This is a genomic window from Paracidovorax citrulli, assembly GCF_900100305.1.
In the GTDB taxonomy this organism is placed as follows: domain Bacteria; phylum Pseudomonadota; class Gammaproteobacteria; order Burkholderiales; family Burkholderiaceae_C; genus Paracidovorax; species Paracidovorax citrulli.
Map to the genome: position 1 here is coordinate 115,344 of NZ_FNEY01000007.1, position 52,321 is coordinate 167,664.

A 52,321-nucleotide genomic window follows, 5' to 3' on the forward strand; every position below is an offset into this window, starting at 1 on the left:
GGCAGTCGCAGGGTGCCGAAGGCTCCACCGTGGGCTGGGGCGGGAACCTGGGCGACCTCGCGCTGTCATCCAACGCCACCTCGCTCTTCACCTGCATCTCGGCCAGCGGCAACGCCGTGTTCCTTTCGGGCGACCAGGCGCTGCAATACCAGATCAGCCCCAGCGGCGCCGTGCCCATCAACGGCGTGAAGAACAATGTCTATGGCTCCAGCGCGGTGCGCAGCGTGCTCGGCGAACTGGTGCAGGCCGCAAGCAGCCACGTGCTGGAGGCGGAATACGCGCGCGTCACGCAGCGCTCCATCGGCGCGGAAGGGCAGATTTCCGCGGCCCTGGCCGGCACGAGCCTGTCCACCGCCTTTCCCACGAACAACGCCCTCGCCGACCAGCTCAAGGTGGTGGCGCGGCTGATCGCGGCACGCGGCGCGCTCGGCACGAAGCGCCAGGTGTTCTTCGTCTCGCTGGGCGGCTTCGACCTGCACGACAACCTCATCGCCACCCAGCCCGTGCTGCTGGACAAGGTGAGCAGCGCCATGACCGCCTTCTACAACGCCACCGCGGAACTGGGCGTGGCCGACAAGGTCACGGCCTTCACCGCGTCGGACTTCGGCCGCACCCTCACTTCGAACGGCGACGGCTCCGACCACGGCTGGGGCAGCCACCACTTCGTCGTGGGCGGCGCGGTGCGCGGCGCGGCCTTCTACGGCACGCCCCCGCCCATCAGCGTGGGCAACGGCAGCGGCAGCGAGGACCAGTGGCACGTGGGCCAGGGGCGCCTGCTGCCCAGCACCGCCGTGGACCAGTACGCCGCCACCCTCGCGCGCTGGTTCGGCGTGGCGAACACGGAACTGGCGGGCGTGCTGCCGCGCATCGGGAATTTCGGGGGGTCGGCGTATCCGGTGAACCTGGGGTTCATGGGGTAAGCCGCACTGCAACACGGCAGCAGCGCACGAATCATCACGGCTTGGGACAACTGACCAACGGCGACGCTGGCGTGCATTCCGGGGGGACTTTTTCAAAAACGACGTCTCTGCCGACACGAACTTCATTCTGGTCCACAGAAGAATTCAAGTACCACGTGATTTCTCCGTTCAGCCAGAGATCGACGACCTCGCTTTCCCCAAGCAGCGTTTTGGGCTCGATCTTGTACAAGCGCACGATATAAGGCATCTTGAAAGTGGGGTGGGCGATTTTTTGCAGAAGAGATGCCTTGTGAAACTCCAAACGATAAACCCGATGTGGACTGTTTTCACTGTCGAAAAATGTGGGGGTAGCAGCGCACCAGATCATGATCACGAGTGCATTCACAGCCAAGCACCAAACAATACACGGAATCTTCTTGAGTTGGGAAAAATTCATTACCACTCCAATTTGACGGGAAAAGGCAGGCTTGTCCGATGCACATCGGAAAGCACAAGGAAATCACCGCCGCGACCATGCAATGCACGCCATTTTCGGAAGTCGTTGTTTTGCACAAAATAGGTGCGACCAGGCGCCTTGCTTTGAGTTTCTTCTATTTCTTCCTGAGAAACAGCTATCGATGCACTTACATCGAAGCGATGGACGCCTTGATGCCCCCAAAATCCCAACGGCTGCGAAAGAAAATTATTTTCTCGATCATTGAAATCATAAGATTCACGCAAGTAAAATCCCAGCTCGTCAATATCAATAGCTAACTGGCCTGTACCTTTTCTGGTGACTATTCCTGATACGGCTACTTTGAGTGTTGCCTCTCCCATGGCGCCATAGAAATCATCCAGGGGGTCAGCAAGGCTGCCTAGACCAATAAAGTTCACTTGACAGGATTCATCCAGAATTTTTGCCGGTAACGCAAGATTACCAAACCTCCAACGCGGTTCGGTTTGGATATCGCTTTGCTTTTTCAAATGGAGTCGCAGCTGCGCCTTGCCCGCGGGACTTGCCCATTGCGCCTGCAGTTGTGTCATGGCGGTACGCACTCTGGCAAAGCCAAGCGCCCATGCCATGGTCACGGTGCTTTCGTCCAAGTAAGCCGGGATCAGACGGCTCAACCGATAGTTGTCGCGCCCTTGCTTCATAAGATCAGGCATCTCGAACGCCGCCCCCCGAAACCACCGCTCCATCAACGCCGCAGCCACCGGCCACCCCAAGCGCGAACGCATCACACCCGGAATGTCATCCAGTTGGAAAATCCGCACCTTGGGCGGCAGTTTTTTCTCCAGTTGCGCACAGTTGCCCCTGGTCAACATGGACCACTCCACTCATGGAACCTCCCCTAACCGCCGGTTGTTTTAGCGGCGCGATTCTATGGAAGAGCTGGTAAGTTCAACCACCGGGGTTCGCCTCGTTACATTTGTAGCGACCGAACCATTCCGTGAAAAGAAGGCAGCGTTACAAATACCGCGCCAAATACCGCCCCGTATGGCTCGCCGGATTCGCCGCCACCTCCTCGGGCGTGCCCTCGGCCACCACGGTACCGCCGCCCGCCCCGCCTTCGGGACCCATGTCGATGATCCAGTCGGCCGTCTTGATGACGTCCAGGTTGTGCTCGATCACCACGATGGTGTTGCCCGCGTCGCGCAGCTGGTGCAGCACCTTCAGCAGCAGGTCGATGTCCGCGAAGTGCAGGCCCGTGGTGGGCTCGTCCAGGATGTAGAGCGTGCGGCCCGTGTCGCGCTTGGACAGCTCCTGGGCCAGCTTCACGCGCTGGGCCTCGCCGCCCGAGAGGGTCGTGGCGGCCTGGCCCAGGCGGATGTATGACAGGCCCACGTCGAGCAGTGTCTGCAGCTTGCGGGCGATCGCCGGCACGTCCTGGAAGAAGGCGTGGGCATCCTCCACCGTCAGTTCCAGGATCTGCGCGATGTTCCGGCCCTTCCACTGCACTTCGAGCGTTTCGCGGTTGTAGCGCTGCCCATGGCAGACGTCGCAGGGCACGTACACGTCGGGCAGGAAGTGCATCTCCACCTTCACGACGCCGTCGCCCTGGCAGGCCTCGCAGCGCCCGCCGGCCACGTTGAAGCTGAAGCGCCCGGGACCGTAGCCGCGCTCGCGGGCGGTATGGGTCTCGGCCATCAGTTCGCGGATCGGCGTGAACAGCCCCGTGTAGGTGGCCGGATTGCTGCGCGGCGTGCGGCCGATGGGCGACTGATCGACGTTGATGACCTTGTCGAAGTATTCGATGCCCTCGATCGCTTCGTGCGGCGCCGGCTCGTCGTGGGACCGGTAGAGCTGGCGCGCCACGGCGGCGTAGAGCGTGTCGTTGACCAGCGTGCTCTTGCCCGAACCCGAGACGCCCGTCACGCAGGTGAGCAGGCCCACGGGGAACTCCACGCTCACGTTCTTCAGGCTGTGGCCCGTGGCGCCCACCACGCGCAGCGCCTGCAGGCGCCCCTGCTTCGCGCGGTGCTCGGCCATGCGCTCGGCGCGGCGGCGGCTCGCGTCGGTTTCGGGGAAGCGCGATTTGCCCTTCCTGGCGGGCTCGGGCTCCGCCGCCTCCAGCACCGGCAGCCAGGGCGTGCGGCGTGCGGGCACGGGGATGCGGCGCGCGCCCGATAGGTACTGGCCGGTGAGCGAATCCGGGTGGGCGCTCAGCTCGTCGCTCGTGCCCTGGGCCATCACGCGGCCGCCGTGCACGCCCGCGCCCGGGCCCATGTCCACGCAGTGGTCGGCGGCGCGGATCATGTCCTCGTCGTGCTCCACCACGATCACGCTGTTGCCGATGTCGCGCAGGTGCTGCAGCGTGGCGATCAGCCGGTCGTTGTCGCGCTGGTGCAGGCCGATGCTGGGCTCGTCGAGCACGTACATCACGCCCGTCAGGCCCGAGCCGATCTGGCTGGCCAGGCGGATGCGCTGCGCCTCGCCGCCCGAGAGCGTCTCGGCGCTGCGGTCCAGGCTCAGGTAGTTCAGGCCCACGTCGTTCAGGAAGGTGAGGCGCGTGGCGATCTCGCGCACCACCTTGCCGGCGATCTCGGCCTTGGCGCCGCTCAGCTGCAGCGCCTCGAACCAGGTCCGGGCCTCGGCAAGCGTGGCGCGGCTCACCTCGTAGATGGCGCGGGACTGCTCGCCCTCGCCCACGCGCACGTGGCGCGCCTCCAGCCGCAGGCGCGTGCCGTGGCAGTCGGGGCAGGGCTGGGTGCTCCGCAGGCGGGCGAGGTCTTCGCGCACGACGGTGGAATCGGTCTCGCGGTAGCGCCGCGCCATGTTCGGCAGAATGCCCTCGAACGGGTGCTTCCTGACGATGGCCTTGCCCTTGTTGGCACCGCTGTCCAGGATGTAGCTGAAGGCGATCTCTTCCTCGCCGGAGCCGTACAGCACGGCGCTGCGCACGCGTTCGGGCAGCGACTCGAACGGCGCCTCGACATCGAAGCCATAGTGCCGGGCCAGGCTCTCCAGCATGGCGAAGTAATAGCCGTTGCGCCGGTCCCAGCCCTTGATGGCGCCGCTGGCCAGGCTCAGGGACGGAAAGGCCACGACCCGCGCAGGATCGAACACCTCCTGCTGGCCCAGGCCGTCGCAGGTGGGGCAGGCACCGATCGGCGAATTGAACGAGAACAGGCGCGGCTCCAGCTCGGGCAGCGAGAAGCCGCAGACGGGGCAGGCGAACTTGCTGGAAAAGAGGTGCTCCCGCTCCGAATCCATCTCCAGCGCCAGTACGCGGCCGTTGCCGTCGGCGCCGGCTGCCTCCTGGCCCACGCGCAGCGCGGCCTCGAAGCTCTCGGCCAGGCGCTGCCGGAATCCACCGCTCGCCGCCGGCTCGGAGTCCGCGCGCACCTTCAGCCGGTCGATCACCACGTCGATGTCGTGCTTCTCGGTTTTCTTCAGCTGGGGGAGGTTCTCCACCTCGTGGATCGCTCCATCCACCCGGAAACGCACGTAGCCCAGCGCCTGCATCTGCGCGAACAGGTCGGTGAACTCGCCCTTGCGGCCACGCGCCACCGGGGCCAGCACCATGAGACGCGTGTCTTCGGGCAGCGCCAGCACGGTATCCACCATCTGGCTCACCGTCTGCGCGGCCAGCGGCAGGCCGTGCTCGGGGCAGTAGGGCGTGCCGGCGCGGGCGTAGAGCAGGCGCAGGTAGTCGTGGATCTCGGTCACCGTGCCCACGGTGGAGCGCGGGTTGTGGCTGGTGGCCTTCTGCTCGATGGAAATCGCGGGCGACAGGCCCTCGATCAGGTCCACGTCCGGCTTGTCCAGCCGGCCCAGGAACTGCCGCGCATAGGCCGAGAGGCTCTCCACGTAGCGTCGCTGGCCCTCCGCATAGAGCGTGTCGAACGCGAGGCTCGACTTGCCCGAGCCCGACAGCCCGGTGATGACCACCAGCTGGTTGCGCGGCAGGTCCAGGTCGATGTTCTTGAGGTTGTGCGTGCGCGCGCCGCGGATGCTGATGCGCTGCTCGCGCAGGGCGCGGGCCAGGTAGGCCCCTTCGCCAGGGCGCGGATCATCGGAGGCGGTGGGCTCAGTCACTTAAAGGGCGTCGGCATGCGGGAAACCCACCATGATAGGTGAGGCCGGCCGGCGGTGCCCGTGCCCATAATCGAAGCCCGTTCCACCGGCGCCCGCGCCATGATCTTCCCGCCGCCAGCCGCCTCCACCGCCATCACCCGCCAGGACCGCGAACGCCTGCAGGGCCACCCCGCCCGGGCCGTCTGGCTCACCGGGCTCTCGGGCGCGGGCAAGACCACCCTCGCGCACGCGCTGGAAACCTCGCTGCACCACGACGGCCTGCGCACTTTCGTGCTCGACGGTGACCGCCTGCGCGCCGGGCTCAGCAGCGACCTGGGCTTCACCGATGCGGACCGGGCCGAGAGCATCCGCCGGGCCGCGCATGTGGCGCGGCTGTTCGTGGACGCGGGGATGGTCGCCATCGTCGCGCTGATCTCGCCGTTCCGGGCCGAGCGCGCCGCGGCGCAGGCGCTGTTCGCGCCCGGGGATTTCGTCGAGGTGTACGTGAACGTGCCGCTGGCCGTGGCCGAGGAGCGCGATCCCAAGGGCCTGTACCGGCAGGCCCGCAGCGGCGCGCTGCCGCGCTTCACGGGGATCGACTCGCCCTACGAGCCGCCGGAGGCCCCCGCATTGGAGCTGCGCACCGACGCGCTTTCCGTGGCGCAGTGCGTGCAGCGCCTGCGCGCGCAACTGGGCCTGCCGTCGGCATAGGCGCCCGTTGCCCGCTCCAGCCCGACCGTGGGCAGCGGAAATTGCGCAGAGCGCACTTCACACGGCAGCGGTGTTCCGCCATGATGCGGGGATGCGCTTTTGTATCCAAAAGTTACGCCCGTCGTTTCCGCCTTTTTGCCGCCGGCGTGCGCGGCCAGGTCCCGTTGCCCCATGACTTCCGGTTTTTCCCACCCCTTCCCGCTTCCCGCCCGTCTTTCCTTGCGCCGCGCCTTCGCGCAGCTGGCGCTGCTCTGCCTGCTCGCCTCCGGGGCGCAGGGCGCCTGGGCCATGCAGGTCTTCGTGAAGATGCTCTCGGGCGAAACCTTGACGCTGGATGTGGAGCCCAGCGACTCCATCGAGAACGTGAAGGCGAAGATCCAGGACCAGAAGGACATTCCGCCCGAGCGGCAGCGCCTCATCTTCGCGGGCAAGCAGCTGGAGGACGGCCGCACGCTGTCCGACTACAACATCCAGAAGGACTCCACGCTGCACCTCGTGCTGCGGCTGAGCCCGACCACGTTCTCGGCGGCGTCGGCCACCGGCACGGGCACCATCACGGCCACGCTGGCCGGCCCGGCCGTCGCGGGCGGCTGCCAGTTCGACACCACGCAGACCGCCTTCGAGATGCCCTCCGGCGGCCCGGCCGGCGCACAGTTTCCCCACGGCGTGTTCCGCTTCGTCGCCACGAGCTGCACCGGCAGCGTGACGGTGACGCTGCAATACCCCCAGGCCCTGCCCGACGGCACCCGCCTCATCAAGTTCGGCCCCTCCGGCCCCGGCGCGGACCGCTACACCTGGTTCGAGTGGACGGACGCGCAGATCGCGGACGACACGATCACCTTCACCATCACCGACAACGGCGCGGGCGACACCGACCCCACCGTGGGCGTGATCGCCGATCCGGCCGGCCCGGCACTGCTGGCCCCCGCGCCGGCACCCGCCCAGGCCACGCCGGTGCCCACGCTCTCCCCCGCCGCGCTGGTGCTGCTGGCCTGCGCGGCGGGCGTGCTCGGCTGGCGACAGCGTCGCCGCTGACGGCCGGCCGGCGCGGCAGGCGCGCGATGGGCGAGAATCGCCGTCTTTCCATCGCCTGCAACCGATGACCACTGCCGTGCCGGATCCCCTGCCGCCTACGCCCGCGACCGACATCCCCGCCGCCTCCGCCACCGCGATGACGCCGCTGGAGCGGCGCTCCAGCCTGTCGCTGGCGCTCATCTTCGCGCTGCGCATGCTGGGGCTTTTCCTGGTGCTGCCGGTGTTCGCGCTCGAAGCGCGCAAGTACCCCGGCGGCGACGATCCCGCCCTGGTGGGCCTCGCCATGGGCATCTACGGGCTCACCCAGGCCGTGCTGCAGTTGCCTTTGGGCATGGCCTCCGACCGTTTCGGGCGCAAGCGCGTCATCGTGCTCGGGCTGCTGGTGTTCGCGGCCGGCAGCCTGCTGGCCGCGCTGGCCGACTCGCTCGGCGGGCTGCTGCTGGGCCGCGCGCTGCAGGGTGCCGGCGCCGTCTCCGCCGCCGTGACGGCCCTGCTGGCCGACCAGACGCGCGACGGGGTGCGCACCAAGGCCATGGCGCTGGTGGGCGGCAGCATCGGGCTGATGTTCGCCGTGGCGCTCGTGGCCGCCCCGCCGCTGGCGGCCCGCTTCGGCCTGCCCGGCATCTTCGGGCTGACCTGCGCGCTGGCGCTGGCCGGCATCGCCGTGGTCCTCTGGGTGGTGCCGCCCGAGCCCGCACGCCATGCCGACGCACCGCGCGGCCGCCTGGCCGACGTGCTGCGCCACCCGGACCTGCTGCGGCTGAACCTCGGCGTGTTCGCGCTGCACACCGTGCAGCTGGCCATGTGGGTGGCCGTGCCCGCCCTGCTGGTGCAGGCCGGACTGCCCAAGAGCGCGCACTGGCACCTCTACCTGCCCGCCGTGGTGCTGTCCTTCCTGGCCATGGGCGGCCTGTTCGCCCTGGAACGCGCCGGCCGGCTGCGCGGCGCCCTGCTCGGCGCCATCGGCCTCGTGCTGCTGGTGCAGCTCGGGCTGGGCTGGGCGGCGTCGGCCGGCACGCCGCCGGGGCTGTGGGCCCTGGGCGGGCTGCTGTTCCTGTTCTTCTGCGGCTTCAACGCACTGGAAGCCAGCCAGCCCAGCCTCGTCTCGCGCACCGCGCCGCCGGCCGTGCGCGGCGCGGCCCTGGGCACCTACAACACGCTGCAGTCGCTGGGCCTGTTCGCGGGCGGCGCACTGGGTGGCGCGCTGCTGCGCTGGGGCGGCGCGCATGGCCTGTTCGTGGCGACTTCCCTGCTCTGTCTCGCCTGGCTGGCCGCGGCCTGGGGCATGCAGCCCGTGCCGGCCCAGGGCAGCCGCGGGCGAAAGTAAGCCCCGGCCGCCCGGGCCCGATCACCGCCCGGCGCTGTCCTGCGGAGCGCCTTGCGCAGGTGCGTGCGGGTCGGCATCCCGCTGCGCACCGGGCCCCTCCGGCGCCTCGGGCAGCCGCGCGGCGCTCAGCATGGAGGCCGCCAGGGTCTCGTAGAGCGGCCGCGCCAGCATGCGCGACACCAGGCTGGCCAGCATCGCGGAGGCCATCAGGCTCAGCACCAGCGCGTGCCCGTCCACCATTTCCATCACGATGATGAAGGCCGTGAGCGGCGCCTGCGTCACCGCCGCCAGGAAGGCCGCCATGCCCATGGCGATCAGGGCCGGCGCGATGGAGGGCGCGATGTCCCCGCCGGCCAGCAGCGCCACGTTGTGGCCCACGCCGGCACCGATCGAGAGCGACGGCGCGAAGATGCCTCCGGGCACGCCCACCCAGGCCGAGAGCCAGGTGGCGATGAACTTGAGCGTGACGTAGAAGGCCGGCACGTCCGCCTGGCCGGCCAGCATGTGCTTGACGGCCTCGGAACCGGCGCCGAAGGTCGCCCCGCCCGTGGCGAGGCCGATCACCGCGATCGCCAGCCCGCCGGCCGCCGCGAAGCGGACCGGCCAGCGCGCCCGCCAGCGGTTGAAGCGGTCCGGCGCGCCCGTGAGCGACGCCGCCATCAGCTTGGCGAACAGCCCGCCCAGCACGCCGCAGGCCAGCGAGACGGCCAGGCCCGGCAGCAGCGCGTCCCAGCCCAGCCGCGGCACCTGGATGCGCCCGAAATAGCTCAGATTGCCGAATGCCGACACCCCCATCAGGCCGGCCAGCACGATGGCCGCGATGATCAGGCCGCTGCTGCGCGATTCGAGCTTGCGGGACAGCTCCTCGATGGCGAACACCACGCCCGCCAGCGGCGCATTGAAGGCCGCGGCGATGCCCGCCGCCCCGCCGGCCACGAGCAGCGCGTGGGCGGTGATGCCCGACCGCGGGCCGAACCAGCGGCGCGCATGGTGCATCACGCCCGCCGCCACCTGCACCGACGGCCCTTCGCGACCGATCGACAGGCCCGCCATGAACCCCGCGCTGGCCAGCAGGATCTTCGCCGCCGACAGCCGCAGGGAGACGAAACGGCCCCGCTGGGGCGCCGTGAGGCCGGGCTCCAGCGCCGCGATCACCTGCGGGATGCCCGAGCCGGCCGCGCCCGGCACCCAGCGCCGCGTGGCCCAGACCACCGCCGCGGTGATCGCGGGCGTCCACAGCAGCACGGCCCAGCCGCCCCCCCAGTGATAGACGCGCTCGAACACCGCGAAGGCCCACTCCGCCAGCATGGTGAACACCACCACGCTGAGCCCGGCCGCCACGGCATAGGCCAGGACGATGCTGCGCTCCAGCCAGCGCTGGCCGTCGCGCAGTTCCGAGCGCAGGTTGTCCAGGAAGTCGGGTTCTCGTTGCATGGCGGGGCAGTGGGCAGGGGACGGACGCGGGCACGGCGGGCTCCGGTCGGTGCGCGGCAGGACGGAGGGACATTGTGGCACCCTGCCGGGCGGGAGCGGTGCGCGCAGGCATCGGCCGCTTGGGGCACAATCCCCGCTCCCTCTTCGCGGCGCCCCCGTGGCCGCCGCGCAGGCCGTAGTGCCTTTCCTCCACCATTCTCTACAGGCCCCTTCACACCATGGCATCCGTCAACAAAGTCATCATCGTCGGCAACCTCGGGCGCGACCCCGAGATGCGCACCTTCCCCAGCGGCGACCAGGTCGCCAACGTCACCATCGCCACCACCGACCGCTGGCGCGACAAGAACACCGGCGAGAACAAGGAAGCCACCGAGTGGCACCGCGTCGTCTTCAACGGCCGCCTGGCCGAGATCGTGGGCCAGTACCTGCGCAAGGGCTCCCAGGTCTATGTCGAAGGCAGCCTGCGCACCCGCAAGTGGACCGACCAGTCGGGCCAGGAAAAGTACACGACGGAAATCCGGGCCGACACCATGCAGATGCTCGGCAGCCGCCAGGGCATGGGCGGCGGCCAGGGTGGCGGCGGCTATGACGACGGTGGCTACGGCGGTGGCGACGATGGCTACGGCGGCGGCAACAGCGCCCCGGCGCCCGCGCGCCGCCCTGCGCCCCAGGCCGCCGCGCCGCGCCCGGCACCGGCTCCCCGCCCTGCACCGGCCCCTGCGGCCCAGGCACCGCGTGCGGCGTCGGGGTTCGACGACATGGACGACGATATCCCGTTCTGATCCACCAATGCCATCGCACCGCTTGGCCGGTACGACAGAGCCCCGCACGCCATCGGCCTGCGGGGCTTTTTTCTTCCTGACGTGATGACCTGCCATCCGCACGAATGCCGTGGAGAAAATCCGCGCACGGGTCAGCCGCTTTTACTTAACCACTCGTCCCCGATCGCCTCGGCCTGCTCCAGTACCAGCTCCACCGCGGCATCAGCCAAGTCAGGCGGGTACTTGTACTTGCGCAAGATGCGCTTGGCCATCTGCCGCAGCTTGGCCCGCACGCTCTCGCGCCGGGCCCAGTCCACGCAGGGCTGCCATGCTTCACGGGAAGCCGTCGGCCATCTTTCCTGAGCGGACGGATATCGACCTGCAGCCCGTTGCGGTGGCCGTGGTGCGGGCTGAACGTTGCACCCCTGACAGACCAGACTGATATGCGGAAATCGCCTGGGCTACGCCACTGCATGCGGTGCATCCCACCGCATCAACCCCGCGACCCAGAGCACGGCCACGAGCACGCCGGCCAGCGGGTGCAGCAGGCCGGCGGTGACCGGCACGCCGAGGATGAGCCAGCGCAGGCCGCGGCTATAGAAGAGTCCGGCCTTGTGGAGATGGTCCCGGCCCGTGGGTGTCCAGCGCTGGCGCGCCGGGGAGCCGACGGGCATGCCGGCCACGAAGCCCGCGTGGTGGTAGTGGCGCACGGCCGCCACCAGGGCGGTGAGCGAAGCGCAGAGCAGCACCAGCAAGGCCAGTTCCAGCACCGCGGCCGCCAACACCGCGGAGTCCGGCGCCGGGGTGGCCGCCCCCTGCAGGAGGGCACGCAGCGATGGCGCGGCGATGCCGACGGTGCCCATCAGCCCCAGCATGGCGGTGGAAGCGGCCATGGTGGCCGACATGAGGGCGTTGCGCAGCGTCTGCACGGCCAGGATTTCGGAGCCAGGCTGGGCGGAGACGGCATCGAGCCAGTCAGCGCGCAGATGCGCGTGGGCCCCGCGGGCCCGGGAGAGCGGGCGATGCCGCGCTGCGGCGCAGGACCAGGCCTCGTAGGCCAGCGGAATACCCAGGGTAGCCAGGGCGCCGGCCCAGACCGCAAGGGAGGATGGCAGGAGGATGCCAGGCAGCGTCATGTTCAGGAGGCTTCGCGGGTGAAACACTTCAGCGGCGTTGGCGCAGGCGCTCCAGCCCTTCGAACAGCGCCATGCCGGCCAGCATGGCTGCCACGAAGATGGCAGCGCCACGCACCCCCATGCCCAGGCCTACCAGGGCCGGCCCCGGGCAGAAGCCGGCGAGACCCCAGCCCGCGCCGAACAGCAGCGCACCGCCGATCAGCCGCGCATCCAGCCCCCGCGCCGTGGGCCACTGCAGCGGCGCCCCGCCCGGCAGCGTGCGCCCCCTGCGCCGCGCGATGGCGAACGCCACCAGGCCGACGGCGATGGCGCCGGCCATCACGAAGGCCAGCGAGGGGTTCCACCTGCCAGCCACATCCAGGAAGCCCAGCACGCGGGCCGGGTCGGCCATGCCCGAGACGATCAGCCCCAGGCCGAAAACCAGGCCCACGCACAGGGCCGCCAGGATATTCGCCATCATCCGCTCCTTGACCGGTGATCGATCAGGCAGCCCACGCCGCCCCGTGCCGCAGCACGTACACCGTGGCCATGCCCGCGGCCATGAACACCAGGGTGGCCGCCAGCGAACGGCCCGACAGCCGCGAGAGCCCGCAGACCCCGTGCCCGCTGGTGCATCCCGCGCCGTAGCGCGTGCCCAGGCCCACGAGCAGTCCTGCCGCCACCAGGGTGCCGGTGCCCGCGTCGATGCGCGGCGCCGGCAGCGGGGCGAACAGCGCATGGAGCCAGGGCGACGCCACCAGGCCCGCCACGAAGGCCACGCGCCACGCCACGTCACCCCGCGCCGGGCGCAGCAGCCCGCCCAGCACGCCGCTGATGCCGGCAATGCGGCCCGACACCAGCATGAAGGCGCCGGCCGCCAGGCCGATGAGCGCGCCGCCGGCCAGGGCCGCGCCCGGCGTGAAGGAAGGCCAGTCGATGGCAGCCATGGGAATCACTCCTTGGGACAGTAGAGACGGTAGAGCACCGCGAGCACTTCGAGCAGCGCGGGATCGGCCACCCGGTAATGGATGTTCTTGCCCTCGCGCCGCGTGGCCACCACGCCCTGCCGGCGCAGCACGCCGAGCTGCTGCGACAGCGTGGGCTGGCGGATGTCCAGGCAGGCCTCCAGCTCGCTCACGCACATCTCTCCCTGGGAGAGCTGGCACAGCAGCAGGAGCCGGTCTTCGTTGGCGAGCACCTTGAGCCTGGCGACGGCCTGGACGGCGGCCTGCCGCAGCACCTGGGGATCGAGCGGTGGCTGCGCGGTGGAGGAAAGGGACGGCATGGAGGGGATGTCAGACGGCGTTGACATCAATATATCAAAAAACATAATATTTAAAAACATACTGATGGACGGAGCCGCCATGACATCCCTTTCCCTGCCCTCTTCCACCGGAGCGACCTCCACGGTGCAGCCGTTCTACGATGGCGCGACCGGAACCGTGTCCTACGTGGTCTGGGACCATGCCACCCGCCAGGCGGCGGTGATCGATCCGGTGCTGGACTACGACCCCGATGCCGGACGCACGCACGGCGCTTCCGCGCGGCGGCTGCTGGACTACCTGCAGGCCGAGCGCCTGGTCGTGGAATGGATCCTGGAAACACATGCCCATGCGGACCACCTCTCCGCCGCCCGCCACATCCAGGCGGCCAAGGGCGGCAAGGTGGCCATCGGGGCAGCCATCCGCACGGTGCAGCGCACCTTCGGCCCGCTGTTCGGCATGGAGCCCTCCGCACAGGACGACAGTTTCGACCACCTGTTCGAGGACGGCGAAGTGTTCCGCATCGGCGCCACCCGGGCGGAGGCGATCGGTGTGCCGGGCCATACGCCGGCGGACATGGCCTACCGGATCGACGGGGCGGTGTTCGTGGGCGACACGCTGTTCCTGCCCGACGTGGGCACGGCCCGGGCGGACTTCCCCGGCGGGGATGCCGCGGCCCTCTACCGCTCCATCCAGCGGCTGCTGGCACTGCCGGGGGACACGCGCATGTTCGTGTGCCACGACTACCCGCCCGCGGGCCGGGCGCCGGCCTGCGAGACGACGGTGGAGGCCCAGCGGCGGAGCAACATCCACGTGGGCCGGCAGGCTGGCGAGCGCGCCTTCGTGGCGCTGCGCCAGGCGCGCGACGCCACCCTGGCCGTGCCGCGCCTGCTGCTGCCGTCGATCCAGGTGAACGTCCGCGGCGGCCGGCTGCCGGACCCGGGGCCGGAAGGCATCGCGTACCTGCGCATACCGCTGAACGTGTTCGGCAGCGCGGATGCCCTTTCCGGCGCCACGCCCGCCTCCTGAGGTGGCATGGCTGCTCTCCTACCCGCGTTCAGGCAGGGTGCCCACCGCCCCGCCGCCCCGGCTGCGCGATGCTGCAGGCATCGGCCAGCCCTCCGCCGGCCTCCTTCCAGGAGACTCCCATGCGCACACCTCCCTCCATCGACGACGAACCCGGCATCGACCCCACCGACGACCCCACGGCGGAGCTGCCCGAGGGCGACGACATCAATGACCACCTGAACGCGGAGCGGGACGTCTCCGACGGGATCAACGACATCTCCGCGATGCCGTTCGATGACCCGCGCGAGGGCGGGCCGCTGAATTTCGACGACGGCACCACCATGGGTTATCCGCGCGGCAAGACCGGCCGCGAGGGCGGCACCTGGGAGGCCGAGGGCAGCGACAGCGGCGACCTGGAGCCGCCCGCGGAAGTGATGTCCGACCGCAACGGGCCCAGCGACCCGGAGACCCGCCGCCGCTGATCCGCTCAGGCGGTGTTGCCTGCGCAGGGACGCCCGTCGCCGGCCGGCCGGCTCTCTGCGTGACGACGACGCGGTTGCGCCCCGCGCGCTTGGCCTGGTAGAGGGCCTCGTCCGCGCGGCGCAGCACTTCGCCGACCGTTTCACCGGGGCGCGCCAGCGCGACGCCTGCGGAGCAGCTGTAGCGGAACTCCGGCGCCTCGGGCAGCGGCGAGGCCGTATCCAGGCTATCCCCCAGCTGGCGCAGCACGCTGTCGGCGCCCACGGTGCGCGCGCCCTGCAGCACGAGCAGGAACTCCTCCCCGCCGATCCGCGCGACCACGTCGTCGCGGCCGGCGGTCTCCGCCAGGCGCGCCGCGAAGTCCCTGAGGACCAGGTCGCCGCCCGCATGCCCGAAGCGGTCGTTCACCGCCTTGAAATGGTCGATGTCGATGACCGCGACGGCCATGGCCTGGGCCTTGTTGGGCCCGAGCTTCTGCTGCAGGAAGTCCATGGCATAGCGGCGGTTGCTCAGGCCGGTCAACTCGTCGCTGAGGGCGGACTTCATGGCCTTGTCGCGCTCCTGCCGCAGGTCGCGCAGTTCGATCCCCAGTTCGGAGACATCGGTGACCACGCACAGCATCCAGCCCCCCGGCAGCGTGGTTTCCGTGGTCAGCACCCAGCGCCCGTCGTTCAGGCTCGTCTCGATGGTGCGGTAGGGCAGCTTGCCGCGCCGGCTCCTGGCGGATCGCAGCCAGACCTCGAAATCGCTGGTCTCGACCACCGTGCCGGTGGAGGAGCGGTAGCTCTTGCGCATGAGTTCCTCCCAGGGGAGGAAGTCGCCTTCGCCCACGCCCAGCGCGGACCGGAAGGCCGCATTGGCGTAGCGCAGGCAGTCGTCGCCGTCGAACAGGGCGTACCCCTGCTGCGAGGCCTCCACGAGCGCCATCCACTGCCGCATCAGGGGATCGCCGATGCCGCCGGTGTCCGGGGCATCGGCCAGGGCCTTGGTGGAGGGGTTGTGCATGGTCCGGTGGCAGGCTGTGGCGGTGCGGCAGTGCCGACGGATGAGCCGGCAGGCCCACAGTATCCACAACCCTGCCCCGGAAGGCCAACCCGCGCGGCGGATACCCCTGCGCGAGCGGCCCGGGGAGGCCCGCCGTCCACCACCAGTTCCGTGCCGGTGACGTAGGCGGCGGCGTCGGAAGCGAGGAAGGCGCAGGCATGCGCCACCTCCCAGGCCGTGCCCATGCGGCCCATCGGCACCTGCCGCGCGCGGGCGGCGCGGGCCTCGTCCAGGCTGCCATCAGAGAACATCTTGGCCACCGTGGTGGCGCGGATGCCGTGGGCGCGTACTGCTGGGCATTGATGGTGACGGGCCGGCCGGCCAGGTCGGGCTCGGCGCGGGCCAGCCCCAGCAGCTTGTAGGCGCGCGGATCGACGGGCTTGTGCAGGTGGTGGCCGAAGCCGGGAACGGCGCTCCTGTTCGCCTTGCACTCGCGCGCGATGGCCAGCGCCTCGGCATCGGGGTCTGCGGCGGCGGCCATGATGCGGTCGAGCAGGCGCGTGGCGATGGCGCTGGGCGTGAGGCCGTGGGCATGGCGGTGCGGGACGCGCGCGGCCGGCCGGTGGCGGCCCGTCAGCGTGGCCTCCACGCTGGCGCGCATGCCGCGCGAGCGTCAGCAACTGGTCGCGCGCACGATCCGCGATGCGTTGAAGGGCTGCCCCCGGGCTCCATGTGAACCGACATCAATGCACCACCATCAGCGTGAACGGCCAGACGTATGCCTGCATCGTCACGTACAGCCCCACCAGGCAGGCCAGCGCGATGGAATGGAAGAACACGTAGCGCAGGATGTCGCCCTCGTGGTCGAACCAGCGCGTGGCGGTGGAGGCCACCACGATCGATTGCGCATCGATCATCTTGCCCATCACCCCGCCCGAGCTGTTGGCCGCGCCCATCAGGTTGGGCGACAGTCCCAGCTGCTCGGCCGCCACCTTCTGCATGCCACCGAACAGCACGTTGGACGCCGTGTCCGAGCCCGTGAGCGCGACGCCCAGCCAGCCCATCAGCGTGCCGAAGAACGGGTACAGCACGCCCGTGTTGGCGAACGCCAGGCCCAGCGTGGTGTCGGTGCCCGAGTAGCGCGTGAGCGTGCCCAGCGCCAGCATGAGCACGATGGTGAGCAGCGAGTACTTCACCAGCCAGATCGTCTTCACGAAGGTGCGCACGATGGCGACCGGGTTGTATTTCATGAGGAAGGCGCTCACCACCGCCGAGAGCAGGATCGCCGTGCCGGTGGCCGACAGCAGGTTCAGCGTGTAGACCGCGCCCTCCTTGGTGGGCACGGGCACGACGGGCGGGACCTTCTCGATCAGGTTGTGCAGGCCCGCCATCGGGAAGGACGGCGCGAACAGGCCGTTGAGCCAGGCCTTGACGGGCGGCAGGCCCCAGATGAACACGAACACCGAGAGGATGGCCCAGGGCATCCAGGCCGCCACCAGTTCGGCGCGGGTGTGGCGCGCCACGGGCTGCGGCGGCTTGGCCTCGGCCGCGCTCACGTCGTTGCCGCGCAGCGAGGGCGAGGTCCATACCGACTTCGGCTTCCAGACGCGCAGGAAGGCGATCAGGCAGACCATGGAGACGATCGCCGCGATGATGTCCACCAGCTCCGGACCGATGAAGTTGGAGACCAGGAACTGCGGCACCGCGAACGACACGCCCGTGACCAGGATCGCCGGCCAGATCTCCATCATGCCCTTGCGGCCCGCGAAGGCCCAGATCAGCCAGAACGGCACCAGCAGCGAGAAGAACGGCAGCTGGCGGCCGACCATGGCCGTCACTTCCATCACGTCGTAGCCGTGCACCTTGGCGAGCGTGAGGATGGGCGTGCCCAGCGCGCCGAAGGCCACGGGCGCCGTGTTGGCGATGAGCGAGAGCCCCGAGGCCGCGAGCGGCGAGAAGCCCAGCCCGATGAGGATGGCCGCCGTCACCGCCACCGGCGTGCCGAAGCCCGCCGCCCCTTCGAAGAACGCGCCGAAGCAGAACGCGATCAACAGCAGCTGGATGCGCCGGTCTTCCGTGATGCCAGAGAGCGAATCCTGCAGCACCTTGAAGCTGCCGTTCTGCTCCGTGAGCTGGTGCAGGAAGATGATGTTGAGCACGATCCAGCCGATCGGCAGCAGGCCCGTGAAGCCCCCCAGCAGCGCGGCCCGGCCGGCCATGTCCGCCGGCATGCCGTAGGCGAAGACGGCCACGAGCAGGGCCGCGACGAGGCCCATGCCCGCCGCGATGTGCGCCTTGATGTGGAAGAAGCCGAGGGCCGCCAGCATGACCACCACCGGAACCGCCGCGAGGGCGGTGGAGAGGACCATGCTGCCGAACGGGTCGTAGATTTGCTGCCAGGCCATGCGCTTGTCTCCGTTGGATGAATGATGTTTTCTCTTCTCGGGCGCAAAGACGGGCGCGCGCAGCGCCCGGCACGGCGCCGGGCGCCGCGGAAAACATGATCAACGCAGTGGGAGATTTTTCAAAGCGCGGCAGTACCACGGAAAGCGATCTTTCCCGCAAAAGGTCCCAGGGACAAACCCTCTGGTCGCGGCGCGACGTTTTGCGCTATGCCGCGCTGTTCACCGGCCCGGCCGCCGTGATCACCCCGCCTCCCAGGCACACCTCGCCGTCGTACAGCACCGCGCTCTGCCCCGGCGTCACCGCCCACTGCGCTTCGGGAAATGAGAGCGCGAAATCCCCCCCCTCCGCCTGCGTGACGGTGCAGGCCGCATCCTGCTGGCGATAGCGCGTCTTGGCCGCGCAGGCGCCGGCAGCCGGCGGCCGGCCCGCGACCCAGTTCGCGTCGGTGGCCTGCAGCGTGTGCGAGAGCAGCCAGGGGTGATCGTGCCCCTGCACCACGCGCAACACGTTGCGTTCGACCTCCTTGCGCGCGACGAACCAGGGCGCATGTTCGCCGCCGCCGCGCTGCGCGCCTTTGTCCTTCACGCCGCCGATGCCCAGGCCCTGGCGCTGGCCCAGCGTGTAGAACGAGAGTCCCACGTGCTGCCCCAGCCTGCGTCCCCGGTCATCCAGGATCGGGCCCGGCGCGTGCTGGATGTAGCGGTTCAGGAACTCGCGGAATGGCCGCTCGCCGATGAAGCAGATGCCGGTGGAGTCCTTCTTCTTCGCGTTGGGCAGGCCGATCTCTTCGGCGATGCGGCGCACCTCGGTCTTGCGCAGCTCGCCTACGGGGAACAGCGTGCGCGAGAGTTGCGACTGGTTCAGGCGGTGCAGGAAATAGCTCTGGTCCTTGGCCGGGTCCAGCCCCTTGAGCAACTCGTGCAGGCCGGTGGCGGGGTTGTGGCGCACGCGCGCGTAGTGGCCGGTGGCGATCTTTTCTGCCCCCACGCGCATGGCGTGGTCCAGGAAGGCCTTGAACTTGATCTCGGCGTTGCAGAGCACGTCGGGGTTGGGCGTGCGGCCGGCTTCGTATTCGCGCAGGAACTCGGCGAACACGCGGTCCTTGTACTCGGCCGCGAAGTTGACGTGCTCGATCTCGATGCCGATCACGTCGGCCACGGCCGCGGCATCGACGAAATCGACGTTGGAGGAACAGTACTCGCTGTCGTCGTCGTCCTCCCAGTTCTTCATGAAGATGCCCACGACTTCGTGGCCCTGCTGCTTCAGGAGGTGGGCGGTCACCGCGGAATCCACGCCGCCGGAGAGTCCGACGACGATGCGCTGCTTGGGGGAGGCTGTCATTCCCGGGATTGTATTTTTCGGGCGGGGGGCCTGCTCGCGTCGCGCGCCAAAGGCCTGCTGCCCGCAGGCCCCCCATGCGGCCGCCGCCGCGTCAGCTGCCGCGCAGCACGCTCGCGTCGGTATGGATCATGTCCACCGGATGCCGCTGGCCGGCGAGGTAGTCCTCGATGCAGCGCATCACCAGCGGGCTGCGGTGGCGGTCGGCGCAGGAGCGCAGTTCATCGGGCGTCATCCACACGGTGCGCACGATGCCGTCGTCGAGCGAGCGCCAGGCGTGGTGCGCGCCCAGCGTGCCGGTGAAGGCGAATCGCAGGTAGGTGATGTCGTCGCCCGTGCGGGTGCGCGTGAAACGGTTGAGGTAGATGCCGACCAGCGCGGTGGCGGTGAAGTCGTAGGCCGTTTCTTCCAGCACTTCGCGCACGCAGGCCTGCTCGGGCGATTCGCCGGGGTCGAGGTGCCCGGCGGGATTGTTGAGCCGCAGCCCGTCGGCCGTGTCCTCTTCCACGAGGAGGAAGCGCCCTCCCTGCTCGATGACGGCGGCCACGGTGACGTTGGGTTTCCAGCGGTTGGGCATGGCGCGCATTATGACCATACGGCGGCGGAGCGAGCCAGTCCCGGCACAGCCCGTCAGGGCCGCGCGGGTGCCGGCCGCAGCACCAGCCAGAGCGCCACCGCGATCAGGGTGCCGCCCGCGGCATGCGCGCCGGTGACGGTTTCGTCCAGCAGCAGCCAGCCCCAGGCCACGCCGAACGCCGGCACCAGGAACGTCACGGAGAGCGCCTTGAGCGGCCCCACGTCCGCGATCAGCCGGAAATACAGCACGTAGGCCCAGGCGGTGCAGAGCAGCCCCATGGCCAGCAGCGCCGCCCAGACCTGCACGGGCGCCGTGGACCACTGGCTTGCAAGGCCCGGCTGGTTCCAGGCCTGCCATGCCGCCCACGGCGCCAGCGCCAGCACGGCGCCCCACTGGCTGCCCAGCGCGACCAGGCGACTGTCCAGCCCGCCGCGTGCGGTGATCCAGCGGCGCGTCAGGAAGCCCGCGAGGCCGTAGCAGGCCGTGGCCGCCAGGCACGCCGCGATGCCCGCCGCGACCGGCATGGTGAGGGCGACCGGCCCGGCCTGGGGGATTTCTTGCGCCTGGCGCCGGACGTCGATGTGCACGTGAGCACCAGCGACCGCGTGGTCGATCTGGCATCCGAAGACATCCATTTCGCGGTACGCCATGGCCTGGGCGTGGCACCCGGGCTGCTGGCCGAGGTGCTGGTGGCCGACGACCTGGTGCCGGTCTGCAGCCCGCGCCTGATCGCGCCCCGGCGCGTGCCCCGCGTCACCGACATCACCGGCGCCCGGCTGCTGCACGACGGGCACCGTGGCGACTGGCGGCTCTGGTGCGAGGCGAACGGGGCCTTGGGCGTGGACTGCAACCAGGGCGTGGTGTTCACGCATTCCAACGGCTCGATCGAGGCTGCCCTGGCAGGCCGGGGTTTCGCCCTGGCGCGGCAGGGCTTCGTGGCGCAGGAGATCGCGGCGCGCGCGCTCGTGGCCGTGCGGTCGGCCGCGCTGGCGACGCCGCTGGCCTACCGGCTGGTGCACCGGCCCGAAGTGCTGGTGGACCCGGCGCTGCGCGGCTTTCGCGACTGGATCACCGCACAGGCCACCGCCTCCTGAGCCGGGCGCACCGGCATGCCGGCCCGCGGCCCGCCGCCACCGGCTTCGTGCCTGCGGGCACGTATTCGCGCGCATGCTTACAGAAGATCTCGCGCCCTCCAGACTGCGGTTTATTTTTCCCGATAAATCCAATGTCTGCGATCAACAGTTCCTCCGTTTCCACTGCAGCCGCGCAGCGGCCCGCATCCCCGCCGGACGCAGCCGCGTCCCCGGCCAGTCCGCCGCGTGAATCCTTGCGCGCCCAGTTGCCGGCGGGGATTCCCTCCCCGGCCCAGCGGCCCGGCCGCACCGAAGGCGGCGCCACGCCGCCACGCACCCCCCTGCCAGTGCCTCCCTCGCCATCCGAGTCCTCGGCCGCGTCTGCGGCCGGGAGCCCGGCCCGGCTCGCCGAGATCGCTCCGGAGGACGCGGGCGCCCCCCCGCCCGGCCCCGCCGGGACGCGGCAGGGCCTGGGGCAATTCCTCAAGACCATGGGGAGCATGGTCGACGCCCGAACGGCCGTGATGCGCGGCGACGACGCGGAATTCATGCAGGAGTTCAAGGGCCGGGCAGACCCGGAGCGCGGCGTGCTTCCCGCTGGCAGCACGCTGCCGGAACTGCGGAACGCCGCGCAGGCGCTGCGTACGCAACTGCTGGAGCAGAACGTTCCCGCCGAACTCCAGACGCGATTCGAAGGGCGGCTCGCGCACCTGGATTCCACGCTGGAGGCGCTGGAGACCGAGCAGCCGCTGGCACGCCGCGCCGCGGTCTATCTCGGCATGAACGCGCTGCTGCCCGTCCTGCCCGTCGCCGTCGCCTTCCGCGGCCACCAGAACCAGTTCGAGGCCGAACTGGCAGGCCTCTACGCAAAGACCGCCCTGATGGCGATCGGCTCGGCACGCTCCCCCACGGGGGCGAACCGGCACAGCGTCATGGACCATTTCATGTCGCGCCACTACATCAACGTGGTGCAGGCGGCGCTCTTCGCGTTGCCCACGTTCGTGCCGCAGCTGCAAAAGCTCAACCGTCACCCTGCCTTCAACGTGGGCGCCGGCATGGTGTCCACCACGGCGCTGTTCCTCGGGTTCCTGGGCAAGGAGATGCGGGAGATCACCAACCGCATCCGCCACGGCGTGCCGGATCCGCAGCTCGCCGCAACCGGCACCCGTCTGCAGGAGGCAGCCAGCTTCCCGGCAGAGCCTGCGGAACCGGCCGCAGACGGCGCAGGCGGCTCGGACGAGGCCGTGCAGGCCGCCCGCGAAGCCGCCGTCCAGGCGCGCACCGCCCTCTCGCAGGCGCTGGACCTGGCCCGCGCCGACCAGAAGGCCGTCACCGACGCCAAGGCCAGCTTCCTGGCCCAGGGCGACGGCAAGGAGCTCAGCCCGGTCACCAGCAAGCAGCTGACGCTGGTCGCGGATGCGTTCCTGTCCATCGCCACCGACCTGGAACGCGTGCTGCATCCCGCGGGCCTGCCCGAGCAGGCCGCCACGGCCGCCAACGAAGCCCAGCAGGAGGCCGAGAAAGCCGAACGCATCGCGAAATACGCCCTGGCGGCCTTCACCGGTGCCGTCTGCGCGACCACGACCGGCCTGATGTACCCCGACCAGATCGGGATGGTGGACCTGGCGTCCGACGCGGCGTTCACCGTGGCCCTGATGGTCGCCAACGCCCGCAATCCCAACGTCACGCGCCGCGATGCGCTCGACGAGTTCAAGTCGTTCGCGGGGCTCAGCCTCGTGATGATCGCGGTGCTGACGGCCAACCACGCCGCGGACGATTTCATCGAGAAGAACACCACCGGCATGCTGGCGGGGGCAGCGGCCATGGCCCTGCTCAACGTGTCCATTCCCGGACCGGTGGGCCACCTGGCCGGCGCGGGCCTGGAAAAGATGTACGCGGGACTGCAGTCGATGCGGCCTGCGGAACTCTCCCAGGCGCTGCGCGGCATCGGGCACAACGCGATCGAGTGGCTGCGGGAGCGGTTCATGGGCGCGGCACCGGCACCGGTACCGTCGAGCGTCGAGATCCACGAGATCCAGGAGCCGGAGGTTCCGCGCCACGCGCCCGTGGCCCCCTGAGCAGGCAGGGGGCATGCCCCTTGCCTACAGCAGGCGCTCCATGTACACCGCCTGCGCGCCATAACCCGCCACGCGTTCGTGCGCCTCGGCCGATGCAGGCTCGCGCGCCGCATAGCCCTGGCGCTCCCAGTAGGCACGCGAGCCCTGCACGGAGACGAGGGCGGTGTGCCGCAGCCCGGCAACGCGGGCTTCGTGCCACAGGGTCTCCAGCAGCGCGCGGGCCAGTCCGCACCCTGCACATTCCGGCAGCACGGCCATGTCGTGCAGGTAGAGCGTGTCGGGCGGTCCGTCCGGGGTCTCGAAATCACCGTGCAGCGCGGTCACCTTGCCCCGCACGGTGCGGTAGGCGGCCAGGTAGGCCTGCACGGATCCGGGCGCCCCGGCGACCAGCGAACAGTTCACGGGGCTGGCCAGCCGCCGCGCGAAAACGTCGGCGCTTTCGAGGAACCCCTCGCCATAGCAGGCCCGCTGCACTGCCAGCAGGCCGGGCAGGTCTTCCCCGCCCAGCCGGCGTATGGGCGGCATGGGAGCGGCGGAAGGGACGGACGTGGCGGCCGGATCGGCAGGAGAGCGCATGAACCCGTGTGTTCCGGTCGGGTTCGAAAGGCAACCCGGCCATGGGACGACACCGTATGTAATAGAGTGCCGACAGTACATCACAATGCGAACAGTGCTCCGGCGGGCTGGCGGCCCCGGACCGGTGGCGGCCACGTGCCTTCATGTCCCTGAACCAATTCCTGCGCCTCATCGGCATCGTGCTGGCCACCGTGACGGCCCTGCTGGCCGCGCATGCCAGCTGGGGGCAATGGCGCTCGTGGCGCGCGGCGGACGCCGGATCGCGCGCGCTCGCGGACCTCGGCCTGGGCATGGTGGCGACCGAACGGGTGTCGCGCGAGCGCGGCCCGACGAACGCGCGCCTCGGCGCGCTCGATGGAGCGCCCGATCCGCAGGCCGTCGCCGCCCTGGCGCGGGCGCGCGAAAGCACCGACCAGGCCATGGCGCAGCTGCGCGCCATGCTCGCCGCCCGCACGCAGGTGCCGCACCTGGACGCACTGCTGGCCGGCGCGGACGACGCCGCGCAGGCCCTCGCCCGTGCACGGGCGGTGGCCGACGGGGTCATCGCCCTCCCCCACGCCCAGCGCACGCCCGAGGCCGTGCGCGCCAGCGTCTATGGACTGGCGGCCATCGTGCCGCGGCTCGCGCCGATCAACAGCGCACTGATCCAGACCGTTCGGACGGCACAGCCGTCCATGGACGGCGACACGCAGGTGCTGCGGATCACCGCGGAGCTGCGCGAGCATGCAGGCCTGCTCGGATCGCACTTCACCGCCGCGCTGGTGATGCAGCGTCCGTTCACGCCCGAAGAACGGCATGCGATCGAGCAGACGCGCGGGCGCATCACGGCACTGCAGTTCCTGCTGGAGCAGCGCCTGGCCCGCCAGGATGCCCCGCCCGACATCGCCCAGGCCTGGGAGGCCGTGGACAGCGGCTACTTCGGCCATGCGATGCGGGACATCGTCGCGCCCGTGCTGGCGGCCGGCGAGCGGGACGGACGCTACGGCATCACCGCCGCCCAGTTCGCGGAGGGCTACGTGCCCGAACTGGGCAAGGTGGTGACACTGCGCGACCGGCTGATGGCGCGGCTGCAGGCCGACGCGCTCGCCGCCCGGGAGCGCGCCCTGCACAGCCTCATGGAGGTGGCGGGCGCCTCGGCCCTGCTCTGGGCCATCCTCGCGGGCACGCTGGCCACGCTGCACGCCCGCGTGCTGCAGCCCCTGGCCCAGACGACCCAGGCCCTGCAGGATCTGGCCCGCAACCGCCTGGACGCCCCGCTGCCCCGGCCCGCGGCCGACGACGAGATCGCCGCCGTGATCGGCGCCGTGCGTGCGCTGCAGGAGCACACGCAGGCCCGGCAGGTGCTCGAGCGCGAGCGCGACGGCCTCATCGCGCAGCTGCGCGAGCAGTCGCTCACCGATTTCCTCACGGGGCTGCCCAATCGGCGCGCGTTTTTCGCGGCGGCACGCGAACGTATCGCGCAGGCACGGCAGCAGCGCTTCGACGTCGCCCTGATGCTGCTGGACGTGGACCTGTTCAAGAGCTTCAACGACCGCGCGGGACACGCCGCCGGCGACGAGGCGCTGCGGGCCGTGGCACGCGCGGTGCGCCACACCCTGCGCCCGGGCGACCTCGTGGCGCGGTACGGGGGCGAGGAGTTCGTGGTGCTGCTCGGCCCCTGCGCGGGCCGCGAGGGCGCGGCCTGTGCCGAGCGCCTGCGCCACGCCATCGAGACGGCGCCGGTCGTGCTGCCGTCGGGGGAGCGCTTCCGGCTCACGGCCAGCGTGGGCGTCGCCGTCTCCCAGCGCCACGGCATGGTGCTGGACCACCTGCTCTCGGAAGCGGACACGGCCCTCTACCGGGCCAAGGACCGGGGCCGCAACCGGGTCGAGGAAGCCGCTTGAAAGACGGGAAAGACCCGCCGCGCCGGCCTGCGCCCCTCAGCGCTGCAGGGCGGCCGGAGGGCGCACGAAGTCGTCCAGCGACAGGCCCTTTTCCCGCAGCAGCGCCTCCAGCGCCGGGCGCAGCTCGCCGAGGCTTTCCTCCACCGCCTCGCGCACCGTGTCCACCACGACCTGGGTGCTGCGCTCGATCTCCACGTTGAGCGCGTCGCCGGCGCGCAGGTCCTCGAACACGGTGGCGCGGCGCGTCTCGGGAATCAGCCAGACCTCGAACCATCCCTCGGCACGGTTCACCTCCGCCACGGTCAGGCTGGCGCCGTGCAGGGCGATGTAGCCCTTGGCGAAGACATAGCGGCGGAACGGCGGCGGCACCGCCACGCGCCACACGCGGTTGTTCTCGGAATCGCGCACGCTCTGCAGCGTGGCCGCGAAATCGATGTGGCCCGACAGCGGATGGCCGCCGATCTCGGCGCCGTCGCGGGCCGCCCGCTCCACGTTCACGCGCCGGCCGGCCGCGTAGCCGCCCAGCGTGGTCACGTTCAGGCTCTGCAGCATCGCGTCGAACGCGACCGATGACGGCGAAACCAGCCGCGTCACCGTGAGGCACACGCCATCCACCGCCACGCTGGCGCCGATGGCGAGGCCCTCGCAGAAGCCGGGCGGGAACTCGATCACGAAGGTACGCAGCCCTTCGCGGTCCTGCAGTTCGGCAAGGGTGGCGGTGGCTTGGACTATGCCTGTGAACATGGCGCGGAATACTCTCGTGGATGAAGGAAGCGGGGAGGCGCCGGGGCATTGTGCCACCCGGGCCGCGGCCCCGCTCAGGCAGGGTCGCGCGGCACCGCAGCCAGGGCGGAGGCCACCCGCGCCGCCAGCATGTCCAGGGCGAACGGCTTGGTGAGCACGCCCATGCCCGGGTCCAGGTCGCGCTCCCCGATCACGGCCTGCTCCGCGTAGCCGGTGATGAACAGCACGGGCAGGCCGGGGCGCAGGACGCGGCCGGCGTCGGCCACCTGCCGGCCATTCATGCCGCCGGGCAGGCCCACGTCGGTGAGCAGGAGATCGAGCGGCCCGGCCTCGCGCAGCATCTCCAGCGCCGAGGGTCCGTCCTCCGCCTCGAGCACGCGGTAGCCCTGTTCGCGCAGCGATTCCGCCACCGTGGAGCGCACGGCGGGTTCGTCATCCACCACCAGGACCGACGGCATGGCGCGCCCCGCTCCGGACGCAGGGGCCCGGGCCTGCCCGGCAGGCGGCGCCTCGGCACATGTACCGGCCGCCAGTTCGGCGGCCGAGCAGGCATGGCGGGGCAGCCAGAGCGTGATCGTCGTGCCCTGGCCGGCCACCGAAGCGATGCGCGCAGAACCGCCCGACTGCTGGGCGAAGCCATAGACCATCGACAGCCCCAGGCCCGTGCCCTGCCCCAGGGGCTTGGTGGTGAAGAACGGCTCGAAGGCGCGTTCGGCCACCTCCGGCGCCATGCCCTCGCCGGTATCGGCCACCGACAGCGCCACGTATTCCCCGGGCTGCAGTTCGGTGGCGTGGCGTCTGGACTGCCCGTCGCCGGGGTGGCCGGCAACGTGGTTGGCGGTCGCGATGCGCAGCGTGCCGCCGCGGGGCATCGCATCGCGCGCGTTGATGCACAGGTTCAGGAGCGAATTCTCGATCTGCCCGGCGTCGGCCCGCACCGCCCAGAGCCCGGCGGTGGCGTCGAAACGCACGGTGATGGCAGGCCCCACGGTGCGCTGCACCAGCTCCAGCAGGTCCGCGACGAGCTGGTTCAGGTCCACCACGACGGGTGCCAGGGTCTGGCGGCGGGAAAACGCGAGCAGCCGGTGCGTGAGCGAGGCCGCCCGCTTGGCCGAGCGGTGGGCCGTGTCGATGCAGCGCTCCATGTCGGCCACGCGCCCCTGGGACACGCGCAGCCGCAGCAGGTCCAGGCTCGCCATGATGCCCGCCAGCAAGTTGTTGAAGTCGTGCGCGATGCCCCCGGTGAGCTGCCCCACGGCTTCCATTTTCTGGGCCTGGCGCAGCGCCTCCTCGGCGGCCATCAGCTCGCGGGTGCGCTCCTCCACCTTGGTTTCCAGCGTGTCGGCGAGCGCGCGCAGCTGCCGCTCCGCGGTGCGCCGCTGCACGGCCATGCGCGTGCGGTGGGCCACGCTGCGGATCAGCGCCAGGTCGTCGGAGGACCATTGCCGCGGTACCGGGTGGTTCAGGAACAGCATCGCCACGAGCCGCCCGCCCTCGATCAGCGGCAGGTTCACCAGCGCCCCCGCCTGCACCGACCGCAGGGCATGCACGTGGCTGGCGGTACGCTCGTCGGTGGATACGTCGTTCACGATGACGATGTGGCCGCGCAGCAGGTCCTCGTAGAAGCGGCCATAGTGGGGCAGGTGGTGCCGGCCCACGGCCGTGGACATGCCCAGCGATGTCCAGTCGCGCACGATGGTGACGGTGTTCGTCTCGTCGATGTCCCCGTAGCCCGCCCGCCCCACGCAGAGGATCTCCCCCAGCATGCGCGCCGCGGCGTAGGCCATGTCGGCGGGGTCTTCCAGCGCGCGGAAGCTGTCGTCGAGCTGCAGCAGCGCCTGGGTGCGGCGCTCGGCGAGCGTCTGTTCGGTGACGTCCTGGGCGGTTCCCGCGATGCGCAGGCGGCGGCCGTCCGTGCCGCCCTGCACCTGGGCCAGCACCTTGAGCCAGCGCACCAGGCCATCCCGGCGCCGGATGCGGTGGTCGATCGCGTACTCCTGCCGCTGCGCGATGCTGTGCTCGAAAGCCGCGCGCACGCGCGCGGCATCGTCGGGATGGATCGACACCAGCACCTTCCGCCAGCTCAGCGGCTGCTCGGCAGGCAGGCCGAAATGCTCCCGGCAGACCTCGGAGCTGGTAAGCGCGAACGTCTCCAGGTCCAGCTCCCACAGGCCGATGCGCCCCGCGATCGCGGCGAATCGCAGGTGCGCCTCCCGCTCCTCGAGGGCGCGAACGCCCTGTCCCGCGGCGCCGGGCGGCACCAGGCCCCCCGCGCAGGGGGCGGGATCGCCGTCACCCCCGGTGGCGGGTGGCGGCGGAGGAACGGGCGACTGGCTCAATGGACGGAAGCTCCCCAAACGGGCCCCCGGGCCGGCCGCGTCGGGCGGCCGGCACCAAAAAGGGCGGAACGGCAGATTGTGACGCAACTGCGGCGCGGCTTAGTTGCAGAGCGCAACAGGCCCCTCCAGAACCACCCCTCAGGACCTTCAGCGGGCCCGCAGCAGATCGCCGGCCTCGAGCAGCACCAGTTCGTTGTCGTCGGCACGGCCGGGCTCGCGGCTGGAACTGAAAGGCAGGTTGTTGTCGTTGCCCACCACGATGTGCGTGGCGTCCACGACGTCCACGTTCTCGATGGTGAAGAACGGGAAGGCGAGCACCCCGCCCGTCAGGGGCTTGCGGGCCAGGCGCTTCGGGTCCTGGATGTTCAGCAGGTCGATGTAGCCCACCTTGCGCAGCGGGCCGCCCGCGTTGGCGTCGGTCAGCTCCACCTTGTACACGCGCTTGAACTTCGCCACGTCGTGGAAGCAGTCCGCGCGCTTCCGGCCCTCGGGGCAGGCCTTGTCGGGCGTGCCCTCGCCGTTGTCGCGCTCGATGACGAGGCCCATGGCGGGACCGATCATGTTGAAGTCGCCGATGGCGTTCTGGTTGGCTTCCAGCACGTACTTCCAGTGGCGGCCGGTCCATTTCTCCTGCCGCACGTCGAACTCCAGCACGCGCAGGTATTGCCGGCCGCCGTCCACGGATTCATAGGCCTTGGCGGATTCGTCCCACACCGGGCCTTCGAGCAGCGCGTACAGCCTGCTGCCGTCGGGGCTCGATGCCATGCCCTCGAAGCCCTTGGAGCGCTTGATGTCGAAGGCCGGGGCCTTGGCGTCGGGCGCGGCGGCGGTGGTGACGGCGGGATGGTCGGGCGAGCGCACCACGCGGCCATCCACCTGGGTATCGAACACCGCCAGCACGCGGCCGTCCAGGTCGGCCTTGATGAGGAACGGGCCGAACTCATCACCGATCCAGAGCGCGCCGCCGGCGAACTGGAAGCTCTCGGGATCGAAGTCGGCGCCGGTCAGGTAGCGCTCCTTCGTGCCTTCCTCGGCGATGCGGAACGGCACCTTCCTGTCGGGGTCGTGCAGGAACACGGTCTTCAGGCGATCGAACCGCCCGGTCTTGAAGTCCACCGCATAGTGGTTCAGGTAAAGCATGAAGTCCGGCGAATTCGCCTTGGCGCCGGCACCGTTGTCCGTCAGGATCCAGAAGGTGCCGTCGGCCATGCGCTTGATGCCCGAGTGGCCCTGCAGCGGCTGGCCCTGGAACGGCAGCGAGACGCCCGTGGGCCGCCCGGCAGAGGTGCCTTCGACGGTGCCCACGGCATCCACGCGCCGCGGGGTGGTGAACTTGCCGCTGGTGCGCAGGTCCGCCGGAGCATCCGGCGGCGCGGGGATGAAGGACTGCGCGGGCAGCACGGCGTGGCCGGCGAGCGTGGCGGGATAGGCGGCCGGCTCGGCATGGGCGCAGGGCAGTGCGGAGAATGCGAGGGCGGTGGCGAGCGTGGCGAAGCGGAAGGCGGCAGGCATGCGGGATGTCGTGGCGATGGCGGATGAGGCCGCCACGATGCCGCCTTTCGGTGTCAGGCCGGTGACGCGGCCTGCCCGGGCCGCGTCCGGAGCCGCCAGGCCAGGTAGCCCACCACCCCCGCGTTGAACGCGATCACCAGGGTGGCGGCCCACGAAGGCCGGTGCAGCCAGTGCCAGAGTTCGAACGGGATGTACAGGCCGCCCGACAGCGCCCCCAGCGCCTCGCCCCAGGCCCGGCCCTTCCACAGGCCGTACGCCTCCGTGAAGCGCAGGGCCGCGTAGGCGGTGACGGCCAGCATCAGCCACCGGAAATCCTCGTGCGCGAGCAGGTCGAGCCGGGACAGCAGCATCTCAGGGTACCGCTCGCCCGGGTTCAGGCCCACGTGCCCGATCAGGGACACCGCGGCGCGGTGCAGGTCGTGGTGCAGCAGGCCGAGCAGGCCCAGGCCGGCCAGGAGCGCGACCACGCCCTTGACGGCTTCCAGGATGGCGATGGTCCGCAGGGCCCGCTGCCCCGCGGCATCGCTGCTGCCGTGGCGGCCGGCCGTGCGCATCAGGCGGCGGCGGCCATGCCCGCCGCATGCCCGCGCGTGAACGCCTCCTCGAACACCGAGTACCCGGACCAGTCGGCATGGCCGAAGGCCAGGCGGGCCGTGCCGGGCACGGAGGGCGCGGCGATGCGCTCGCCGTTCGCCAGCACATAGCGCTGCCGGGGCGCGGGCATGCGTCCGGCCTGGCTCAGGAAGGCCAGCGTCCCCGGCACGGGGATGGACATGGCGTGTCCGTAGCGGGTGATCTCCACGCGCGTCACACGGGCCCGCAGGTCCGGATGCGGGCCGGACAGGCTCGCGAGGATGGCGTCGCGCCAGTGGGTCCAGGGCTGTTCGGCGAGCTGGCGGCGGCCGTCGGGCACGTCGCCCAGCGCCCGGTAATAGGTGAGCACCGTAGGGCCGGGGCGCGGGTCCAGGCGCTGGTGGCCCGCGTCCACGTAGCCCAGGCCGCCCGGCGCCGGATCGTCGTACAGCACGTTGTCCCAGGCAGGCGCCGCGCCTTCGCGGTCCGACAGCGGGGCGTCGATGCGCAGGTTCGCCACCAGCCAGGGGGCCCACTGCAGCCGCTGCGCGGCCTGGGCGAGGAATGCGGGCGGGTTGCGCACCACGCGCGCCGCCACGAAGACGGGCAGCGCCACCACGCAGCGGCGCGCCTGCCAGCGCTCGATGCCGCCGCTCGCATGGTTCAGCACGTCCACCTCCACGCCGCGCCGGCTCTCCTCGATGCGCAGCACGGTGCTGCCGGTGCGCAGCGCCCCGGCATCGTTGAGCGGCGCGGCCAGCCGCTGGGTCAGCCAGCCGTTGCCCTCGGGCCAGGTGAGCACGCCTTCGCGCTCCTCGCCGGCAGCTTCGCCAGGCGCGTGGAAACCGTGGCGGCTGGCGAAATAGTGGATGCCCGCCCATGCCGACACCCGCGCTGCGCCGGCGCCGTAGTCATCGCGGCAGCAGTAGTCCAGGTACCAGCGCAGGTGCGCATCCGAGAAGCCCTCCTGCGACAGCCAGGCGTCGAACGTGAGGGCATCCAGGGAGCGCAGCACGGAGGAAACCGGCTGGTCCGGCCGCCACAGCTTGAACGTGGGCATGGCGAAACGCGCCATGCGGCCCAGTTCCGCCATGCGTGCGGAGAACCGCCGGTACTGCTCCAGGGTGTCCGCGCCGACACCGTTCACGGGCAGCAGGCCCTCCTGCCAGGCCCCCCGGAAGAACAGCCGCTCCTGCGGGCTGTGGCACAGGCTGCGCTCGTCGATCTGCCAGCGCCCCGCCACGCGGCGCCGCAGGCCGAATTCTTCCAGCAGGTCCTGCACCTCGCGAGCCCCGTCGCCCGGCACCGGCAGGTAGTGGGCGCCCAGGGGGCAGGCGATGCCGTCCACCTGGCCGGCGCGGCTGTTGCCGCCCGCGGAATCCTCCATCTCCACCAGCATGAAGTCATCGACTCCGGCCAGGCGCAGGGCGCGTGCCGCGGCCAGGCCCGCCACGCCGCCGCCAGCGACCACCACCTGGGTGCGGCGCACGATGTCGGGCTCGATCGTCCCGCCCTTCTGCAGCCGGTCGCGCAGCGCATGGCCCCGGGCCATGTCGATGCCCGTGAAGCCTCCGGGCAGGTCGCGTGGCGAAGGCCCGCACCCGGCCAGCGCACAGGCGGCCGTGGCCGTGGCGCCCCGCAGCAAAGTACGGCGCTGCAGTGCGGGGAGATCGAGGTAGGAAGCAGGCATGCGGCGTACTCTACGCCACGGCCATGTCAGGCCGGGCATGGCCTGCGCCCGGCCCGCCGGTCCGGCATCAGTGCGCCGCCACCTTGCCCCACTCCTGCTCGTAGGTGTGCACCAGCACCTGGTTCGAGAGGCGGTTCACTTCCGCCGGCACCCGGGCCATGTCCAGGGGGAAGTCGAACAGCAGGGGCAGCGTGGGCACCGACAGGAACCGCAGCCCCCCGGGCAGGCGCTCCGGCAGGCGCCACGGCCGCCGGCTGGCGATGACGAAACCCCATTCGCCGAAGCTCGGCACGTGCACGTGGTACGGCGCCGTGGCCAGGCCCACCGATTCGACGGTCTGCACCACGGTCCAGAAACTCTGGCGGGCCACCAGCGGCGAGGTGGTCTGCACCACCGCATAGCCGCTCGCCGAGAGGCGCTGTTCGAGCAGCGCATAGAAGCTGTTCGTGTAGAGCTTGCCGATCGCGAAGTTGGTGGGATCGGGAAAGTCCACCACGATCACGTCGAAACCGGCCGACTCCCCGCTGCCCCCCTGCTGCAGCCACTGGAAGGCATCCGTGTTGACGATGCGCACCCGCGGATCGTTGAGGGCTCCGGCGTTGAGCCGCACCAGCGCCGGATCGGTGCGGAAGAGCCGCGTCATGGCCGGATCGAGTTCCACCAGCGTGACCGATTCGACCGAGGGGTACTTGAGGATCTCGCGCACCGCCATGCCGTCGCCGCCACCGAGCACCGCCACGCGTTTCGGCGCCCCGTGGGCGGACATCGCCGGGTGCACCAGGGCCTCGTGGTAGCGGTATTCGTCGCGCTCGGCGAACTGCAGGTTGCCGTTCAGGAACAGCCGGTAGCCCGAGCGGCCGTGCGTGACCACGATGCGCTGGTAGGGCGAGGCGCTGGCGATGACGATGCGGTCCTGGTAGAAATGGTCTTCCGCCAGGCGGGTGATGTGCTCGGCCCCCGCGAAGCCGGCCAGCAGCGCCCCGAGCACGGCCGCGCACGCCAGCGCATGCGCCCGCAAGCGCCGCAGCTCGTGCCGGAAGAGCCACAGCGCCCAGACCGCCACCACCGCGTTGAAGATGCCGAACAGCAGCCCCGTGCGCACCAGCCCCAGGTGCGGCACCAGCAGCAGCGGGAACGCGAGCGACACCGCGAGCGCGCCGAGGTAATCGAACGTGAGCACCTGCGACACCAGGTCCTTGAGCGCCACGTTGCGCTTGAGGATGCGCATCACCAGCGGGATCTCCAGCCCCACCAGCATGCCGACCAGCAGCACCATGCCGTAGAGCAGCAGCCGGAAGGCACCAGGCACGTAGGCATTGGCCAGGAAGAGCACCGCGGGCAGCGCCCCGCCGACCACCGCCACCAGCAGCTCGATCCGCAGGAAATGCGCGGGCAGCTGGCGCTCGAAATACCGCGACAGCCACGAGCCCACGCCCATCGCGAACAGGTAGGTGCCGATGATGGTGGAGAACTGCAGCACCGAGTCGCCCAGCACATACGAGGCGAGCGCGCCCGCGACGAGTTCATAGAGCAGGCCGCAGGCGGCCACCACGAACACGCTGGCGAGCAGCGCGATATCGAGAGGCCGGGGGGCGGGCTGCGGAGGGGATGGGAGGGGAGCGGCGGCGGTCAAGCCCGCTATTTTGCGGGATGCGCGCCGCCGCTCCCTGCCGCCACCGGCCGCACAATCCGCCCACACCGTCACGGGCGCCGGGCCCCTGCACGGCCCTTCGGGAGGCTTCGCATGCATTTCATCGTCATGGGCGCGGGCGCCATCGGCCTCCATGTGGGCGGACGCCTGGCCGCGGCCGGGGAGGCGGTGACCCTGGTGGGCCGCCCCCGCATCCTGGATGCGATCGCACGGGACGGCCTGCGGGTGAGCGACCTGGAGGGAGCCGATGCGCACGTGCCCGCGCACGCGCTGCGGCTGGCCCCGTCGCTGGACGGCATGGAATGCCCCGGCGACGCCATCGTCCTGCTGTGCGTGAAAGGCGGCGCCACGGCGCAGGCCGCGCGCGCCCTGGGCGCCGCCTGCCCGCCGGGCACGCCCGTGGTGTCGCTGCAGAACGGCGTGGACAACGTGGCGCGCATCGCCGCCCATGCGCCAGCGCTGCGGCCCATCGGGGCCATGGTGCCCTACAACGTGGTGCTGCGCGGCACGCATGTGCACCGCGCGACCGCCGGATGCATCCACCTGCAGCGCGACCCGGCCGCCGACGCGGTGGCCGAAGCCTTCAGGGCGGCGGGACTGGGCACCACGGTCGTGGAGGACATTCGCCCGGTGCAGTGGGGCAAGCTGCTCCTGAACCTCAACAACCCCGTGAATGCACTCTCGGACCTGCCGCTGCGCGAGGAACTGCAGGACCGCGACTGCCGCGCCGTGTTCGCCGCGCTGCAGGCCGAAGCGCTGCGCGCCATGGCGCGCGCCGGCGTCCGCCCCGCGAAGGTCACGCCCGTGCCGCCGGCACTGCTGCCGCACGTGCTGCGGCTGCCCGACGCGCTTTTCACCCGGCTCGCGCGCCGCATGCTGCGCATCGATCCGGCGGCTCGCTCCTCGATGTGGGACGACCTGGAGGCCGGCCGCCCCACCGAGATCGACGACCTCTGCGGCGCCGTCGTGCGCCTGGCCGCGGCGCATGGCCTGCGCGCGCCCTGCAACGAACGCATGTGCGCGCTACTGGCCGGCCCGCGCCAGCGGCTCACGGGTGCGCAGATGCGCGAGGCCCTGGGGCTCTGATGCAGACCGCGCCTGGCACGTCCCGCTCCAGCCAGGGCCTGCGCCATGGGGCACCGCTCACCCCCCGTGGATCGCCGCCGCCACGATGATGCTGATGCCCAGGCACATCGCCGCCACGACCATCGCCAGGGCCTTGTTCTGCTTCTCGACGATCTCGGCCCAGAGGTCGTAGGGCGTGGCCTTGTCGATGATGATGAAGCTGATCCAGAACACCGCCACGCCGATCAGCGCGAACAGGATGGAGCCGAAGAACGCGGCGGGATGCAGCCAGTCGAGTGTCATGGTGAACTCCTTCATTGAACGCTGAGAAAAATTGCCGGAATGCACCCGCGGCGCGTGCGCCGCAGTGCCGGACGGTTACTTGTGCCCGCCGCCGCTGGACCAGCCCCCGAAGGAGCCGCCCGAGGAGCGGTAGCTCGACGAGGTGCAGTTCTCCCGCTCGGGATCGCAGGACGACGAACCGCAGCCCCGCGAGAACAGCAGCAGCAGAAGGATGAGCACCATCGCCACGATGATCACCGTGCCGCAGCCCACGCTGCCGAGGCTGCCCGCGCTCGCCAGCGGGGCGGCGTCGTCGCGCTTGAACAGGTCCTTCTGCCCCTCGAGCTTGAAAGCCTGGGCCACGAGGGCGCTGTCCACCAGGCTGCCCACCGACCATGTGATCTCGCGCGGGGTCTGCTCCATCGACAGCCGGCCCCGGCCGCTCTTGCTGCTGTAGTCGCGGTTCTGGGTGGCCTGCCCCCGCTCCACCGGCCAATAGAACTCGCCCAGCACATAGGTGGTTTCGGCGCGGTACTGGTAATCCAGCCGGTAGGGATTCTGCAGGTAGGTGGCGGTCTGCCCGTCGGCCGACAGCCTGGGGGCGCCCGTCGCGGGCCGCACCAGGCTCCAGCCGTCCGAGGCATCCACGAGGAAGGCGAAGCCACGCTGGCGGTTGTAGAGCAGGTACTCGTCCCAGCCGAAGCTCTCGTCGTCGTCCGGCTCGTGGCCCATGCGGTGCTGGAAGCCCACCACCTGCCAGACCACGCCCTCGAGCAGGCCGGTCGTGCCCAGCGGGATCAGCGGCTGCACGGGCTCGTCCTGCACCGCGTGCCGCAACTCGCCCCCGATGCCGCCCGAGATGTCGATCAGGCTCGCGCACGACGGGCAGGTCAGGCTCCTGGTGGTGTCGAACGCCACCTGCACCGGCGCGCCGCAATGCGGGCAGCTGAACTGGCGCGCCTTCTCGTCCTTCGCCGACTCCTCCCGCAGGCCCTGCATGCGCAGGTCTTCCAGCCGCACGGCACGGCCACGCTCCACCCGCGGGGGCGCCTGCGAATAGTCGATGGACAGCACCTCGCCCTGTTCGCTGCGCAGTTCCACCACCGCGAAAGGCTGGCCCAGCGGCGGCAGCTTGGGCAGCTCTCCCTGCGCGGACACCAGGTGCGCCCGCACGTTCGCCGCCACGCTGTAGGGCACGCCGTTGATCGCCGTGGTGGCGCCCACGCGGAAACGCTCCGGAGCAGGCAGCTCCCGCACGGGATCGATGGGCCGCGTGAACACGTAGCCCCCGTTGTCCTCGCCCAGCGTGGCGGTGGTGCCATCTTCCAGGATCGCGTTCCACTCGGTCCACGTGCCCGTGTCGGCCTTGTACTGCAGCCGCCCGATCAGCGTGAACGGCTGCTCCCGCCCGTCCAGTACAGCACGGCCGCTCGCCATGAGCTGCAGCGGGCTGTGGTCGTCGAACACCTCCGCCATCTTGCCCACGCGCGACAGCACCTCCCCGCTGCGCACCACGGTGCTCTGGCAATAGGGGCAGACGGCGTGCGTGGACTGCGCGCTGCGGAATTCGACCGGCGCGCCGCAGCCCGGACAGGGCGCGCGATAGTGGCGCTGGGTTTGGGGGTCGGCCATGTGGGGATCGGTGTTGTCGGCCTCCTGCGGGCATCCGCGCCGGCAGGGCATGGTTCACGCCGCAGCGGTCGGAGGCCTGGCCCCTTCCCCCCGTGGCGCGTCGGGTCGCCCCCGCTCAGACCAGCTTCTTGAGCAACTCCACCTTCTTGGCGTCGAACTCTTCCTGCGTGAGGATGCCCTTGGCCTTGAGGTCGCCCAGCTTCTCCAGCGTGGCCATCACGTCCTCGGGCCGCACGCCCGCCGCGGGCGCGGAGGCCGGGGCCACTGGCGGCGCGCCGCTGCCAGCGGAGACCGGGGCACCGCCCTGCAGGCCCTGCTGCAGGTTCTGCGCCAGCACCTGACCGAGCGCCACGCCCGCACCCAGGCCCATCGCGTCGCCCGCGATGCCGCCGCCCCCGTTGCCCGCGCCTTCCGCGAACTTCGGGATCGACTGCGCCGTCTGGTACTGCATGAACTTGCCCATGTCGTTGCCGACCATGCCCATGCCGATCTTCTGGTCGAGGATCTTCTGCAGCTCCTCGGGCAGCGACAGGTTCTGCACCGTCATCGCCTCCAGCTGCAGGCCGATCTTCGCGAAGGCCGGCTGCAGCTCCTTCGCGAGCGCATCGGCGAACATGATCTGGTTGGCCGCGAGGTCGAGGAACGGCAGGCCGCTGGATGCGATCGCGTTGCTGATGTTCTGCAGCACGAGGCCGCGCAGCTGCCCGTCGAGCTCGCCCACCGTGTAGGCCGCGCGCGTGCCCGAGATCTCGGTGTGGAACAGCTTGGGATCGGTCACGCGGTACGCGTAGTTGCCGAAGGCGCGCAGGCGCACCGCCCCGAAATCCTTGTCGCGGATCGTGATCGGCTGCGGCGTGCCCCACTTCTGGTCCACCTGCTGGCGCGTGCTGAAGAAGTACACGTCGCTCTTGAACGGGGACTCGAACAGCTTGTCCCAGTTGCGCAGGTAGGTCAGCACCGGCAGGGTCTGCGTGGTCAGCTTGTAGGTGCCGGGGCCGAACACGTCGGCCACCTTGCCCTCGTTGACGAAGACCGCCATCTGCGACTCGCGCACCACCAGCGTGCCGCCGTTCTGGATTTCCAGGTCGCGCATGGGAAAGCGCCACGCCAGCGTTCCATCGTCGTCTTCCGTCCACTGGATGATGTCGATGAACTGCTTCTTGATGAAGTCCATGAGGGCCATGCGGTGCTCCGGCTGTGAAGAAGGGAAGGAAAACGGACTGCGAACCCGTCCGTGCGGTGACCGATCATAGCGGCGCCGGGCCACGGCGCTATCGCCGGCTTCGAGAGGATCAATTGGCGCACGCCAATGAGAATGCCTAGCATTCACACATTCCCCGCGAACACCGATACGGAACAAAAGAAGGAGAGCCGCCATGGACCGCATCCGCCACGCCACCCGCCAGAACCTCCCCACGCTCATGAAGACGGGCAGCTACTACCTCATCCACATCTGCGTTGCGGCCATGGTGGCCTATGCGGTCACCGGCAACCTGATCGCATCGCTCACGCTGAGCCTGCTGGAACCCACCGTGCAGGCCGTGGCATTCTTCTTCCATGAGAAGGCCTGGGAACGCGCGGGCCGGCGCCGCGCGGCCGCTGCGGCGGCACAGACCGCCGCCGCAGGCGCCTGAGCGCCACGGACCGGAGAACCACCATGGAACATGCTTCCACACGCACCGCAGGAGCGCATCACCTGCTCCCCATGCAGCCCCGGGCCCTGCCGTTCGCCCACTGGCTGGTAGAGCGCCTGGCCGGCCTCGCCACCGGGCGCTGAACCCCGCCCGACGCCGCCACAGGGTCAGGCCCGGGTATCCAGCAGCGAACCGAGCATGCGGTCCTCGGTCTTGACCATTTGCAGGTTGGCCGAGAAGGCATAGGTCGCGGACATCTGGTCCACCGCATCCGCCTCCGGCGAGGCGCCTTCCTCCACGGCCCGGCCGACGCGCGCCTCCACCCCGCCCTGGTCCGGCACCGCAGACTGCTCCACCGTCTGGCGGCGGAAGCCCTCCGTGTTCATGTTGGCCACGTTGTGCGCCGAAGTGTCCAGCTGCAGCTGCGCGGCGCGCAGGCCGGAGGAGGCGATGGAGGAGATGGAGGACATGGCGGGGGGGCTCCTGCAGGAGGGGGACGTTGGCGGATTATGAGCGCCTGGAGCAGGAAATGCGATGAAATTCCTCCATTGCGAGCGACTTGAAGCGATGCCGACGCCGCAGGGCAGCTGTTGTGTGATTCAGGGCCTGGTGTTGGGGCAGCCAGCGCCAGGCACCAGACGATGCAGGGCACATTCTTGAGAGCGGAAAGCTTCATCAGGGCGCGCCATTGCCTGAAGTGCCGGTTCTGCACCAGATAGCTTTGGCGGCTGGCCTCGTCGGCATCGGCGTACATCCATTGCCCGGCGAGGGGAAGGTCCAGGGCAGACCGGGGAAAACGCTCCACGCCATGCGGCCCCCAGAAGCCCAGCGGCTGCGGCGTCAAGACGACTGTCGCTGGAGCCTCGACCCGCTACCGCAGGCACACCTCACCCATGCGCCCGCACCAGGCACTCCCCGAACGCCTGCGCCGCCCTCGACGGCGCCGGCGACCTGCGCACCAGGCCCACGAACCGGCACTCGTAGCGCAGCAGTTCCGGCCGCACCGCCTGCATGCGCCCCCGCCGCTCGAAATCCTCCGCGTAGTGGTCGGGCAAAAACCCCAGGTACCGCCCCGACAGGATGAGCGTGGCGATCGATTCCTGGTCGAAGCCCGTGGCCGCGCGGGCGAAGCGGGCGCGGTGGCTCAGCTCCATGTTGGGCGAGTGGTAGCCCAGGCCGGCGAAGGGGTAGGCCCGCACGGCGTCCCAGTCCAGGCCCGCGTGGTCGGCGCCGAAGAGCGGGTGGCCCGCGCCGCAGTAGAGCAGCATGGTCTCGCCGAACAGGTCGGTATAGACCAGGCTCTGCGAGTTGCGGTGCGCGGGGATGATGCCGACCTGGTAGCTGCCGTCGATCACGCCGCGCTCGATGGCATTGATCGGGCCCACGTGCAGCTGCAGTTCCACCTCGGGCGCCTGCCGGCCGAAGGCGGCGATGGCTTCGCCGATGCGCGCTGCCGGGTTGGTGGCGGTCTTGTCGAACACCGCCACGGCCAGCTGGCCGCCCATGCGTGCATGGATGTCGTCGATGCCGTCGCGGAAGCTGCGCACCGAGGCCAGCAGGCGCAGCGTTTCCTCATAGACGCGCTGGCCCTCGGGCGTGAGCGCGAAGCCCGCCCGGCCGCGGCGGCAGAGCGTGAGGCCCAGGCGCGTCTCCAGATCCTTCATGTGGCGACTGACGGTGCTGGTGCCGATGTTGAGCTCCAGCTCGGCCGCGGCCATGCCGCCGCATTCGGCCACGCTCTTGAACACCTGCAGCAGGCGCAGGTCCATGTCGCTGAGCTGGCCCAGCACGGCGCGCTCGCGGGTGGCGGGCACGGGGCCCGGCAGCGGGGACGGTGACGATGGCGGCGGGGCGGGCGGGGATGGCGATGCGGGGGATTTCTTTACTTGCATGAATCGGCAAGTGAACATGGATATTCGACCATTCAAGAAATTATCCATCCCCGGAAGAATCGGTGCTGATGCAGGGGCGACGGGCTGCCGGGAGAGCGCCGCCGCCACTGCCTGCACGTCTCTTTTTCCACCCCTTTTCCGAAGGACCGACCATGGGCTTTTCCGTCATCGAACCCGCGCCCGGCGCGGACGCCGCCGCCCCCCGCATGGATGCCGCCTGGCTCGAAGCGCACTGGATGCCCTTCACGGGCAACCGCAACTTCAAGGCCCGCCCGCGCATGATCGTGGGCGCCCAGGGTGCCTATTACACGGATGCCGAAGGCCGCAAGATCTTCGACGGCCTGTCGGGCCTGTGGTGCACTGGCCTGGGGCACGGCCGCAAGGAGATCGCCGAGGCCATCGGCCGCGCCGCCGCCACGCTGGACTATTCGCCCGCGTTCCAGTTCGGCCACCCCGCCTCGTTCGCGCTGGCGAACAAGCTCAAGGAACTGACGCCTGCGGGGCTGGACTACGTGTTCTTCACCGGGTCGGGCTCCGAATCCGCCGACACGTCCCTGAAGATGGCGCGCGCCTACTGGCGCGCCAAGGGCCAGGCGAGCAAGACACGCCTGATCGGCCGCGAGAAGGGCTACCACGGCGTGAACTTCGGGGGCATCTCGGTGGGCGGCATCGTGGGCAACCGCAAGACCTTCGGCCAGGGCGTGGAGGCGGACCACATCCCGCACACGCAGCCGCCCGCGGGCACCTTCCAGCGCGGCATGGCCGAGGACGGCGGCCGCGCGCTGGCCGACCGGCTGCTGGACGTGATCGCCCTGCACGACGCCTCCAACATCGCCGCGGTGATCGTCGAGCCGTTCTCGGGCTCGGCCGGCGTGGTGATCCCGCCCAAGGGCTACCTGGAGCGCATCCGCGAGATCTGCACGCAGAACAACATCCTGCTGATCTTCGACGAGGTCATCACGGGCTTCGGCCGCTGCGGCGCGTGGACCGGGGCCGAGGCCTTCGGCGTGACGCCCGACATCCTGAACTTCGCCAAGCAGGTGACCAACGGCGCGCAGCCGCTGGGCGGCGTGATGGCCACCAAGGATATCTACGACACCTTCATCGCTCAGGGCGGCCCCGAGTACATGCTCGAGTTCCCGCACGGCTACACCTACTCCGCCCATCCGGTCGCGTGCGCAGCCGGCAATGCGGTGCTCGACATCCTGCAGAAGGAAGACATGCCCGGCCGCGCGCGCGGGCTGGCGCCGTATTTCGAGAACGCGGTGCATGGCCTCAAGGGCGCGAAGCACGTGGCGGACATCCGCAACTACGGCCTGGCGGCGGGCATCACCATCGCGGCCGTTCCGGGGGAGCCCGCGAAGCGCCCCTACGAAATCGCGATGAAGTGCTGGGACAAGGGCTTCTATGTGCGCTACGGCGGCGACACCATCCAGCTCGCGCCGCCCTTCATCAGCACCGAGACGGAAATCGACCGCCTGGTCAGTGCCTTGGGCGACGCCCTGCACGAAGTGGCCTGACCCCCATGCGCATCGCCATCCTGACCTTCGACGGCTTCAACGACCTGGATTCGCTGGTCGCCTTCGGCATGCTCCACCGCATCGCGCTGCGGGGGGATGCCGATTGGCGGGTGCGCATCGCCAGCCCGTCGCGCAGGGTGACTTCCATGAACGGGCTGACGATCGATGCCCACGAAGGCCTGGACACGCTGGCCGGGGCAGACGCGGTGCTGGTGGGCAGCGGCATGAAGACGCGCGACGTCGCCGCCGACCCCGCCATCATGGAGCAGTTGCGCGTGCTGGACCCCGCCCGCCAGTTGCTGGCCGCCCAGTGCTCCGGCACCTTCCTGCTGGGCCGCCTGGGGCTGCTCGGCGGCGTGCCGGCCTGCACCGACCTCACCAGCCGGCCCTGGGTGGAAGCCTCGGGCGTGCAGGTGGTGCAGCAGCCGTTCGTGGCGCGCGGCAACATTGCCACGGCGGGCGGCTGCCTCGCCTCGCAGTACCTGGTGGCCTGGCTGCTGTGCCGGCTCAAGGGGGTGGAGGCCGCGCGCGAGGTGCTGCACTACTTCGCCCCCGTGGGCGAAAAACAGGAGTACGTGGAGCGCGCGCTGGGCCATGTGATCCCCCATCTGGAACCCCAGGCCGCCATGGCCTGACCCCGTTTTTTTTACACCGACAAGAACGCCATGCAACACGACAAATCCGTGACCTCCACCGTCGGCCACCTGATCGACGGCCAGATCGTCGCCGACACCGCGCGCACCCAGCCGGTGTTCGACCCCGCCACCGGCCAGTCCACCACCAGCGTGGCGCTGGCCGACCAGGCGACCGTCGAGGCGGCCATCGCCTCGGCCGGGAAAGCCTTCCCCGCCTGGCGCAACACGCCGCCGCTCAAGCGCGCGCGCGTGATGTCCAAACTGAAGGTGCTGCTCGAAGAGAACGCCGACAAGATCGCCGCCCTCATCACCGCCGAACACGGCAAGGTGCTCGCCGATGCGCATGGCGAGCTGCAGCGCGGCATCGAGAACGTGGAGTTCGCGAGTTACGCGCCCGAACTGCTCAAGGGCGAGCACAGCCGCAACGTGGGGCCGAACATCGATTCGTGGTCCGAGTTCCAGGCGCTGGGCGTCACTGCCGGCATCACGCCCTTCAACTTCCCGGCCATGGTGCCGCTGTGGATGTGGCCCATGGCCGTGGCCTGCGGCAACACCTTCGTGCTCAAGCCCTCCGAGCGCGATCCCAGCAGCGCGCTGCTCATCGCCCGGCTGGCGCTGGAAGCGGGGCTGCCGCCCGGCGTGCTGAACGTGGTCAACGGCGACAAGACGGCGGTGGATACGCTGCTGCGCGACCCGCGCGTGAAGGCCGTGAGCTTCGTCGGCTCCACGCCGATCGCCGAATACATCTACGCGGAAGGCTGCAAACACGGCAAGCGCGTGCAGGCCCTGGGCGGCGCGAAGAACCACGCCGTGCTGATGCCCGACGCCGACATCGGCAACGCCGTGAGCGCGCTGATGGGCGCGGCCTACGGCAGCTGCGGCGAGCGCTGCATGGCCATCCCGCTGGTGGTGGCCGTGGGCGACGAGACGGCCGATGCCGTGATCGCGGGCCTGAAGGCCGAGATCGCGAAGATGAAGGTCGGCCCCGGCACCGACAACGGCAACGACATGGGCCCGCTGGTGACCAAGCAGCACTTCGAGAAGGTGAAGGCCTACGTGGACAGCGGCGTCGCCGAAGGCGCGACGCTCGTGGTGGACGGCCGCACCGTGAAGGTGGCCGGCCACGAGGAAGGCTACTTCCTGGGCGCCTGCCTGTTCGACCACGTGAAGCCCGGCATGAAGATCTACCAGGAAGAGATCTTCGGCCCCGTGCTCGGCGTGGTGCGCGTGAAGACCCTGCAGGAAGCGATGCAGCTCATCGACGACCACGAGTACGGCAACGGCACCTGCATCTTCACGCGCGACGGCGAGGCGGCCCGCTACTTCACCGTCCACATCCAGGTCGGCATGGTGGGCGTGAACGTGCCCCTGCCCGTGCCGGTGGCCTACCACTCGTTCGGCGGCTGGAAGCGCAGCCTGTTCGGCGACCTGCACGCCTATGGCCCCGATGCCGTGCGCTTCTACACCAAGCGCAAGACCATCACCCAGCGCTGGCCCTCGGCCGGCGTGCGCGAAGGCGCGGTCTTCAGCTTCCCGAGCAGCCGCTGACGAGGCACGGCGGCAGCCCAGGAGCCGGGCTGCCGCTTCATTCGATCCCCGTGCTGGGCGCAATGCGCGGCACCGGCCGCCCGCACAGGCCCGCGGCGTACGCCTGCCCAGCGGACGGACTCACCCATCAAATGGCCGCGGAGCAGGCCAGGCCAGCAGACGCCGCGGAACGGGTTTTGCCCGGCCGCCGGCCTCGTCCCCCTCAGGGGGATGGCGCCGAAGGCGACTCAGGGGGAATTAACAGTCACCGGGGCAGGACAGTGACCGCCTCGCGGGCCACGGAAGTGCTGTACATCACGCGCAGGTTCTGCGCGGGAATGCCGCGCGCCACCAGTTCCTTGCGCACGGCCAGCGCGCGGGCCAGGGCGATCTCGCGCGCGTTCTTCGCGGCCTTGCGGTCGCTGTAGCCCTTGATCTCCCAGCGCTGGGCAGCGGACGACTTGTCGGCGGCCACCACGTCCAGCAGGGCCAGCGCCTCGGGAGGCAGGGCCGTGTCCGTGCCGGAGAACTCGGCCACGGTGCCGTCCTCGGGCACGCGCAGCGGGGCAGGCGCGGGCTCCGGGGCGGGAGCGGGCTCCGGGGCAGGGGCGGCGGCCGGAGGCGGGGCTTCGGCAGGGGTGCCGGCCGCCTGGCCGGACGCACCGGCGGCGCATCCGCCGAGCACCGCGGCGCAGCAAAGGAGGCTCAAGAGGGCACTGTAGGAACGCATGGAACGCATCGTTTCACCTGTTTTCATGGCTGGGTAGGGAAGAGGCACTGCGCACCGGCGCCGCGAACTCCCTCCCGGGGCGCGCGGCGCCACGGGACGCCGTGGCAGGCGGATTGTCTCTCCATTGCGTGGCGATGCAGCCACCGGCCCGCCCGGAAAAGCGGGGAGGCGGCAGGAAGGCAACACTGCAGCTTTCCGGAAAACTGCCGATAAGGGGAATCTACTGTCCAGTTCACCGCCCTCCCCTGCGGGCCTGCCCGGACGCCATGCCGCCGATGCCCCCCTCGCCCAACCCGCCCGCGTCCATGCCCACTCCGGAACGCACCGACCACTGGCTGGTGCGGATGAACCACCGCAACCGCACCTTCTTCTACGCCTTGCTGTTCCTGGCGCTGGGGGCGCATTTCCGGCACACGGGCGCCGGCCCGGCGGTCTGGGTCGTCCTGGTCGTGCAGTTCCTCGTCTATCCGCAGCTCGCCTACTGGACGGCCCGCAGCGCGCCGCGCCAGGCGAAGGCGGAACTGCGCAACATGGTGGTGGACAACCTCTTCGGCGGACTCTGGGCGGGCCTGCTGGGCATGCCGGTCTGGATCACCTTCACCCTGTTCATCGGCAACTGCATCAACGTCGTCGCGTTCCACGGCTATCCCGGCCTGCTGCGCCTCGTGGCCGCCATGGGCTGCGGCCTCCTGGGCGGGCTCGTCCTGTACGGAGACCGCCCGCTGCACCCGGACATCGACACGGCCACGTCGCTGCTGTGCATCCTGGCGCTCACCCTGTTCCTCACGGTGTTCGCGCACACCAGCTACCGGCGGGCGATGGAACAACAGAAGAGCAACGACAGGCTGCGCGAGCAATTCGAGGAAATCCGGGCGCTGCAGGACCAGTTGCAGGAACAGGCCGTGCGCGACCCGCTCACCGGCCTCTACAACCGGCGCCACCTCGACGCCACGCTCGCGTCCGAGATCGCGCGCTGCGGTGCCCAGGGCCTGCCCCTGTCCCTGATGATGATCGACATCGACCATTTCAAGCGCATCAACGACACCCACGGCCATGCCGCGGGCGATGCCATGCTGCAGGCCCTGGCGCAACTGCTGCAGCGCCACGTGCGCGTGCGGGATCTGGCCTGCCGGCTCGGCGGCGAGGAATTCGTGCTGCTGCTGCCGGAAACACCGCTCGCGGTGGCCCGGGAGCGTGCCGAGGCACTGCGCGAGGCCTTCGAGGCTCTCCAGGTGCGCCACGCCCCCGAGGTGCTGTCCGCCACCCTGTCCTGCGGGGTCGCGGCGTTCCCGCAGCACGCGCGCCAGCCGCTGGCGCTCACGGCAAGCGCCGACGAAGCGCTGTACGCGGCCAAGATGCAGGGGCGCAACCGCGTGGTGGTACAGGACGAACCCGCCTGAGACGGCGGCGCCGGGTGCGGTACGGCACGGAGTCCCGCTGCGCGGAATCGCTCATTCCTTCTTGCGCAGGTGGACCGACCGGGGTCCGCGCAGCGTCTCGGCATCCAGGATCAGGCGGCCCTGGATGCGCCCCTTCATGCGCTGGACGCTGCTGGCGGCGTCGAGCATGTGCCGCGCCATCAGCTCGCGCACCAGGGCAGCATCGCGCGCCCGCGCCGCCTGCACGATCTCGCGGTGGAACCGGGCGTTGGTCTCTCCGAAGCGGCGATGCTCGGATTTCGGGGTGCGGTTGCCATAGACGATGAGCTGGCGCAGCATCTCGTTGATCAGCTCGCAGGCGAAGCGCAGGAACGGGTTCGGATTGGCCGCAGCCAGGATGTCGTGGAAGTTCACGTCCTCCCGGCGCTGGGCGATCAGGTCTTCGCTGCTGGAGTGGGGATCGCAGCAGGCGATGCTGTGCTCCAGCGCCTCGAAGTCGGCCTCCGTCAGGTGCGGCACGGCGCCGGCAGCCAGTTCGGGCTCCAGGAACTGGCGCACGGCGTAGATGTTGTCGATGGTGACGTCCTGGAAGAACAGATAGTTCTGCAGGAACTGCAGCGTGCGGTCCAGCGACACCTCGGCGATGGTGCCGCCGCCCGAGGGGCCGGTGGAGATGGTCACCAGGCCCTGCACTTCCAGCGACTTGAGCGCCTCGCGGATGGTGCCCTTGCTCACCTCGAACTGCGCCTGCAGTTCGCTCTCGCGCGGCAGGCGGTCGCCGGGACTCAGGTTCTTCTCGGTGATGAGCCGCTTGATCTCCTGCGCCACCAGGTCGGGGAGCTTGAGGGGCTTCAGGGGCTTGATCGGCTTGCCGGCTGGCGGTTTCGTGGCCATGGGTGCGTTGGATGGAATACGGGTGGAGCGCGGCGTGGCGCAGGGCACCCGACCGTCGACTTCGTGGTGCAGTGTATGCACCACGGACGTGCGGCGGCGGGGCAGGCAGGGTTTACATGCACGGCATTTGTTCTATTTATCACTATAAATAGGAAAAACACGTGGCACGCCGCGTGCTTTGCAAAAAAGCCTTGCCCCGGCCCGCAGGCCGGCCGGATCCATCCCCACAGGAGCTTCCCCATGCAACGTCGTCACCTCTTGCAACTCTCCGCGCTGGGCGCGCTGCCCGCATCGCTCGGCCTCGCGCGCGGCGCCTGGGCGCAGTCCACGGGCGCGATCCAGTTCGGCTGCCCCGTGCCCATGTCGGGCGCCTTCGCAGCGAACGGCAAGTTCGCCGACCTGGGCATGAAGCTGGCGATCGAGCAGTACGGCAAGGCCCTGGGCCGCCCCCTGGCCTACACCGTGCTCGATACCGAGGGCAAGCCCGCCACCGCGGTGCGCAAGGTGCAGGAGGCATCGCAGCAGCAGGGCACGCGCTTCTTCGCGGGCGGCATCCTGTCGTCCGAATCGCTGGCCATGGGCAAGGAGGCCGAGAAGGCCGGCGGCATCTTCATCACCACCGCGGGTGCCGACGAGATCACCGGCAAGGACTGCAACGCCGCCACGTTCCGCTGGTCGGTGCCCACCTTCGGCGCGATCGAACAGACCGTGCGCCCGCTGGCCGACGCGCTGCCGAAGGCCAAGCGCTGGTACACCATCACGCCGCAGTACGTGTTCGGCGACGGCCTGCTGTCGGCGGCCAAGAACGTCTTCAAGGAAAAGGGCCTGGAGCACGTGGGCAACAGCTACCACTCGCTCACCGAGAAGGAATTCAGCGGCTACCTCACCAACGCGATGGCCGCCAGGCCCGACGTGCTGCTGCTGCTGAACTTCGGCTCGCAGTCGTCGGACGCGCTGCGCCAGGCGGTGAGCTTCGGCATGCACAAGAACATGACCATCCTGATCGCCTGGGCATCGGGGCTGGAGCAGTTCGAGTCGCTGGGCGCGGACCTGTGCGACGGCATCTACTTCGGCGCGCAGTACTGGCACACCGTGGACGCCCCGCTGAACCTGGAGCTGGTCAAGCGCAGCCAGGAGAAGTTCAAGTCCAACCCCAACTACAGCCTGGCGGGCTCGTACATCTGCACCAAGCTGCTGATCGACGGGATCATCAAGGCTGGCACGGCGGACCAAAAGGCGGTGATCGCCGCGCTGGAAGGCATGAAGTACGCGGGCCTCACGGGCGAGGAAGAGGTCCGCCGTGGCGACCACCAGGTGCTCAAGAACTACTACCTGCTCAAGGGCAAGCCCAGGGCGAAGATGGCCAACAAGGACGACTACGTGGACGTGGTGAGTTCCGGCAAGTCGTTCCTGCCGGTGGACCAGACCGGCTGCAAGCTCGGCTGACAAGCCCCCCCGCTCCCACCGTCCCGCCCTCGCACCCCGGTGCCGGGGCCCTTCCCTTCCTGCGTCCTGCCCCACTCCATGAGCATCTACCTGCTACAGGTCATCAACGGGATCGGCATCGGCATGCTGTATTTCCTGCTGGCGGTCGGCCTGTCCATCGTGTTCGGCCTGCTGCGCTTCGTGAATTTCGCGCACGGCGCGTTCTACCTGCTGGGCGCGTACTTCTGCTACCAGATGACGCGCTGGGGCCTGAGCTTCTGGCTCGCGCTGGCGGTGGTGCCGCTGGTGGTGGGCGCCCTGGGCTGGCTCACCGAAAAGCTGGTGCTGCGCCATGTGTACGCCAAGCCGCACGAGTTCCACATCCTCGTCACCGTGGGCCTGGCGCTCGCCGTCCAGGAGCTGGTGATCCTGCAGTGGGGGCCGCTGGGCGACAGCGTGGCCGTGCCCGATCTGCTGCAGGGCGTGGTGATGTGGGGCAGCTTCGTCTATCCCAAGTACCGGCTCTTCGTGATCGGCTTCACCGCCGTGCTGGCCGTGGGCCTGTGGTGGGTGCTCGAAGGCACGCGCCTGGGCAGCGCGGTGCGCGCGGGCAGCGAATCGACCGAGATGGTGTCGCTGCTGGGCATCAACGTGTTCCGCATCTTCAGCATGGTGTTCGCGCTCGGCGCGGCCACCGCCGCCATCGCGGGCGTGCTGGCGGCGCCCATCCGCGGCGCCGAGCCCTTCATGGGCATCGAGGCGCTGGGCGTGGCCTTCGTGGTCGTGGTGGTCGGCGGCATGGGCAGCTTCGGCGGCGCGCTGGTCGGCGGCCTGCTGATCGGCATCGTGCAGAGCGTGATGAGCACCGTGTGGCCCGAGGGCGCGCGCCTGATGATCTACGTCGCCATGGCCGCCGTGCTGCTGCTGCGCCCGCATGGCCTGCTGGGCCGCAAAGGATGAACACCGCCATGACGATCTTGCGCAAACATTTCCACCTGCTGCTGGCGCTGGCCTTCGTGCTGGCGATGCCGCTCACCATGCAGTCCGGCTCGCTGGCCAGCGAGGTGCTGATCTACGGCCTCGCCGCCATGGGCTGTAACCTGCTTCTGGGCCACACGGGGTTGCTGTCCTTCGGGCAGGGCATCTTCTTCGGACTGGGCAGCTACACCATCGCCCTCACGCTCACGCGCTGGCCCCTGCCCATGCCGGTGGCCCTGGCGCTCGCCGTGGTGGCGGGCGCGGTGGGCGCGGCGCTGGTGGGCTGGGTCGCCATCCGGCAGCGCGGCACCTATTTCGTGATGCTCACGCTCGCCTTCGCCCAGATGTTCTATTTCCTCGCCTACTCGATGCCAGGCCTGACGGGCGGCGACAACGGCCTGATGGACATCCCGCGCCCCTCGCTGGCCGTGGGCGGCTTCACGCTGTGGCCGCTCGCCTCGCCGTGGCAGTACTACGGCTTCGTCGCCGTGGTGTTCCTGGTGGCCTTCTGGCTGCTGCAGCAGGTGTCGGCCTCCGTGTTCGGCCGCACCCTGCTGGCCGTGCGCGACAACGAGGAGCGCGCGGGCGCCATCGGCTACGACCTCAAGCTGCTGAAGCTCCAGGCGTTCGTGATCTCGGGCGCCGTCACCGGCCTGGCCGGCGCGCTGCACGCCATGATGACCGGCATCGCCCCCCTGGCCAGCGCCGAATACCACACGAGCGAGATGATCCTCGTGATGACCGTGATCGGCGGCACCGGCAGCCTGCTGGCCTCGCTGCTGGGATCGGCCTTCTACCTGATCGTGGGCGACTGGCTCTCCACCCTGTGGCCGCGCTGGCTGCTGCTGCTGGGCGTGGTGCTGATGGTCGTCAGCCTGGGAATGCAGCGCGGCCTCTGGGGCCTGCTCGAATCGGCCTGGGAGCGCCTGCGCGGCGCGAAAGGCCCCTCGGACGGCGCCCCTGCCGGCACGGGAGACAAAGCATGAGCACCGCCCCCATCCTGCTGGAAGCCATCGGCGTCGAGAAGCGCTACGACAAATTCGCCGCGCTCGCGGGCGTGGACCTGAAAGTGCGCGCCAACACCGTGCATTCGGTGATCGGCCCCAACGGCGCGGGCAAGACCACGCTGTTCCACATGCTCACCGGCACCAAGGCGGTGAGCGGCGGGCGCATCGTGTTCGACGGCCACGACGTGACGCGCGAGCCGGACCACCGCCGCGTGCAGCGCGGCATGGCGCGCTCGTTCCAGGTGACCAGCCTGTTCCTCACGCTGCCGGTGCGCGAGAACCTGCGGCTGGCCGCGCAGGGCACGGCGCCCGCGCAGGCCCTCAACTGCTGGAGCGCGCCCGTGGGCGCCCGCTCCCGCGCCGACGTGGTGGCCCGCGTGCTGGCGCGGCTGGGCCTGGAGCGCCATGCCGACACGCCCGTGGGCAACCTCTCGCACGGCCAGCAGCGCCGGCTGGAAGTGGGCATGGCGCTGGCCGCGGGCCCGAAGGCGATCTTCCTGGACGAGCCCACCTCGGGCATGGGCATCGACGACCTGGACGACATGAAGCGGCTGATCCAGGGCCTGAAGGACGAGCACACCGTGGTGCTCATCGAGCACAACATGAACATCGTGATGGACATCTCCGACACCGTCACCGTCATGCAGCAGGGCCGCGTGCTGGCCGAGGGCCATCCGCACGCGATCCGCAGCGACGAGCGCGTGCGCAGCGCCTACCTGGGCAACATGATCACCGGAGGCAAGGCATGAGCATCCTGCAGATCGAGGGGCTGCACGCCCACTACGGCAAGAGCCACGTGCTGCAGGGCATCGACCTGCACGTGGACGACGGCGAACTGGTCACGCTGCTCGGGCGCAACGGCGCGGGCAAGACCACCACGCTCAAGAGCATCTGCGGCGTGGTGCAGCCCAGCGCGGGGCGCGTGCGCTTCCAAGGCGACGACGTGCAGGGCCTGCCCGCGCATCGCATCGCGCAGCGCGGCGTGTGCCTGGTGCCCGAGCACCGCGGCATCTTCCGGCTGCTCACGGTGGAAGAGAACCTGCTGCTCGGCCAGCGCAGGCAGTCGCCCTGGCAGCTGGCCGACATCTACCGCATCTTCCCGCGCCTGAAGGAGCGCCGCAGCAACGGCGGCGGCCAGCTCTCGGGCGGCGAGCAGCAGATGCTGGCCATCGGCCGCGCGCTGATGAACGCCCCGCGCCTGCTCATGCTCGACGAGCCCGTGGAGGGCCTCGCGCCCGTGATCGTGGAGGAGATCGTGGCCCAGCTGCAGGCCATCAAGGCCGCGGGCGTGGCCATCCTGCTCGTGGAGCAGAACCTGGAGGTCTGCACCCAGCTGGCCGACCGCCACTACATCATCGAGCAGGGCGCGATCGTGCACGAGGCCCGCAACGAGGCCTTCCTGGCCGACGAAGCGACCAAGGACCGATACCTGGGCGTGGGCCTCGCCTAGATGTTGAGTCTCACGAGGTTGTTCACACCCGGAATGCGTGTGATGGGAGGCTGATGGCCGAGCGCGGAGTGTGGCCGGCACCAGTTGTAGCCGTCAATGAAGGGCTGCAGGGCAGCCGTGCGTTGGGCTGAGCTTTCGTAGGGTCTGGCATAGGCCCACTCCCGCAGGCTGGTCTGTACGAATCGCTCGGCCTTGCCGTTGGTCTTGGGCGTATAGGGCCGCGTGCGGATGTGGCGGATGCCCAATTCCTCGCAGGCCGCGCGGAAGGCGTTTTTGTAGCCAGAGCCGTTGTCGGT

At 70.1% G+C, this 52,321-nt stretch carries 47 protein-coding genes and 3 pseudogenes (1 of these 50 running past the window's edge); 20 read left to right on the plus strand and 30 right to left on the minus strand.

What is annotated here, in order from left to right; translation table 11 throughout:
• Positions 1–920 carry the 3' portion of a DUF1501 domain-containing protein gene (locus BLR99_RS07025; protein WP_011797706.1) on the plus strand. The gene continues 526 nt to the left of window position 1, outside the view, so 920 of the gene's 1,446 nt are visible here — the last part of the coding sequence; the start codon falls outside the window, past its left edge; the stop codon is at positions 918–920.
• A gap of 34 nt (positions 921–954) precedes the next feature.
• On the opposite strand, the gene BLR99_RS07030 is transcribed toward BLR99_RS07025, so the two are convergent.
• The 3 genes from BLR99_RS07030 to uvrA all read right to left on the minus strand — a co-directional run bounded on the left by BLR99_RS07030 (position 955) and on the right by uvrA (position 5,439).
• Positions 955–1,356, minus strand: coding sequence for a hypothetical protein (locus tag BLR99_RS07030; protein ID WP_011797707.1), 402 nt, complete (start codon positions 1,354–1,356; stop codon positions 955–957).
• On the minus strand, positions 1,356–2,225 hold the full coding sequence (locus BLR99_RS07035; RefSeq protein ID WP_011797708.1) for a DUF6402 family protein: 870 nt from the start codon (positions 2,223–2,225) through the stop codon (positions 1,356–1,358). The genes BLR99_RS07030 and BLR99_RS07035 overlap by 1 nt, the downstream gene beginning before the upstream one ends.
• 142 nt (positions 2,226–2,367) lie before the next feature.
• Positions 2,368–5,439, minus strand: a complete 3,072-nt coding sequence (gene uvrA / locus BLR99_RS07040; RefSeq protein WP_011797709.1) for an excinuclease ABC subunit UvrA — start codon at positions 5,437–5,439, stop codon at positions 2,368–2,370.
• A gap of 99 nt (positions 5,440–5,538) precedes the next feature.
• Between uvrA and cysC the strand changes: the two genes are divergently transcribed.
• The 3 genes from cysC to BLR99_RS07055 all read left to right on the plus strand — a co-directional run bounded on the left by cysC (position 5,539) and on the right by BLR99_RS07055 (position 8,491).
• Complete coding sequence (gene cysC, locus BLR99_RS07045; RefSeq protein WP_011797710.1) at positions 5,539–6,129, plus strand: adenylyl-sulfate kinase; 591 nt, start codon at positions 5,539–5,541, stop codon at positions 6,127–6,129.
• A gap of 219 nt (positions 6,130–6,348) precedes the next feature.
• Positions 6,349–7,164 carry a ubiquitin family protein gene (locus BLR99_RS07050; RefSeq protein WP_046060594.1) on the plus strand — a complete coding sequence of 272 codons (816 nt, stop codon included), beginning with the start codon at positions 6,349–6,351 and terminating at the stop codon, positions 7,162–7,164.
• Positions 7,165–7,300: 136 nt separating this feature from the next.
• A complete protein-coding gene (locus BLR99_RS07055; protein WP_041828325.1) occupies positions 7,301–8,491 on the plus strand; it encodes an MFS transporter in 1,191 nt (396 codons plus the stop codon).
• A 21-nt stretch (positions 8,492–8,512) separates the two neighbouring features.
• Here the strand turns inward: BLR99_RS07055 and BLR99_RS07060 are convergent, their stop codons facing one another.
• Positions 8,513–9,925, minus strand: a complete 1,413-nt coding sequence (locus tag BLR99_RS07060; protein ID WP_011797713.1) for a chloride channel protein — start codon at positions 9,923–9,925, stop codon at positions 8,513–8,515.
• Between the two features lie 218 nt (positions 9,926–10,143).
• On the opposite strand from BLR99_RS07060, the gene ssb reads away from it, so the two are divergent.
• Entirely contained in the window at positions 10,144–10,707 is a 564-nt protein-coding gene (gene ssb / locus BLR99_RS07065; RefSeq protein WP_011797714.1) for a single-stranded DNA-binding protein, read from the plus strand.
• A gap of 131 nt (positions 10,708–10,838) precedes the next feature.
• On the opposite strand, the pseudogene BLR99_RS07070 reads toward ssb, so the two are convergent.
• The 5 genes and pseudogenes from BLR99_RS07070 to BLR99_RS07090 all read right to left on the minus strand — a co-directional run.
• A pseudogene (locus BLR99_RS07070) lies at positions 10,839–11,003 on the minus strand (type I restriction enzyme endonuclease domain-containing protein); the annotation flags it as partial.
• 144 nt (positions 11,004–11,147) lie between these two features.
• On the minus strand, positions 11,148–11,822 hold the full coding sequence (locus tag BLR99_RS07075; protein ID WP_017440023.1) for a DUF599 domain-containing protein: 675 nt from the start codon (positions 11,820–11,822) through the stop codon (positions 11,148–11,150).
• Positions 11,823–11,850: 28 nt separating this feature from the next.
• Positions 11,851–12,279 carry a DUF6691 family protein gene (locus tag BLR99_RS07080; RefSeq protein ID WP_046060725.1) on the minus strand — a complete coding sequence of 143 codons (429 nt, stop codon included), beginning with the start codon at positions 12,277–12,279 and terminating at the stop codon, positions 11,851–11,853.
• 25 nt (positions 12,280–12,304) lie between these two features.
• Positions 12,305–12,748, minus strand: coding sequence for a YeeE/YedE family protein (locus BLR99_RS07085; RefSeq protein WP_011797717.1), 444 nt, complete (start codon positions 12,746–12,748; stop codon positions 12,305–12,307).
• A 5-nt stretch (positions 12,749–12,753) separates the two neighbouring features.
• Complete coding sequence (locus BLR99_RS07090) at positions 12,754–13,086, minus strand: ArsR/SmtB family transcription factor (protein ID WP_011797718.1); 333 nt, start codon at positions 13,084–13,086, stop codon at positions 12,754–12,756.
• Between the two features lie 79 nt (positions 13,087–13,165).
• Here BLR99_RS07090 and BLR99_RS07095 point away from each other — a divergent pair, with 79 nt between their 5' ends.
• Complete coding sequence (locus BLR99_RS07095; RefSeq protein ID WP_011797719.1) at positions 13,166–14,092, plus strand: MBL fold metallo-hydrolase; 927 nt, start codon at positions 13,166–13,168, stop codon at positions 14,090–14,092.
• Between the two features lie 246 nt (positions 14,093–14,338).
• Here BLR99_RS07095 and BLR99_RS07100 read toward each other — a convergent pair whose 3' ends face one another.
• The 6 genes and pseudogenes from BLR99_RS07100 to BLR99_RS07130 form a co-directional block, all read right to left on the minus strand.
• The gene (locus BLR99_RS07100) at positions 14,339–15,556 is read right to left on the minus strand and encodes a sensor domain-containing diguanylate cyclase (protein ID WP_081436496.1); all 1,218 of its coding nucleotides are present in this window, start codon (positions 15,554–15,556) and stop codon (positions 14,339–14,341) included.
• A 128-nt stretch (positions 15,557–15,684) separates the two neighbouring features.
• Positions 15,685–16,124: pseudogene (locus BLR99_RS23870) on the minus strand (SDR family oxidoreductase); the annotation flags it as partial.
• A gap of 154 nt (positions 16,125–16,278) precedes the next feature.
• The gene (locus BLR99_RS07115) at positions 16,279–17,940 is read right to left on the minus strand and encodes an L-lactate permease (RefSeq protein ID WP_011797721.1); all 1,662 of its coding nucleotides are present in this window, start codon (positions 17,938–17,940) and stop codon (positions 16,279–16,281) included.
• A 205-nt stretch (positions 17,941–18,145) separates the two neighbouring features.
• Positions 18,146–19,282, minus strand: coding sequence for a tRNA 2-thiouridine(34) synthase MnmA (gene mnmA / locus BLR99_RS07120; RefSeq protein ID WP_011797722.1), 1,137 nt, complete (start codon positions 19,280–19,282; stop codon positions 18,146–18,148).
• 91 nt (positions 19,283–19,373) lie between these two features.
• Positions 19,374–19,856 carry an NUDIX hydrolase gene (locus BLR99_RS07125; protein ID WP_041828331.1) on the minus strand — a complete coding sequence of 161 codons (483 nt, stop codon included), beginning with the start codon at positions 19,854–19,856 and terminating at the stop codon, positions 19,374–19,376.
• A gap of 53 nt (positions 19,857–19,909) precedes the next feature.
• A pseudogene (locus tag BLR99_RS07130) lies at positions 19,910–20,410 on the minus strand (EamA family transporter); the annotation flags it as partial.
• 33 nt (positions 20,411–20,443) lie between these two features.
• On the opposite strand from BLR99_RS07130, the gene BLR99_RS07135 reads away from it, so the two are divergent.
• Entirely contained in the window at positions 20,444–20,950 is a 507-nt protein-coding gene (locus tag BLR99_RS07135) for a LysR substrate-binding domain-containing protein (RefSeq protein ID WP_232521666.1), read from the plus strand.
• A 479-nt stretch (positions 20,951–21,429) separates the two neighbouring features.
• A complete protein-coding gene (locus BLR99_RS07140; protein WP_228193930.1) occupies positions 21,430–23,007 on the plus strand; it encodes a hypothetical protein in 1,578 nt (525 codons plus the stop codon).
• A gap of 24 nt (positions 23,008–23,031) precedes the next feature.
• On the opposite strand, the gene BLR99_RS07145 is transcribed toward BLR99_RS07140, so the two are convergent.
• On the minus strand, positions 23,032–23,583 hold the full coding sequence (locus BLR99_RS07145; RefSeq protein ID WP_017438995.1) for a GNAT family N-acetyltransferase: 552 nt from the start codon (positions 23,581–23,583) through the stop codon (positions 23,032–23,034).
• Positions 23,584–23,726: 143 nt separating this feature from the next.
• On the opposite strand from BLR99_RS07145, the gene BLR99_RS07150 reads away from it, so the two are divergent.
• Positions 23,727–25,466: a GGDEF domain-containing protein gene (locus BLR99_RS07150; RefSeq protein WP_048857448.1), complete on the plus strand. Its 1,740-nt coding sequence runs from the start codon at positions 23,727–23,729 to the stop codon at positions 25,464–25,466.
• A 36-nt stretch (positions 25,467–25,502) separates the two neighbouring features.
• Here the strand turns inward: BLR99_RS07150 and BLR99_RS07155 are convergent, their stop codons facing one another.
• The 6 genes from BLR99_RS07155 to BLR99_RS07180 all read right to left on the minus strand — a co-directional run bounded on the left by BLR99_RS07155 (position 25,503) and on the right by BLR99_RS07180 (position 33,957).
• Positions 25,503–26,210, minus strand: a complete 708-nt coding sequence (locus tag BLR99_RS07155) for a riboflavin synthase (RefSeq protein WP_011797729.1) — start codon at positions 26,208–26,210, stop codon at positions 25,503–25,505.
• A gap of 74 nt (positions 26,211–26,284) precedes the next feature.
• Complete coding sequence (locus tag BLR99_RS07160; RefSeq protein ID WP_116212471.1) at positions 26,285–28,549, minus strand: hybrid sensor histidine kinase/response regulator; 2,265 nt, start codon at positions 28,547–28,549, stop codon at positions 26,285–26,287.
• Between the two features lie 147 nt (positions 28,550–28,696).
• Positions 28,697–30,061 carry an esterase-like activity of phytase family protein gene (locus tag BLR99_RS07165; RefSeq protein ID WP_011797731.1) on the minus strand — a complete coding sequence of 455 codons (1,365 nt, stop codon included), beginning with the start codon at positions 30,059–30,061 and terminating at the stop codon, positions 28,697–28,699.
• Positions 30,062–30,114: 53 nt separating this feature from the next.
• Positions 30,115–30,615, minus strand: coding sequence for a DUF2127 domain-containing protein (locus tag BLR99_RS07170; protein ID WP_011797732.1), 501 nt, complete (start codon positions 30,613–30,615; stop codon positions 30,115–30,117).
• Positions 30,615–32,324, minus strand: coding sequence for an FAD-dependent oxidoreductase (locus BLR99_RS07175; protein WP_170838026.1), 1,710 nt, complete (start codon positions 32,322–32,324; stop codon positions 30,615–30,617). The genes BLR99_RS07170 and BLR99_RS07175 overlap by 1 nt, the downstream gene beginning before the upstream one ends.
• Before the next feature lie 67 nt (positions 32,325–32,391).
• Positions 32,392–33,957, minus strand: coding sequence for a polyamine aminopropyltransferase (locus tag BLR99_RS07180; protein ID WP_011797734.1), 1,566 nt, complete (start codon positions 33,955–33,957; stop codon positions 32,392–32,394).
• A gap of 111 nt (positions 33,958–34,068) precedes the next feature.
• Between BLR99_RS07180 and BLR99_RS07185 the strand changes: the two genes are divergently transcribed.
• Complete coding sequence (locus BLR99_RS07185; RefSeq protein WP_011797735.1) at positions 34,069–35,061, plus strand: 2-dehydropantoate 2-reductase; 993 nt, start codon at positions 34,069–34,071, stop codon at positions 35,059–35,061.
• A gap of 57 nt (positions 35,062–35,118) precedes the next feature.
• On the opposite strand, the gene BLR99_RS07190 is transcribed toward BLR99_RS07185, so the two are convergent.
• The 3 genes from BLR99_RS07190 to BLR99_RS07200 all read right to left on the minus strand — a co-directional run bounded on the left by BLR99_RS07190 (position 35,119) and on the right by BLR99_RS07200 (position 38,137).
• Complete coding sequence (locus BLR99_RS07190) at positions 35,119–35,343, minus strand: DUF350 domain-containing protein (protein WP_011797736.1); 225 nt, start codon at positions 35,341–35,343, stop codon at positions 35,119–35,121.
• 75 nt (positions 35,344–35,418) lie between these two features.
• Positions 35,419–36,954 carry a DUF4178 domain-containing protein gene (locus BLR99_RS07195; RefSeq protein ID WP_048857462.1) on the minus strand — a complete coding sequence of 512 codons (1,536 nt, stop codon included), beginning with the start codon at positions 36,952–36,954 and terminating at the stop codon, positions 35,419–35,421.
• Positions 36,955–37,069: 115 nt separating this feature from the next.
• The gene (locus BLR99_RS07200; protein WP_074686950.1) at positions 37,070–38,137 is read right to left on the minus strand and encodes an SPFH domain-containing protein; all 1,068 of its coding nucleotides are present in this window, start codon (positions 38,135–38,137) and stop codon (positions 37,070–37,072) included.
• 193 nt (positions 38,138–38,330) lie between these two features.
• Between BLR99_RS07200 and BLR99_RS07205 the strand changes: the two genes are divergently transcribed.
• Positions 38,331–38,588 carry a DUF2061 domain-containing protein gene (locus BLR99_RS07205; protein ID WP_074686952.1) on the plus strand — a complete coding sequence of 86 codons (258 nt, stop codon included), beginning with the start codon at positions 38,331–38,333 and terminating at the stop codon, positions 38,586–38,588.
• Positions 38,589–38,755: 167 nt separating this feature from the next.
• Here BLR99_RS07205 and BLR99_RS07210 read toward each other — a convergent pair whose 3' ends face one another.
• Together BLR99_RS07210 and BLR99_RS07215 are read right to left on the minus strand one after the other, a co-directional pair.
• Positions 38,756–39,058, minus strand: coding sequence for a flagellar basal body protein (locus BLR99_RS07210; protein WP_074686954.1), 303 nt, complete (start codon positions 39,056–39,058; stop codon positions 38,756–38,758).
• Between the two features lie 417 nt (positions 39,059–39,475).
• Positions 39,476–40,480 (minus strand): LysR family transcriptional regulator, encoded by a 1,005-nt coding sequence (locus BLR99_RS07215; RefSeq protein WP_170838027.1) that lies wholly within the window; start codon positions 40,478–40,480, stop codon positions 39,476–39,478.
• Between the two features lie 152 nt (positions 40,481–40,632).
• On the opposite strand from BLR99_RS07215, the gene aptA reads away from it, so the two are divergent.
• From aptA to BLR99_RS07230, 3 genes are read left to right on the plus strand one after another with little or no spacing between them, the layout of a single operon-like run.
• A complete protein-coding gene (gene aptA, locus BLR99_RS07220; protein ID WP_074686956.1) occupies positions 40,633–42,000 on the plus strand; it encodes an omega-aminotransferase AptA in 1,368 nt (455 codons plus the stop codon).
• A gap of 5 nt (positions 42,001–42,005) precedes the next feature.
• Entirely contained in the window at positions 42,006–42,635 is a 630-nt protein-coding gene (locus BLR99_RS07225) for a DJ-1/PfpI family protein (RefSeq protein WP_011797743.1), read from the plus strand.
• Positions 42,636–42,665: 30 nt separating this feature from the next.
• Positions 42,666–44,183 carry a CoA-acylating methylmalonate-semialdehyde dehydrogenase gene (locus tag BLR99_RS07230; RefSeq protein ID WP_074686958.1) on the plus strand — a complete coding sequence of 506 codons (1,518 nt, stop codon included), beginning with the start codon at positions 42,666–42,668 and terminating at the stop codon, positions 44,181–44,183.
• 244 nt (positions 44,184–44,427) lie between these two features.
• On the opposite strand, the gene BLR99_RS07235 is transcribed toward BLR99_RS07230, so the two are convergent.
• Positions 44,428–44,892 (minus strand): OmpA family protein, encoded by a 465-nt coding sequence (locus tag BLR99_RS07235; RefSeq protein WP_170838028.1) that lies wholly within the window; start codon positions 44,890–44,892, stop codon positions 44,428–44,430.
• A gap of 305 nt (positions 44,893–45,197) precedes the next feature.
• Here BLR99_RS07235 and BLR99_RS07240 point away from each other — a divergent pair, with 305 nt between their 5' ends.
• Positions 45,198–46,292: a sensor domain-containing diguanylate cyclase gene (locus BLR99_RS07240; RefSeq protein WP_074686962.1), complete on the plus strand. Its 1,095-nt coding sequence runs from the start codon at positions 45,198–45,200 to the stop codon at positions 46,290–46,292.
• A 51-nt stretch (positions 46,293–46,343) separates the two neighbouring features.
• Here the strand turns inward: BLR99_RS07240 and BLR99_RS07245 are convergent, their stop codons facing one another.
• Positions 46,344–47,165 (minus strand): FadR/GntR family transcriptional regulator, encoded by an 822-nt coding sequence (locus tag BLR99_RS07245; protein ID WP_011797747.1) that lies wholly within the window; start codon positions 47,163–47,165, stop codon positions 46,344–46,346.
• 240 nt (positions 47,166–47,405) lie between these two features.
• Between BLR99_RS07245 and BLR99_RS07250 the strand changes: the two genes are divergently transcribed.
• The 5 genes from BLR99_RS07250 (at position 47,406) to BLR99_RS07270 (ending at position 52,025) form a co-directional block, all read left to right on the plus strand.
• Entirely contained in the window at positions 47,406–48,611 is a 1,206-nt protein-coding gene (locus tag BLR99_RS07250) for an ABC transporter substrate-binding protein (RefSeq protein ID WP_011797748.1), read from the plus strand.
• Positions 48,612–48,689: 78 nt separating this feature from the next.
• Complete coding sequence (locus BLR99_RS07255; protein WP_017438589.1) at positions 48,690–49,550, plus strand: branched-chain amino acid ABC transporter permease; 861 nt, start codon at positions 48,690–48,692, stop codon at positions 49,548–49,550.
• An 8-nt stretch (positions 49,551–49,558) separates the two neighbouring features.
• A complete protein-coding gene (locus tag BLR99_RS07260) occupies positions 49,559–50,554 on the plus strand; it encodes a branched-chain amino acid ABC transporter permease (RefSeq protein WP_074686964.1) in 996 nt (331 codons plus the stop codon).
• The gene (locus BLR99_RS07265) at positions 50,551–51,324 is read left to right on the plus strand and encodes an ABC transporter ATP-binding protein (protein ID WP_011797750.1); all 774 of its coding nucleotides are present in this window, start codon (positions 50,551–50,553) and stop codon (positions 51,322–51,324) included. The genes BLR99_RS07260 and BLR99_RS07265 overlap by 4 nt, the downstream gene beginning before the upstream one ends.
• The gene (locus BLR99_RS07270; RefSeq protein WP_046060577.1) at positions 51,321–52,025 is read left to right on the plus strand and encodes an ABC transporter ATP-binding protein; all 705 of its coding nucleotides are present in this window, start codon (positions 51,321–51,323) and stop codon (positions 52,023–52,025) included. The genes BLR99_RS07265 and BLR99_RS07270 overlap by 4 nt, the downstream gene beginning before the upstream one ends.
• Here the strand turns inward: BLR99_RS07270 and BLR99_RS07275 are convergent.
• A partial coding sequence (locus BLR99_RS07275; protein ID WP_139160145.1) for an integrase core domain-containing protein occupies positions 52,022–52,321 on the minus strand: 300 nt, incomplete at its 5' end. The genes BLR99_RS07270 and BLR99_RS07275 overlap by 4 nt on opposite strands.

Bases quoted from the DNA above. Each gene is read 5' to 3' on its own strand.
- BLR99_RS07085 (WP_011797717.1), bottom strand. From the start codon at position 12,748: ATGGCTGCCATCGACTGGCCTTCCTTCACGCCGGGCGCGGCCCTGGCC.
- ssb (WP_011797714.1), top strand. From the start codon at position 10,144: ATGGCATCCGTCAACAAAGTCATCATCGTCGGCAACCTCGGGCGCGAC.
- BLR99_RS07265 (WP_011797750.1), top strand. From the start codon at position 50,551: ATGAGCACCGCCCCCATCCTGCTGGAAGCCATCGGCGTCGAGAAGCGC.
- BLR99_RS07140 (WP_228193930.1), top strand. From the start codon at position 21,430: ATGGTCGACGCCCGAACGGCCGTGATGCGCGGCGACGACGCGGAATTC.
- BLR99_RS07215 (WP_170838027.1), bottom strand. From the start codon at position 40,480: ATGCAAGTAAAGAAATCCCCCGCATCGCCATCCCCGCCCGCCCCGCCG.
- BLR99_RS07175 (WP_170838026.1), bottom strand. From the start codon at position 32,324: ATGCCTGCTTCCTACCTCGATCTCCCCGCACTGCAGCGCCGTACTTTG.
- BLR99_RS07080 (WP_046060725.1), bottom strand. From the start codon at position 12,279: ATGGCGAATATCCTGGCGGCCCTGTGCGTGGGCCTGGTTTTCGGCCTG.
- BLR99_RS07090 (WP_011797718.1), bottom strand. From the start codon at position 13,086: ATGCCGTCCCTTTCCTCCACCGCGCAGCCACCGCTCGATCCCCAGGTG.
- BLR99_RS07210 (WP_074686954.1), bottom strand. From the start codon at position 39,058: ATGTCCTCCATCTCCTCCATCGCCTCCTCCGGCCTGCGCGCCGCGCAG.
- BLR99_RS07185 (WP_011797735.1), top strand. From the start codon at position 34,069: ATGCATTTCATCGTCATGGGCGCGGGCGCCATCGGCCTCCATGTGGGC.
- BLR99_RS07100 (WP_081436496.1), bottom strand. From the start codon at position 15,556: ATGCACAACCCCTCCACCAAGGCCCTGGCCGATGCCCCGGACACCGGC.
- BLR99_RS07035 (WP_011797708.1), bottom strand. From the start codon at position 2,225: ATGTTGACCAGGGGCAACTGTGCGCAACTGGAGAAAAAACTGCCGCCC.
- BLR99_RS07145 (WP_017438995.1), bottom strand. From the start codon at position 23,583: ATGCGCTCTCCTGCCGATCCGGCCGCCACGTCCGTCCCTTCCGCCGCT.
- BLR99_RS07250 (WP_011797748.1), top strand. From the start codon at position 47,406: ATGCAACGTCGTCACCTCTTGCAACTCTCCGCGCTGGGCGCGCTGCCC.
- BLR99_RS07230 (WP_074686958.1), top strand. From the start codon at position 42,666: ATGCAACACGACAAATCCGTGACCTCCACCGTCGGCCACCTGATCGAC.
- BLR99_RS07115 (WP_011797721.1), bottom strand. From the start codon at position 17,940: ATGGCCTGGCAGCAAATCTACGACCCGTTCGGCAGCATGGTCCTCTCC.
- cysC (WP_011797710.1), top strand. From the start codon at position 5,539: ATGATCTTCCCGCCGCCAGCCGCCTCCACCGCCATCACCCGCCAGGAC.
- BLR99_RS07125 (WP_041828331.1), bottom strand. From the start codon at position 19,856: ATGCCCAACCGCTGGAAACCCAACGTCACCGTGGCCGCCGTCATCGAG.
- BLR99_RS07205 (WP_074686952.1), top strand. From the start codon at position 38,331: ATGGACCGCATCCGCCACGCCACCCGCCAGAACCTCCCCACGCTCATG.
- BLR99_RS07225 (WP_011797743.1), top strand. From the start codon at position 42,006: ATGCGCATCGCCATCCTGACCTTCGACGGCTTCAACGACCTGGATTCG.
- BLR99_RS07255 (WP_017438589.1), top strand. From the start codon at position 48,690: ATGAGCATCTACCTGCTACAGGTCATCAACGGGATCGGCATCGGCATG.
- BLR99_RS07235 (WP_170838028.1), bottom strand. From the start codon at position 44,892: ATGCGTTCCTACAGTGCCCTCTTGAGCCTCCTTTGCTGCGCCGCGGTG.
- BLR99_RS07170 (WP_011797732.1), bottom strand. From the start codon at position 30,615: ATGCGCACGGCCGGCCGCCACGGCAGCAGCGATGCCGCGGGGCAGCGG.
- aptA (WP_074686956.1), top strand. From the start codon at position 40,633: ATGGGCTTTTCCGTCATCGAACCCGCGCCCGGCGCGGACGCCGCCGCC.
- BLR99_RS07150 (WP_048857448.1), top strand. From the start codon at position 23,727: ATGTCCCTGAACCAATTCCTGCGCCTCATCGGCATCGTGCTGGCCACC.
- mnmA (WP_011797722.1), bottom strand. From the start codon at position 19,282: ATGACAGCCTCCCCCAAGCAGCGCATCGTCGTCGGACTCTCCGGCGGC.
- BLR99_RS07030 (WP_011797707.1), bottom strand. From the start codon at position 1,356: ATGAATTTTTCCCAACTCAAGAAGATTCCGTGTATTGTTTGGTGCTTG.
- BLR99_RS07240 (WP_074686962.1), top strand. From the start codon at position 45,198: ATGCCCACTCCGGAACGCACCGACCACTGGCTGGTGCGGATGAACCAC.
- BLR99_RS07200 (WP_074686950.1), bottom strand. From the start codon at position 38,137: ATGGCCCTCATGGACTTCATCAAGAAGCAGTTCATCGACATCATCCAG.
- BLR99_RS07060 (WP_011797713.1), bottom strand. From the start codon at position 9,925: ATGCAACGAGAACCCGACTTCCTGGACAACCTGCGCTCGGAACTGCGC.
- BLR99_RS07095 (WP_011797719.1), top strand. From the start codon at position 13,166: ATGACATCCCTTTCCCTGCCCTCTTCCACCGGAGCGACCTCCACGGTG.
- BLR99_RS07165 (WP_011797731.1), bottom strand. From the start codon at position 30,061: ATGCCTGCCGCCTTCCGCTTCGCCACGCTCGCCACCGCCCTCGCATTC.
- BLR99_RS07055 (WP_041828325.1), top strand. From the start codon at position 7,301: ATGACGCCGCTGGAGCGGCGCTCCAGCCTGTCGCTGGCGCTCATCTTC.
- BLR99_RS07260 (WP_074686964.1), top strand. From the start codon at position 49,559: ATGACGATCTTGCGCAAACATTTCCACCTGCTGCTGGCGCTGGCCTTC.
- BLR99_RS07190 (WP_011797736.1), bottom strand. From the start codon at position 35,343: ATGACACTCGACTGGCTGCATCCCGCCGCGTTCTTCGGCTCCATCCTG.
- BLR99_RS07270 (WP_046060577.1), top strand. From the start codon at position 51,321: ATGAGCATCCTGCAGATCGAGGGGCTGCACGCCCACTACGGCAAGAGC.
- BLR99_RS07155 (WP_011797729.1), bottom strand. From the start codon at position 26,210: ATGTTCACAGGCATAGTCCAAGCCACCGCCACCCTTGCCGAACTGCAG.
- BLR99_RS07245 (WP_011797747.1), bottom strand. From the start codon at position 47,165: ATGGCCACGAAACCGCCAGCCGGCAAGCCGATCAAGCCCCTGAAGCCC.
- BLR99_RS07195 (WP_048857462.1), bottom strand. From the start codon at position 36,954: ATGGCCGACCCCCAAACCCAGCGCCACTATCGCGCGCCCTGTCCGGGC.
- BLR99_RS07075 (WP_017440023.1), bottom strand. From the start codon at position 11,822: ATGACGCTGCCTGGCATCCTCCTGCCATCCTCCCTTGCGGTCTGGGCC.